The organism is Amycolatopsis sp. NPDC052450, assembly GCF_044547565.1.
In the GTDB taxonomy this organism is placed as follows: Bacteria; Actinomycetota; Actinomycetes; order Mycobacteriales; family Pseudonocardiaceae; genus Amycolatopsis.
On the sequence record NZ_JBIUAQ010000017.1, the window covers coordinates 111,860 to 161,205 of the forward strand.

General features: G+C 70.0%; 46 protein-coding genes (1 of these 46 cut by a window edge). 16 read left to right on the forward strand and 30 right to left on the reverse strand.

Translation table 11 applies throughout. From position 1 onward, the window contains the following. Window positions 1-730 carry the 3' portion of an MFS transporter gene (locus ACIHAO_RS26245; protein WP_396562051.1) on the forward strand. 437 nt of this gene lie to the left of the window's left edge, so only the last 730 of its 1,167 coding nucleotides appear in the window; its start codon lies beyond the left edge, outside the window; the stop codon is at window positions 728-730. Here the strand turns inward: ACIHAO_RS26245 and ACIHAO_RS26250 are convergent. After that, window positions 699-1,067, reverse strand: coding sequence for an Rv2175c family DNA-binding protein (locus tag ACIHAO_RS26250; RefSeq protein WP_396562053.1), 369 nt, complete (start codon window positions 1,065-1,067; stop codon window positions 699-701). The two genes, ACIHAO_RS26245 and ACIHAO_RS26250, sit on opposite strands and share 32 nt — an antisense overlap. Before the next feature lie 184 nt (window positions 1,068-1,251). Here ACIHAO_RS26250 and pknB point away from each other — a divergent pair, with 184 nt between their 5' ends. Next, complete coding sequence (gene pknB, locus ACIHAO_RS26255; protein WP_396562055.1) at window positions 1,252-3,306, forward strand: Stk1 family PASTA domain-containing Ser/Thr kinase; 2,055 nt, start codon at window positions 1,252-1,254, stop codon at window positions 3,304-3,306. Window positions 3,307-3,436: 130 nt separating this feature from the next. Next, complete coding sequence (locus ACIHAO_RS26260; RefSeq protein ID WP_396562057.1) at window positions 3,437-4,228, forward strand: hypothetical protein; 792 nt, start codon at window positions 3,437-3,439, stop codon at window positions 4,226-4,228. A 117-nt stretch (window positions 4,229-4,345) separates the two neighbouring features. Here ACIHAO_RS26260 and ACIHAO_RS26265 read toward each other — a convergent pair whose 3' ends face one another. Then, window positions 4,346-5,179 (reverse strand): NAD(P)H-binding protein, encoded by an 834-nt coding sequence (locus ACIHAO_RS26265; RefSeq protein ID WP_396562059.1) that lies wholly within the window; start codon window positions 5,177-5,179, stop codon window positions 4,346-4,348. Between the two features lie 95 nt (window positions 5,180-5,274). On the opposite strand from ACIHAO_RS26265, the gene ACIHAO_RS26270 reads away from it, so the two are divergent. Beyond that, window positions 5,275-6,024 carry a TetR/AcrR family transcriptional regulator gene (locus ACIHAO_RS26270; RefSeq protein ID WP_125793417.1) on the forward strand — a complete coding sequence of 250 codons (750 nt, stop codon included), beginning with the start codon at window positions 5,275-5,277 and terminating at the stop codon, window positions 6,022-6,024. Window positions 6,025-6,284: 260 nt separating this feature from the next. Here the strand turns inward: ACIHAO_RS26270 and ACIHAO_RS26275 are convergent, their stop codons facing one another. The 16 genes from ACIHAO_RS26275 to ACIHAO_RS26350 all read right to left on the reverse strand — a co-directional run bounded on the left by ACIHAO_RS26275 (window position 6,285) and on the right by ACIHAO_RS26350 (window position 24,424). After that, the gene (locus ACIHAO_RS26275) at window positions 6,285-7,094 is read right to left on the reverse strand and encodes a cell division protein FtsQ/DivIB (protein ID WP_396562062.1); all 810 of its coding nucleotides are present in this window, start codon (window positions 7,092-7,094) and stop codon (window positions 6,285-6,287) included. A 25-nt stretch (window positions 7,095-7,119) separates the two neighbouring features. Then, complete coding sequence (gene murC, locus ACIHAO_RS26280) at window positions 7,120-8,529, reverse strand: UDP-N-acetylmuramate--L-alanine ligase (RefSeq protein ID WP_396562064.1); 1,410 nt, start codon at window positions 8,527-8,529, stop codon at window positions 7,120-7,122. Further along, window positions 8,522-9,649 carry an undecaprenyldiphospho-muramoylpentapeptide beta-N-acetylglucosaminyltransferase gene (murG, locus tag ACIHAO_RS26285; RefSeq protein WP_396562066.1) on the reverse strand — a complete coding sequence of 376 codons (1,128 nt, stop codon included), beginning with the start codon at window positions 9,647-9,649 and terminating at the stop codon, window positions 8,522-8,524. The genes murC and murG overlap by 8 nt, the downstream gene beginning before the upstream one ends. Then, entirely contained in the window at window positions 9,646-11,124 is a 1,479-nt protein-coding gene (ftsW, locus tag ACIHAO_RS26290) for a putative lipid II flippase FtsW (protein WP_396562068.1), read from the reverse strand. Before ftsW ends, murG begins: the two co-directional genes overlap by 4 nt. After that, on the reverse strand, window positions 11,111-12,514 hold the full coding sequence (gene murD / locus ACIHAO_RS26295) for a UDP-N-acetylmuramoyl-L-alanine--D-glutamate ligase (RefSeq protein ID WP_396562070.1): 1,404 nt from the start codon (window positions 12,512-12,514) through the stop codon (window positions 11,111-11,113). Before murD ends, ftsW begins: the two co-directional genes overlap by 14 nt. A gap of 3 nt (window positions 12,515-12,517) precedes the next feature. Further along, the gene (mraY, locus tag ACIHAO_RS26300) at window positions 12,518-13,603 is read right to left on the reverse strand and encodes a phospho-N-acetylmuramoyl-pentapeptide-transferase (RefSeq protein WP_125793411.1); all 1,086 of its coding nucleotides are present in this window, start codon (window positions 13,601-13,603) and stop codon (window positions 12,518-12,520) included. Then, window positions 13,600-15,132, reverse strand: coding sequence for a UDP-N-acetylmuramoyl-tripeptide--D-alanyl-D-alanine ligase (murF, locus tag ACIHAO_RS26305; RefSeq protein WP_396562073.1), 1,533 nt, complete (start codon window positions 15,130-15,132; stop codon window positions 13,600-13,602). The genes mraY and murF overlap by 4 nt, the downstream gene beginning before the upstream one ends. Continuing rightward, window positions 15,129-16,634 (reverse strand): UDP-N-acetylmuramoyl-L-alanyl-D-glutamate--2,6-diaminopimelate ligase, encoded by a 1,506-nt coding sequence (locus tag ACIHAO_RS26310; RefSeq protein ID WP_396562135.1) that lies wholly within the window; start codon window positions 16,632-16,634, stop codon window positions 15,129-15,131. The genes murF and ACIHAO_RS26310 overlap by 4 nt, the downstream gene beginning before the upstream one ends. Window positions 16,635-17,449: 815 nt before the next feature. Further along, entirely contained in the window at window positions 17,450-19,378 is a 1,929-nt protein-coding gene (locus ACIHAO_RS26315; RefSeq protein ID WP_396562075.1) for a peptidoglycan D,D-transpeptidase FtsI family protein, read from the reverse strand. Beyond that, entirely contained in the window at window positions 19,378-20,088 is a 711-nt protein-coding gene (locus tag ACIHAO_RS26320; RefSeq protein WP_396562077.1) for a hypothetical protein, read from the reverse strand. Before ACIHAO_RS26320 ends, ACIHAO_RS26315 begins: the two co-directional genes overlap by 1 nt. Continuing rightward, complete coding sequence (rsmH, locus tag ACIHAO_RS26325) at window positions 20,085-21,044, reverse strand: 16S rRNA (cytosine(1402)-N(4))-methyltransferase RsmH (protein ID WP_396562079.1); 960 nt, start codon at window positions 21,042-21,044, stop codon at window positions 20,085-20,087. The genes ACIHAO_RS26320 and rsmH overlap by 4 nt, the downstream gene beginning before the upstream one ends. A gap of 204 nt (window positions 21,045-21,248) precedes the next feature. Then, window positions 21,249-21,680, reverse strand: a complete 432-nt coding sequence (gene mraZ, locus ACIHAO_RS26330; protein WP_005156436.1) for a division/cell wall cluster transcriptional repressor MraZ — start codon at window positions 21,678-21,680, stop codon at window positions 21,249-21,251. A gap of 504 nt (window positions 21,681-22,184) precedes the next feature. Continuing rightward, entirely contained in the window at window positions 22,185-22,937 is a 753-nt protein-coding gene (locus ACIHAO_RS26335; RefSeq protein ID WP_396562082.1) for an ESX secretion-associated protein EspG, read from the reverse strand. Continuing rightward, window positions 22,934-23,512, reverse strand: coding sequence for a PE-PGRS family protein (locus tag ACIHAO_RS26340; protein ID WP_396562084.1), 579 nt, complete (start codon window positions 23,510-23,512; stop codon window positions 22,934-22,936). The genes ACIHAO_RS26335 and ACIHAO_RS26340 overlap by 4 nt, the downstream gene beginning before the upstream one ends. An 11-nt stretch (window positions 23,513-23,523) precedes the next feature. Beyond that, window positions 23,524-24,066, reverse strand: a complete 543-nt coding sequence (locus tag ACIHAO_RS26345; protein ID WP_396562086.1) for a DUF3558 domain-containing protein — start codon at window positions 24,064-24,066, stop codon at window positions 23,524-23,526. A 4-nt stretch (window positions 24,067-24,070) separates the two neighbouring features. Then, window positions 24,071-24,424: a hypothetical protein gene (locus ACIHAO_RS26350; RefSeq protein WP_125785312.1), complete on the reverse strand. Its 354-nt coding sequence runs from the start codon at window positions 24,422-24,424 to the stop codon at window positions 24,071-24,073. Between the two features lie 285 nt (window positions 24,425-24,709). Between ACIHAO_RS26350 and ACIHAO_RS26355 the strand changes: the two genes are divergently transcribed. From ACIHAO_RS26355 to ACIHAO_RS26365, 3 genes are read left to right on the forward strand one after another with little or no spacing between them, the layout of a single operon-like run. After that, entirely contained in the window at window positions 24,710-25,789 is a 1,080-nt protein-coding gene (locus tag ACIHAO_RS26355; RefSeq protein WP_199748935.1) for a MoxR family ATPase, read from the forward strand. A gap of 19 nt (window positions 25,790-25,808) precedes the next feature. Next, complete coding sequence (locus ACIHAO_RS26360; RefSeq protein WP_396562089.1) at window positions 25,809-27,083, forward strand: DUF58 domain-containing protein; 1,275 nt, start codon at window positions 25,809-25,811, stop codon at window positions 27,081-27,083. Further along, window positions 27,080-29,590 (forward strand): transglutaminaseTgpA domain-containing protein, encoded by a 2,511-nt coding sequence (locus ACIHAO_RS26365; protein WP_396562091.1) that lies wholly within the window; start codon window positions 27,080-27,082, stop codon window positions 29,588-29,590. Before ACIHAO_RS26360 ends, ACIHAO_RS26365 begins: the two co-directional genes overlap by 4 nt. Before the next feature lie 250 nt (window positions 29,591-29,840). Here ACIHAO_RS26365 and ACIHAO_RS26370 read toward each other — a convergent pair whose 3' ends face one another. The 3 genes from ACIHAO_RS26370 to ACIHAO_RS26380 all read right to left on the reverse strand — a co-directional run bounded on the left by ACIHAO_RS26370 (window position 29,841) and on the right by ACIHAO_RS26380 (window position 32,707). Continuing rightward, window positions 29,841-30,257: a DUF3040 domain-containing protein gene (locus ACIHAO_RS26370; RefSeq protein WP_125785309.1), complete on the reverse strand. Its 417-nt coding sequence runs from the start codon at window positions 30,255-30,257 to the stop codon at window positions 29,841-29,843. Between the two features lie 197 nt (window positions 30,258-30,454). After that, the gene (gene dinB, locus ACIHAO_RS26375) at window positions 30,455-31,672 is read right to left on the reverse strand and encodes a DNA polymerase IV (protein WP_396562137.1); all 1,218 of its coding nucleotides are present in this window, start codon (window positions 31,670-31,672) and stop codon (window positions 30,455-30,457) included. Window positions 31,673-31,975: 303 nt separating this feature from the next. Further along, window positions 31,976-32,707, reverse strand: coding sequence for a methyltransferase domain-containing protein (locus tag ACIHAO_RS26380; protein ID WP_396562093.1), 732 nt, complete (start codon window positions 32,705-32,707; stop codon window positions 31,976-31,978). 109 nt (window positions 32,708-32,816) lie between these two features. Here ACIHAO_RS26380 and ACIHAO_RS26385 point away from each other — a divergent pair, with 109 nt between their 5' ends. The 5 genes from ACIHAO_RS26385 (at window position 32,817) to ACIHAO_RS26405 (ending at window position 37,682) form a co-directional block, all read left to right on the forward strand. After that, complete coding sequence (locus ACIHAO_RS26385) at window positions 32,817-33,683, forward strand: ParA family protein (RefSeq protein ID WP_396562095.1); 867 nt, start codon at window positions 32,817-32,819, stop codon at window positions 33,681-33,683. Between the two features lie 6 nt (window positions 33,684-33,689). Beyond that, window positions 33,690-34,493: a DNA-formamidopyrimidine glycosylase family protein gene (locus ACIHAO_RS26390; RefSeq protein ID WP_396562097.1), complete on the forward strand. Its 804-nt coding sequence runs from the start codon at window positions 33,690-33,692 to the stop codon at window positions 34,491-34,493. Between the two features lie 126 nt (window positions 34,494-34,619). Next, a complete protein-coding gene (gene add / locus ACIHAO_RS26395; protein WP_396562099.1) occupies window positions 34,620-35,669 on the forward strand; it encodes an adenosine deaminase in 1,050 nt (349 codons plus the stop codon). A 379-nt stretch (window positions 35,670-36,048) separates the two neighbouring features. After that, on the forward strand, window positions 36,049-36,609 hold the full coding sequence (locus ACIHAO_RS26400; protein ID WP_396562101.1) for a GNAT family N-acetyltransferase: 561 nt from the start codon (window positions 36,049-36,051) through the stop codon (window positions 36,607-36,609). Window positions 36,610-36,632: 23 nt separating this feature from the next. Then, window positions 36,633-37,682 (forward strand): quinone-dependent dihydroorotate dehydrogenase, encoded by a 1,050-nt coding sequence (locus ACIHAO_RS26405; protein WP_396562103.1) that lies wholly within the window; start codon window positions 36,633-36,635, stop codon window positions 37,680-37,682. Here ACIHAO_RS26405 and ACIHAO_RS26410 read toward each other — a convergent pair. From ACIHAO_RS26410 to ACIHAO_RS26425, 4 genes are all read right to left on the reverse strand, one after another. Then, window positions 37,642-39,276 carry an amidase family protein gene (locus tag ACIHAO_RS26410; RefSeq protein WP_396562105.1) on the reverse strand — a complete coding sequence of 545 codons (1,635 nt, stop codon included), beginning with the start codon at window positions 39,274-39,276 and terminating at the stop codon, window positions 37,642-37,644. The two genes, ACIHAO_RS26405 and ACIHAO_RS26410, sit on opposite strands and share 41 nt — an antisense overlap. A 394-nt stretch (window positions 39,277-39,670) precedes the next feature. Then, window positions 39,671-40,657 carry a hypothetical protein gene (locus ACIHAO_RS26415; protein ID WP_396562107.1) on the reverse strand — a complete coding sequence of 329 codons (987 nt, stop codon included), beginning with the start codon at window positions 40,655-40,657 and terminating at the stop codon, window positions 39,671-39,673. A 75-nt stretch (window positions 40,658-40,732) separates the two neighbouring features. Continuing rightward, window positions 40,733-41,575, reverse strand: coding sequence for a PspA/IM30 family protein (locus tag ACIHAO_RS26420; RefSeq protein WP_396562109.1), 843 nt, complete (start codon window positions 41,573-41,575; stop codon window positions 40,733-40,735). A 220-nt stretch (window positions 41,576-41,795) separates the two neighbouring features. After that, window positions 41,796-42,677, reverse strand: a complete 882-nt coding sequence (locus ACIHAO_RS26425) for an RNA polymerase sigma-70 factor (RefSeq protein WP_396562111.1) — start codon at window positions 42,675-42,677, stop codon at window positions 41,796-41,798. A 171-nt stretch (window positions 42,678-42,848) separates the two neighbouring features. On the opposite strand from ACIHAO_RS26425, the gene ACIHAO_RS26430 reads away from it, so the two are divergent. Further along, window positions 42,849-43,334 carry a carboxymuconolactone decarboxylase family protein gene (locus ACIHAO_RS26430; RefSeq protein ID WP_396562113.1) on the forward strand — a complete coding sequence of 162 codons (486 nt, stop codon included), beginning with the start codon at window positions 42,849-42,851 and terminating at the stop codon, window positions 43,332-43,334. Window positions 43,335-43,385: 51 nt separating this feature from the next. Here ACIHAO_RS26430 and ACIHAO_RS26435 read toward each other — a convergent pair whose 3' ends face one another. From ACIHAO_RS26435 to rimO, 4 genes are all read right to left on the reverse strand, one after another. Beyond that, window positions 43,386-43,835 carry a helix-turn-helix domain-containing protein gene (locus ACIHAO_RS26435; RefSeq protein ID WP_396562115.1) on the reverse strand — a complete coding sequence of 150 codons (450 nt, stop codon included), beginning with the start codon at window positions 43,833-43,835 and terminating at the stop codon, window positions 43,386-43,388. 101 nt (window positions 43,836-43,936) lie between these two features. Further along, window positions 43,937-44,398: a CinA family protein gene (locus tag ACIHAO_RS26440; protein WP_396562117.1), complete on the reverse strand. Its 462-nt coding sequence runs from the start codon at window positions 44,396-44,398 to the stop codon at window positions 43,937-43,939. Continuing rightward, window positions 44,395-45,036, reverse strand: coding sequence for a CDP-diacylglycerol--glycerol-3-phosphate 3-phosphatidyltransferase (gene pgsA, locus ACIHAO_RS26445; RefSeq protein WP_396562119.1), 642 nt, complete (start codon window positions 45,034-45,036; stop codon window positions 44,395-44,397). Before pgsA ends, ACIHAO_RS26440 begins: the two co-directional genes overlap by 4 nt. Then, complete coding sequence (gene rimO / locus ACIHAO_RS26450; protein ID WP_396562121.1) at window positions 45,033-46,481, reverse strand: 30S ribosomal protein S12 methylthiotransferase RimO; 1,449 nt, start codon at window positions 46,479-46,481, stop codon at window positions 45,033-45,035. The genes pgsA and rimO overlap by 4 nt, the downstream gene beginning before the upstream one ends. An 88-nt stretch (window positions 46,482-46,569) precedes the next feature. Here rimO and ACIHAO_RS26455 point away from each other — a divergent pair, with 88 nt between their 5' ends. Beyond that, window positions 46,570-47,097: an amino-acid N-acetyltransferase gene (locus tag ACIHAO_RS26455; RefSeq protein ID WP_199753985.1), complete on the forward strand. Its 528-nt coding sequence runs from the start codon at window positions 46,570-46,572 to the stop codon at window positions 47,095-47,097. 41 nt (window positions 47,098-47,138) lie between these two features. Here ACIHAO_RS26455 and ACIHAO_RS26460 read toward each other — a convergent pair whose 3' ends face one another. Then, entirely contained in the window at window positions 47,139-47,672 is a 534-nt protein-coding gene (locus ACIHAO_RS26460) for a CGNR zinc finger domain-containing protein (RefSeq protein WP_396562123.1), read from the reverse strand. A gap of 58 nt (window positions 47,673-47,730) precedes the next feature. On the opposite strand from ACIHAO_RS26460, the gene ACIHAO_RS26465 reads away from it, so the two are divergent. Further along, the gene (locus ACIHAO_RS26465) at window positions 47,731-48,579 is read left to right on the forward strand and encodes an alpha/beta fold hydrolase (RefSeq protein WP_396562125.1); all 849 of its coding nucleotides are present in this window, start codon (window positions 47,731-47,733) and stop codon (window positions 48,577-48,579) included. 10 nt (window positions 48,580-48,589) lie between these two features. After that, window positions 48,590-49,234: a nitroreductase family protein gene (locus ACIHAO_RS26470; protein ID WP_396562127.1), complete on the forward strand. Its 645-nt coding sequence runs from the start codon at window positions 48,590-48,592 to the stop codon at window positions 49,232-49,234. Window positions 49,235-49,346: the final 112 nt, after the last annotated feature.

Below are 49,346 nucleotides of genomic sequence, written 5' to 3' on the forward strand. Positions count from 1 at the left end.
GCCGGGGCTCGCCGGGCTCGTGGCCGCGTACGCCGGCGCCCCGGCCGCGGTCGCCGTCGCCGTCACGCTGGTCGCCGCCGCCTTCCCCGCCGCATGGTCGCTCCCCGCGGTCGAAGCGAAGCCCGCGACACCGATCCGCCGTCAACTCGCCGACGGGTTCACGGTCCTCTTCCGCAACCGCGCGCTGCTGCGAGCCACCGCGACGTCCACGGTGTCCTTCGTCGGCATCGGGGTCGCGGTGGTCTGCTATCCGCTGCTCGGCGCCCAACGGCTGGGCACTCCGGGCTTCGGCGCGCTTCTGCTCACTGTGCTGGCCGCCGCGTCACTGGTCGCGAACGGCGCGCTGACCCGCAGGCCGCCACCACCGGACGGCACCGTGCTCGCCAGCACCGTTCTGCTGGGCGCGAGTTTCCTGCTCGCGGCGACAGCGCACGACGCGGTGACCCTGCTGGCCGCCGCCGTACTCGCCGGATTCGCCGAAGGGCCGCAACTTTCGGCGCTTTTCGCCATCCGGCATCGCGAAACGCCCGCGCGGGTGCGGGCTCAGGTTTTCACGACGGCGGCGAGCGTGAAGATCAGCGGACTCGCGGCGGGTGCGGCGGCCGCGGGACCGTTGAGCGCACTCTCCGTGACCACGGCGCTGAGTGCCGCGGCCGGGTGTCAGCTTCTCGCGGCCGCGACGTATGTGCTGGTCAGAGCTAGAACGCCATCGCCTGCGCGCGCCGCTTGACCTCGGTGCCGTGGCTGGTGCGGAGCGCGTTGACCGGGGTGGCCCCGGGCAGGGTCTCGTCCGCGGCGAAGAGCCAGCGCAGCATCTCCGTCCGGGTGAAACCGGAGTCCGCGAGCACGGTGATGGTGCCCGCCAGGCCCTTGACCACGCCGTCCTTCACCAGGAACGCGCCAGGGACGTACAGCTCGCCCTTGCGCCGGACGGCGATCAGATGGCCGTCGCGCAGCATCTGGCGGACCTTGTTGGCCGAAACGTTCAGCGCGGTCGCGACCTCCGGCAGCGGAAGAACGGCCACATCTGCGTCAAGGATGTCGTCGGCGACGGGAATACCACTCACAGGTGACACTGTGCCACATTCCGTCTCCGGCTCCGTTGGTACGCATGGGTGACGACGAGACCGTGACGGAGAGTACACACATGGTCACGTATACCGCCGATTCGAGGAAATGACGGAAATCGTGATCCCCGGCGCGCCAGGTCCCGTACACCACAACATGGGTACTTCCGTACGATCCATAGCCGTGACACGCACGGATCCCACTCTGGTGGGCACTCTGCTCGAGGGCCGCTACCGGGTGGACAAGCTGCTCGCACGCGGTGGGATGTCGTCGGTGTACCGCGGCGTCGACACCCGCCTGGACCGCCAGGTCGCCATCAAGATCATGGACCCGCGGTTCGCCGACGACCGGTCCTTCGTCGAACGCTTCGAGCGGGAAGCCCGCTCGGCGGCGCGCCTGCACCACCCGCACGTGGTGGCGGTGCACGACCAGGGTTTCGACACCCCCGGCGGCGAGGAGTCCGGCCGCGCGTTCCTGGTCATGGAACTCGTCGACGGCGGGACCCTGCGTGAACTGCTCACCGAACGTGGCCCGCTGGACGTCGCGCTCGCGCTGAGCATCACCGAACCGGTGCTCTCCGCACTGGCCGCGGCGCATGCCGCCGGTCTGGTGCACCGCGACGTCAAACCGGAGAACGTGCTCGTCGGCCGCGGCGGCACGGCGCTTTCGGGCGGCGTGGTCAAGGTGGCCGACTTCGGCCTGGTCCGCGCGATCGCCAGCGCGGGCACCACCAGTTCGAGCGTCATCCTCGGCACCGTCGCCTACGTCTCACCCGAACAGGTCGCCACCGGCGCGACCACATCGCGCGGCGACGTCTACTCGGCCGGGATCCTGCTGTACGAAATGCTCACCGGACGCCCGCCGTACACCGGCGACACCGCCCTTTCGGTGGCGTACCGGCACGTCAACGACGACGTCCCGCGCCCCAGCGAGCTGCGTCCCGGCATCCCGCCGCAGCTGGACGAGCTGATCCTGCGCGCCACGCGCCGCGATCCCGAGCAGCGCCCGGCCGACGCCGCGGCGTTCCTCGCCGAGCTGAACCATCTGCGCACCGTCCTCGGCGTCCCGGCGGTCCCGGTGCCCGTGCCGCTGCCCGCGGACGCCGACCGCGAGACCGACGCCGAACGCACCACCCCCGGCATCCCGGCGGTCCCGGTGGCGAACCCGGCCATGGCGACGACGGTGCTGGCCCCGGTCGCCGAGGCGACCATGCCGGTCACCGGCCCGCGCGGAACGCAGGCGCTGCTCCGTGAACCGCCGCCGCCCGCCGCCCAGCCGCCCCGCACACCGCCCCCTCGGCCCCAACCGGCCGCGGACGACGAGCAGCCGGGGTCGCGCAAGCGTCTGTACCTGATGATCGTGGCCGCGGTGGTGATCCTCGGCGGCCTGATCGGCGCGTTCGCCTTCATCCTCAACGATTCCGGCCCAAGCTCGTCCTCGGTGCCGAAGCTCGCCGGGATGAACCAGGCCGCCGCCGGTGACGCGCTCCGGTCGGCGAAACTGACCCCGGCCTACAGCGAGGAGTACAGCGACACCGCCGCCCAGCACACGGTGATCCGGTCCGACCCCGCCGCGGGCACGTCGCTCGCGCCGGGCGCCACGGTCAACGTCGTGCTGTCGAAGGGCCGTCCGATCGTGCCGGACATCCAGGCCGGGACGAGCCAGCAGGACGCCGAAACGGCGATCAAGGCCGCGCAGCTGAGTCCGGTCCAGGGCGAACAGGAGTACAGCGACGTCGCCAAGAACAAGGTGATCCGCGTCGACCCGAGCCCCGGTTCACAGCTGAACATCGGCGGGCAGGTCACGATCATCCTGTCGAAGGGTCCCGAACCGCTGCCGCCGGTCCCGGACGTCACGGGCCAGAGCAAGGACGCCGCCTTCCAGATCCTGCAGCAGGCGGGCTTCCAGCCGTTCCAGGCGGGCGAGGAGTTCTCCGACCAGTTCGCCGCCGGCCAGGTGATCCGCACCGACCCGAAGGGCGGCGGGAAGGCGAGCAACCGCCGGATCGGGGTGTTCGTTTCGAACGCCATCGAAGTGCCGAACGTGACCTTCAAGCGGATGGAGGAGGCGATCCAGATCCTGAAACAGGCGGGTCTGGAACCCGACCGTGAGGGTCGCGGAAACGGCAACGGTCACGGCGGCGGAAACGGTGGTTTCGACTTCGTCCTGCAGCAGGATCCGTCGCCGGGCACCAAGGTGCCGAAGGGCACGAAAGTGAAGCTCAAGGGCTTCGGGTGACGCGAAAGGTGCGTTGAAACCGTTCAGTACCGGCATGGTCATCGGATACCGTGAAGCGCATGGTGGTCGTTGACGGCGTGAGCGGCAGGTCCGACAGGTTCACCCCGCGTTCTGCCGCGCCCGGTCCACGATGAGCTTCTTCACCGACGGTCCGCGCAGCCGCCCCCTGTTCCCGGTGCCGGAACAGGAACTGTTCGGCTACAACGGCCGCCCCTGGGTGGAGGCGCCGCACGAGTACATCGTGCCGGCGATCCTGCCCTGGTCGATGCCACTGGGCCGCGCCGAGCGGACCATCGTGGCGCTGCGCGGCATCGAGGTGTGGCCGGAGTCGGTGTCGTTCCAGCTGTCGGTGTACTCGCGGGATCTCCTGCTGAACGAACCCGGCGAAGGCCTCATCGACCACCGCCGGGTCCCGGACTACAACGCGCTGCTGGTCGGGGTGCTCTTCCCCGACGGCAGGCGGGCCAGTTCGGAGACCATCTCCGTGCCGTCGGCCACCAAACCGGATCAGCCGGTGCTGCGCGCACAGGGGCTGGGCGGTTCGGCGTTCCACGTCGACCACGAGATCTTCCTGTGGCCGCTGCCGCCCGACGGTCCGCTGGAATTCGTCGTCCAGTGGCTCGACCGCGACATCGAGGAGACGCACACCGCGCTCGACGGCACCGCGATCCGCGACGCAGCCAAGGAGGCAGGCGAGATTTGGCCCGGCCTGCCCGCCAGGGAGGCGCACGGCCTGCCGGTCCGCCGGGTCGGGGCGCAGGCGATGATCACCCCCGCCTGGCCCCGCGAGTCGCAGGCCCCGCCGCCCTTGCCGCAGCCGCAGCGTCCGTCCTCGCCACCCGCCGAGGCTCCTGCTCCGGTGGCGGACCGGCCGCGGCGTGGTGCGCCGCTGCCGACCCGCCTCCCCCGCCGGGCTCGCTGACCACCGGTAACTCGTATCTCGCGTGTTCCTAGCCGTAACTCGTGTGATTGAAGGCGGAACTCATGAGTTACGGCTCCAATCACGCGAGTTACGCCTTCAATCACGCGAGTTCCGGGTTCAGCGGAACGCTTCGACGTTCGCCAACGCCCACTCCGCGTAGGTGACGCCGGGCCGTCCGGTGAGTTCCTGGACGACGCCCGTCGGCTTGTCGGGGTTTTCGGTGAAATACGCGAAGCCGTCGAGCAGCCACTCGGCGATCTCCGCCGGGACGCCGGCGGCGGCCCACTGCTTGTTCGCCTCTTCCCGGGTGAGCTCCTGGAAGACCACCTCTTCGCCGAGCGCGGCCGAGATGGCGGCGACCTGTTCGCGCTGGCTGATCGACTCCGGGCCGCTCAGCGTGTGCTTCTTGCCGACGTGCCCCTCGGTGAGGATGACGTGCGCCGCCACGGCGGCGATGTCCGCGAGGTCGATCGGCGTCATCCGGGATTCGGGGTAGGCCTCGCGGACCACGCGCTCGGCCTTGATCGTCTCGGCCCAGCCGAGGGTGTTGTTCATGAACGCGCCCGGCCGCAGGAAGGTCCAGTCGAAGTCCGCCTCCCGGACCGCCTTCTCGATGATCGCGTAATCCGCGCCGCTCGAGTTCTCCTCCGGGTCGTCGGCGTTGCTGCCCGACAGGGCCACCACCCGGCGCACTCCGGCCTCCTTCGCCAGCTTCACGAAGTCGTCCACCTTGGCCGCCAGCGGCGCCAAGTACACGGTCTCGATGCCCTTGAGCGCCTCCGGCAGTGTCTCCGGCTTGCCCAGGTACCCCTTGGCGACCTCCACCTGCTCCGGCAGCGCCGCCTTCGCCGGGTTGACGGTCAGCGCCCGCACCGGCGCTCCGGCGCTCACCAGCTCGTCGACGAGCAGCCTGCCGACGCTTCCGGTCGCACCGGTCACCAGGATCGTCACGATTCCCCACTCCTTTTCGTACGCCCTACGAGATCAGTTTAACCGTACCTCATACGAGAATGTAGAATCCAGCTTCACGGCCGAGTGGAGTGTGGATGGACTTCGAGCGCAGCCTCGAACTGTTGTGGCGTGACCGCGGCGAAGCCCGGCAGCCGACCAGGGGGCGGAAGCCGAAACTGACCCTCGACCAGGTGATCGCCACCGCCGTCGCGCTCGCCGACGGCGCGGGCGAGGCGACCGTCTCGATGAGCCAGATCGCGAAGGAACTCGGCGCGGGCACGATGACGCTCTACACCTACGTCCCCGGCAAGACCGAACTGCTCGACCTCATGGTGGACTCGGTACTCGCCGAACGAGACCTCCCCGGCCCCGGCGCCCCCCGGCCGGACGGCTGGCGCGAGCAGGTGCGGCTCTACGCCGACCGCACCCTGGCCGTGTTCCGGGCGCATCCATGGCTGCGCTCGACGTCGATGGTGCGGCCGGTGCTCGGCCCCGGGCTGATGGCGGGTCAGGAGTACCTGATCGCGGCGGTGTCGGACATCGGGCTGGCGCCCCGCAAGGCGGCCGCGGCCGCGAACAGCATCGAGATCTACGTGCAGGCGAACGCGACACTTTTCGCCGAGACCGCGCAGGTCGAACAGGAGACCGGGCAGTCGACCGACGCCTGGTGGGGGCAGCGGTCGGTGTTCTGGGAGAAGTACTTCGACGTGGAACGGCATCCGGCGATGACGCGGATCTGGGAAAGCGGCGGTTACGACGCGGACACCTGCGAAGCCGCCGACGAGACCTTCGCGTTCGGCCTGGAACGCCTGCTGGACGGCATCGAAGCCCTCGTCACCCGCTGACCCTCCCGCAATTCGTCACCTACTTGCGGTAGTTCGCCCTGCCAACCAGCGCAACTAGATGACGAATTGCGGGACGAGGGCACCTGCGGGAGAACTTGGGGTCCGGCACGTGCCCCCAATGTGGCATTGGGGACGCTGAGCGTCTCCAATGCCACATTGGGGGCATCCACAATCGGCCCGGTCGTGCTCAGAGGCCGCAATTCGTCACCTACTTGCGGTAGTTCGCCCTCCCAACCACCGCAAGTAGGTGACGAATTGCGTCAGGAGACGGTGGGTAGATCGGGTGCCGAGACGTCGTAGACCTTGCCCTCGCGGGTGAGCAGGGCGGCCAGGACCTTCGCCTTGCGTTCGGTGTCGGCCGAGGTCCCCCACCGCACGGTCTTCCCGTCGGCCAGCGCGAACTCGACGCTGCCGGGGGTCTTCGCCGTCGCGGTGGTGACCTGCTTGAGCAGCTGCTGCGGGATCACGCCGAGGACGCCGGTGACCGCGCGGGTCACCGGGTCGTCGGCCGAAACCGAAGGCAGCTTGAGTTCGGGCAGCCCGGCCGGCCGCTCCTTGACCGTCTTGAACACCACTCCCCCGCCGTCGACGAGGTGGATGCCGTCACCGCCGGGTCCGCTGTCGAAGAAGGCGATCGCGGCGCGTTCGGTCACGGTGATCTCGATCGTGCCCGGCCACGACCGGGAGACGTCGACGGTGGCGATGCCGGGCATCTGCGCCACCCGGTCGCGGATGTCGTCGGTGTCCAGGCGCAGCATCGGTTTCTGGTCCGGCACCGCCGCCGCGGCGCGGATCTGTTCCGCGGGCACGGAACTCGCCCCGACGACGTCGACCTGCCGCACGCCCAGCATCGAGCTGAACCACAGCAGGTACACGAGGGCGACGACGGTCAGCACCGAAAGCAGCGCGACCCAGCGCCGCCGCATCTCCTTGTGCCTGGCCGGTCGCGTGGTGCGGCGGCGGTCGTACACGGACCGCTTGCCGCGCCGGGCCTTGACGCGTCGAGCGCGTTCGGTGCGCGGACGCCGACCGGGTTCGGCCGGGCGGCGGCGTTCCCCGGTCTGTGTCATGGCTGACCGCCGGCCGATGTCATGGCTAGCCTGCCCGCCGGTCCAGTTCGGCCAGGATCTCCGGGCCGAGCTGCGTGACGTCGCCGGCGCCCATGGTCACCAGCAGGTCGCCGGGGTTGACCAGATCCGCCGCGAGTTTCGCGGCGACGTCGAACGCGGGCTGGTAGTGCACGGGGACACCGGAGATCTGGTCGGCGATGAGCGCGCCGCTCACGCCGGGCTCCGGCTTCTCACGCGCCCCGAAGACGTCCAGCACGACGACCTCGTCGGCCAGGGACAGCGCGGCCGCGAATTCCTTCGAGAACGTCTTCGTGCGCGAGTACAGATGCGGTTGGAAGACCACGATGACCCGGCCCGGACCCGCGGCCGTCCGCACCGCGCGCAGCTGCGCGTCGACCTCGGTCGGGTGGTGCGCGTAGTCGTCGTACACGCGGACGTCGCCGGAGCGGCCCTTGAACTCGAACCTCCGCCGGACGCCACCGAACGCGGCGAGCCCTTCGGCGAGTCCTTCGATCGGCGCGCCGAGTTCGATCCCGGCCAGCAGCGCGGCGATCGCGTTCAGCGCCATGTGCTCGCCCGGCACCGCGACCCGCAGGACGATTTCCTCGCCCCGCAAGGAGATCCGGACGACGCCGCCGTCGGGGGCCGGCGCGTAGTCCAGCACCTTGGCGTCGTCGGCGCCGGTGACCGAACGCCCGTAGCGACGGACGCGGATGCCCTGCGCCGAGGCCCGCTCGCCCAGCTTCTCGGCACCTTCGTCGTCACCGCAGACGATGAGCAGCCCGCCCGGCACGATCCGGCCGAGGAAGTCGGTGAACACCGAGACGTACGCCTCGGCCGTGCCGTGGTGGTCCAGGTGGTCCGGCTCGACGTTGGTCACCACGGCGACCGACGGCGAGTAGGCCAGGAACGACCCGTCGCTCTCGTCGGCCTCGGCGACGAAGACGCCGCCTTCACCGTGGTGCGCGTTGGCGCCCGACTCGTTGAGGTCGCCGCCGATCGCGAACGACGGGTCGAGTCGGCACTGCTGCAAGGCGACGGTCAGCATCGACGTCGTCGACGTCTTGCCGTGCGTCCCGGCGATGCAGGCGACGCGGTGCCCCTCCATCAGCCCGGCCAGCGCCTCGGCGCGGTGCAGCACGGTGATCCCGCGTTCCCGCGCGGCCGCCAGTTCCGGATTGGACTCCTTGATCGCGGTCGACACGATGACCGAGGACGGGCCTTCGGGGAACGCGTCGAGGTTCTCGGCGCGCTGGCCGACGGCGATCTCGGCGCCTTGGGCACGCAGCGAAAGGAACGCGCGCGACTCCTTGGCGTCGGATCCGGAGACCTGGGCCCCGCGGGCCAGCAGGATACGGGCGATGCCGCTCATCCCGGCGCCGCCGATCCCGATCAGATGGGCACGCGTGAGCGTGTCGGGAAGTTGTTCAGGCACCTGCGGCCTCCAGCACGATCTTGGCAAGGGTCTCGTCGGCCTCCCGGTGGCCGAGGCCGACCGCGGCCGCACTCATCTTCGCGACCCTGTCGGCGTCGGACACCAGCGGGATCACCAGCTCCGCGACCTTGGCGGGGGTGAGGTCGGCGTCGGCGACCATCAGGCCCGCTCCCGCGTCGACCGCGGGCCGGGCGTTGACCGCCTGCTCGCCGTTGCCGTACGGCAGCGGGACGAACACCGCGGGCAGGCCGACGGCCGAGACCTCGGCGACGGTCATCGCGCCCGAGCGGCACAGGACCGCGTCGGCGGCGGCGTAGGCCAGGTCCATCCGTTCCAGGTACGGCACCGGGACGTACGCGGGCCTTCCGGGGAACTCCTGGACGACCAGCGTGTTCTTCGGCCCGTGGGCGTGCAGGACGCCGACGCCGGCGTCCGCGAACTCCTTGGCGGCGCCGGAAACGGCGGCGTTGATCGACACCGCGCCCTGCGAACCGCCGAAGACCAGCAGCGTCGGGGCGTCGGGGTCGAGCCCGAAGTGCTCACGGGCTTCGGCGCGCAGCGCGGCCCTGTCGAGTGACGTGATGGAGCGGCGCAGCGGGATGCCGACGACCTCGGCCTTCGCCAGCGGCGTCCCCGGGACGGCGACCGCGACGCGGACGGCGAACCGCGCGCCGACCTTGTTCGCCAGGCCCGGCTTCTCGTTGGCCTCGTGCACCACGATCGGCGTGCGGCCGCGCGCGGCGAGGTATGCCGGAAGCGCGACGTACCCGCCGAAGCCGACGACGACGTCCGCGCCGACCCGATCGAGGACCTCGCGGGTGCGCTTGACCGCGTCGCGGACCTTCAGCGGCATCTTCAGCAGTTCGGGCGTCGGCTTGCGTGGCATCGGCACCGGCGGGATCAGCTCCAGCTGGTAGCCGCGCGCCGGGACGAGCTTGTTCTCCAGCCCGCGCTCGGTTCCCAGCGCGATCACCTTCGCGTCGGGACGCAGGCGCATCACCGCGTCCGCGAGGGCGAGCGCCGGTTCGATATGCCCTGCGGTGCCGCCACCGGCGACCACGACCACCGGCGCCTTGCCGGCGACCTCGGCTGCTGCGTCGGCTCTGACGGGGTTGTTCACCTATGACCTCTCCGATTTGCGGTACCCCGTTTCGCGGTACCGCGGTTCGCCGCCGTTCGCGCGGCCGTCCTCCTGCCGGGTTCCCGCACCGAACGGCGCCGTTCCTGTGCGGGTGAAGGCCTCGCCGTCCTCGGCGCGGGCCTCGCCGCCTTGGCGGCGCCTCCCCTGGCCGCGGCGCCCTTGCGTTTGGCGGGCGGGCGGTACGGCTCGGGCGCGGGAAGCCTCAGCAGGCGTCCGAATTTACCTGGCCCCTGCGAGCGCAGTGCGGCCACCGCCTCCGGTTCGTGCCGGGCGGCGTTGGCGAGGATCCCCATGATGAGCATGGTGATCACCAGCGACGTCCCGCCGTAGGAGATCAACGGCAGCGTCACCCCGGTGACCGGCAGCAGGCCGACGACGTAACCGATGTTGATACCCGCCTGCGCGACCAGGAAGACGGTCAGCGTGCCGGACACGATGCGGATCCACGGGTCGAGGTTGCGGGTGGCGATCCGCAGGCCCACGACGGCGACCCCGGCGAACAGCCCGAGCACCACCACGCAGCCGACGAAGCCGAGTTCCTCACCGATCAGGGCGAAGATGAAGTCGTTCTGCACGTTCGGCAGGTAGCCCCAGTTGGACTGACCCTGGCCGAGGCCCTTGCCGAGGAATCCGCCGTCGGCGAGCGCGAGTTTCGCCTGGTTGGCCTGGAAGCCGTCGGCGCTGGTGTCCGGGTCGCCGGAGACGAACGACATGACCCGCGCGAGCCGGTACGGCGCGATGATGGCGAGCACAAGTACCCCGGCGAGACCACCCGCGAGGATGACGCCGAACAGCCGTTTCGGCGCGCCCGCGAACCACAGCAGGGCCATCAGCACGACGGCGAGGGTGATCGTGCCGCCGAGGTCGGGCTGCATCATCACCAGCGCGAACATCAGCAGCGCGATCGGCACGACCGGGACGAGCAGATGCCGCCACTGGTTGATGATGTTGTACTTGATCACCAGGATGTGCGCGCCCCAAAAGGCCAGCGCGACCTTCGCCGCCTCGACCGGCTGGAAGGCGAACCCCCCGAGCCGGAACCAGCCCTGCGAGCCGTTGACCTCGGAGCCGAGCGGGGTCAGCACCAGTACAAGCAGCCCGAGGCAGACCACGGTCGCCGTCGCCGAAAGCCGCCGGACGCGTTCCAGCGGCACCCGCAGCCCGACCCAGAACACCACCGCGCCGATCCCGACGAACATGAGGTGCTTGCTGAACTGGGCGTACACGCCGGTGCCGGTCTTGGGGTTGTACGAGGCGACCGACGAGGCGGACAGCACCATCACGATGCCGATCACGGTCAGCACGCCGGTGAGCGCCAGCACGAGGTGGAACGACGCGAGTGGCCGCGAAAGCCACGCCGTCAGCGCGGTGCGGAAGGCGACGAACGGGCTTTCCTTGCGTTCACGGCGCTTGCGCGCAGGGGACTCGCGCTTTCTCTCCTCAACCGCCGTCACTGGTCTCCCCCGCACCGTCGCGCAGGACACGGACCGCCCGCGCGAACGCGTCGCCGCGCTCGCCGTAGGAGCGGTACATGTCCAACGACGCCGCGGCGGGGGCCAGCAGCACCACATCTCCAGGGCGCGCCAGGGCGCGGGCCGCCTTCACCGCCGCAGTCATGGTGTCATCGTCACCCGAAGGGAGGCTCTTGACCGGGACATCCGGCGCGTGTCGCGCAACAGCGGCGGCGATCACGGGTGAATCCACGCCGAACAGGACGACTCCCCGCAGCCGCCCGGCGATCGAGCCGACGAGCTCGTCCACGGAAGCGCCTTTGAGCTGGCCGCCGGCGATCCAGACGACGTCCAGATGCGCGCGGAGCGAACCGCTCGCCGCGTGCGGGTTGGTCGCCTTGGAGTCGTTGATGTACCGGACGCCGTCGATCTCGCCGATCTCCTCGGCGCGATGCGGGGCGGGCCGGTACTCACGGAGGCCCTTGGCGACGTCTTCGCCGGTGACGCCGTACGCGCGGGCCAGCGCGGCCGCGGCGAGGGCGTTGGAGACGTTGTGCGGACCGGCGGGACGGACGTCGGCCAGCGTGCCGAGTTCGTCGGCACTGGTCGCCGGGTCGGCGACGAAGGCACGGTCGACCAGCAGGTCTTCCACGATCCCGAGTTCGCCGGGACGCGGGGTGTCCATGCCGAAGGCGACCCGGCGGGCGTCCGCGGGCGCGTGCTCGTCGGCGAGCCGGACCGACCACTCTTCGTGGAGGTTGTGCACCACGTTGCGGGAGTGGGTGTGGACCCGCCCCTTCGCGGCCGCGTACTCCTCCATCGAGCCGTGCCAGTCGAGGTGGTCCTCGGCCAGGTTCAGCACCACCGACGCGAGCGGGGCCAGCGTGGACGACCAGTGCAGCTGGAAGCTCGACAGCTCCACGGCGAGCACCTCGTGCCCGGCCCGCACCGCGTCGAGCACCGCGAAACCGACGTTTCCGCAGGCAACGGCGTCGACCCCGGCGGAACGCAGGATCGACTCCAGCATCCCGACCGTGGTGGTCTTGCCGTTGGTGCCGGTGATCGCGAGCCACACCGGCGGCTTGTCGCGCAGCTGCCCGACACGCCACGCCAGTTCGACGTCGCCGATCACCTCGACACCCGCCTCGGCCGCCGCCACCAGCAACGGCGAAGACGGCTTCCAGCCGGGGCTGGTCACGACCAGCTCGACACCTTCGGGCGGCTCCGTCAGGCCGGGCACGAGTTCCGCGCCGAGCCCTTCCAGCTCCGCCAGCCGTTCGGCGTTGCCGTCGGTGACGGTGATCCGTGCGCCCAGGTCCGTCAGCACGGGGACGATGGACTTGCCGGTGACCCCGGCTCCGGCGACGAGGACGTGACGCCCGGCGAGCTCCACTTGCTAACCCCCGAGGCCGAGCTGTTCGCTGTAGAACAGGCCGAGACCGAACATGCAGCAGACGGCCGAAAGCAGCCAGAACCGGATGATGACCGTGGTCTCCGCCCAGCCCGCGAGTTCGAAGTGGTGATGGAACGGGGCCATCCGGAACAGCCGCCGCCTGGTCGTGCGGAACACCGCGATCTGCGCGACCACCGAGATCATCTCGACCATGAACAGACCGCCGATGACGATGGCGAGCAGTTCGGTGCGGGTGGTCATCGACAGACCGGCGACGAGACCACCGAGGGCCAGCGAACCGGTGTCGCCCATGAAGATCTTCGCCGGGGCCGCGTTCCACCAGAGGAACCCGACGCAGGCGCCGGTCGCCGCGGCGGCCACCACGGCCAGGTCCAGCGGGTCACGGACGTCGTAGCAGGCGGCCTGCGGGGTGACCGCGCACGAGAGGCGGGTCTGCCAGAAGGCGATGACGACGTAGGTCGCCAGCACCATCGCCGCGGTGCCGCCGGCGAGGCCGTCGAGACCGTCGGTGAAGTTCACCGCGTTCGACCAGCCCGAGATGACGATGTAGCAGAAGATCACGAAGAACACCGACGGGAAGGTGATCAGCGCGAGGTCCCGCACGTAGGACAGGCTCTCCGAGGCGGGCGTCAGGCCTTCGCCGTTGGGGAACCGCAGCGCCAGAACCGCGAAGACGATCGTGACCACCAGCTGGCCGACCAGTTTCGCGGTCTTGTTCAGCCCGAGGTTGCGCTGCTTGCGGATCTTGATGAAGTCGTCGAGGAACCCGACGAGCCCGAGGCCCACCGCCAGGAAGAGGACCAGCAGCCCCGAGGCGGACGGGCCGCCGGTGCCGTTGCCCCCGCTGAGCGAGCTGATCAGATGCGCCACGAAATACCCGACGACCATCGCGATGATGATCGCGACACCACCCATCGTCGGGGTACCGCGTTTGGATTTGTGTCCCTGCGGCCCTTCCTCCCGGATCTCCTGGCCGAAGCCCTGCCGGGAGAACACCCGGATCAGATAAGGAGTGAGGAGGATGGAGACCAGCAGGCCCGCCGCGGCCGCGATCAGGATGCTGATCACGCGTCACCACCGTTCGAGCGTTCTTGAGAGGGGGAAGGGGGTACTACAGGGGTTTCGACGATCGTTCCGGGGGAGGCGAGCACGGCATCGGCCACCCGCCACAGCGCGGCGGCCTTGGAAGCCTTCACCAGCACCACGTCCCCCGCGCGGAGCTGATCATGCAGCAGGGCGATGGCGGCCTCGACGTCGGGTACCAGTACCGACTCCTCGCCCCAGGAGCCCTCCTGCTGGGCACCCTGATGCGTGGCCGCGGCGGCCTGGCCGATGACCACGAGCTTGTCGATGTTGAGCCGGACGACGAGCCTGCCGATGCCGTCGTGCGCCGCGACCGAGTCCTCGCCGAGGTCGCCCATCACGCCGAGCACGGCCCAGGAACGGCGGTCCGCGCTCATCGACGCGAGCGCCTTGAGGGCGGCCCGCATCGACTCGGGGCTGGCGTTGAACGAGTCGTTGAGCACCGTGACGCCGTCGGCCCGGGTGGTGACCTCCATGCGGCGGTCCGAGCGCCGCTCGAGGCTCGACAGACGGGCCGCGACCTCCTCGACCGTCGAGCCCATTTCCAAGGCCACGGCGGCCGCGCTGAGCGCGTTGCCGACGTGGTGCTCGCCGTAGAGCGGCAGTTTCACCGGCGCTTCGCCGTCCGGGGTGATCAGGCGGAACGACGCGCGCGCTTCCCCGTCGAGGGTGATGTCGGCGGCGCGGACCTGCGCGGACGCGCTCTCGCCGACGAAAACCACCCGCGCGGTCGTGCGGCTCGCCATCGCCGCGACGTACGGGTCGTCGAGGTTCAGGACCGCGACGCCGCCGTCCTCCGCGCTCGGCAGCGCCTCCACGAGCTCGCCCTTGCCCTTGGCGATGCCCTCTCGCGAGCCGAACTCACCGACGTGCGCGGTGCCGACGTTGAGCACGACGCCGATCCGCGGCGGCGCGATGGCCGCCAGTTCGGCGATGTGGCCGGGCCCGCGGGCGGACAGCTCCAGCACCAGCTGCCGGGTCGAGGCGTCGGCCCGCAGCGCCGTCCAGGGGTGGCCCAGCTCGTTGTTGAACGATCCCGGCGGCGCCACCGTCGGGCCGAGCGGCTCCAGCAGCTGGGCGATGATGTCCTTGGTCGAGGTCTTCCCCGACGAGCCGGTGACCCCGACGACGGTCAGGTGGTCGCCGGAAAGCTTCTGGACCACGTGCCTGGCGAGCTTGGCGAGCGCGGCCAGCACCGCGGCGCCCGCTCCGTCCTTGTCCGAGACCAGCGCGAACGCGCGCTCGTGCGTGGCACCGGCGGCGGGCGGCGGCACGATCACGGCCGGGGCGTCGACCTCACGGGCCGCCAGCACCGCGACAGCGCCGGATTCGACGGCCCGCGCGGCGAAGTCATGGCCGTCGACCTTCGCCCCGGGCAGCGCGACGAACAGACCGCCGGGCGTGATCTCGCGGGTGTCGAATTCGACGCTTCCGGTGACCTCGGCGGTCCCGTCGGTCCGATGCAGCCTGCCGCCGACGATGGCGGCGATCTCGGCCAGGCTGAGCACGATCACTCTGTCTCCAGACGTCTGCGGATGGCGGAGGCCAGCTCTTCGCGGTCGGAGAACGGGTGCACGACACCCTGGACCTCCTGGCCGGTCTCGTGGCCCTTGCCCGCGATGAGCACGATGTCACCGGGCTGGGCGAGCTCGACCGCGCGCACGATGGCTTCGCGGCGGTCGGCGATCTCGACGATCTCGCCGCCCAAGGCGGGCCCGGCGTTGCGGGCACCGGCCAGCATCGCCGCCCGGATCGCGGCCGGATCCTCCGAACGCGGGTTGTCGTCGGTCACGATCAGCACTTCGCTGCGCCGGACCGCCGCCTCGCCCATCATCGGGCGCTTCGCGGTGTCACGGTCCCCGCCGCAGCCGAGGACGGTGATGATCCGGCCCTCGGTGCGGGCGCGCAGCGCGTCGAGCCCCTGCGCCACCGCGGCGGGCTTGTGCGCGTAGTCGACGACGGCGGTGAACGGCTGGCCGAGGTACACCCGCTCCATCCGGCCCGGTACCTCGACCGAGGCGAGCCCGGCGACGATCGCTTCGAGCGGGACACCGGCGGTGTTGAGGATCGCGGCGGCGAGCACGGCGTTCGCCACGTTGAACGCACCCGGCAGCGGGATCATCGCCGACGCGGCGAGCCCGTCGGGGCCGTGGAGGGTGAAGGTCTGCTCCCCCGCCGGGGTGGGTGTGAGGTCGGTGGCGCGCCACAGCGCGTCCGTTCCCGGCTCGGTGGACACGGTCACCGTGTGCGGGGTGAGGAGTGCGTGGCCCCATGCGCTGTCGACGACGACCACCTCGGCGGTGGAACGGCCGTCGAACAGCAGCGACTTGGCGGCGAAGTACTCCTCCATGTCCTTGTGGAAGTCCAGGTGGTCCTGGGACAGGTTGGTGAAGGCCCCGACCGCGAAGCGCGTGCCGTTGACCCGGCCCAGCGACAGCGCGTGGCTGGAGACCTCCATCGGGACGTGCGTGACCCCGCGCTCCACCATCACCGCGAGGAGGGCCTGCAGATCCGGCGCCTCGGGGGTGGTGAACCCGCTGGCCAGCCGCTCGCCCGCGATCCGGGTCTCGACCGTGCCGATCAGCCCGGTGGTCAGGCCCGCCGCCTTGAGCCCGGCGTCGACCAGGTACGACGTCGTGGTCTTGCCCGACGTCCCGGTGATCCCGAGGACGGAAAGCTCCAGCGACGGTTCGCCGTAGATCCAGGCGGCGATCTCGCCGAGGGCGGCACGCGGGTCCGGATGCACCAGGATCGGCACGCCGGCGTCGCGGAGCACCGGGCGTTCGGCACCGGCCTCGTCGGTGAGCACGGCGGCCGCGCCGGCGGCGATGGCCTGGTCGCTGAAGTCCGCGCCGTGGGCGCGGGCGCCGGGAAGCGCGGCGAAAAGGTCACCGGGGAGGACGTGCTGCGCGCGCAGCGTGCTGCCCGTGACCGTCAGTTCGGCCGCTGACGGATAGTCGTCACCGCCCACCACGAGCCGGGCGCCCGCCCTGGCGAGCAGCGTGCCCAGCGGCATCGGCTCGATCCTGGCCGGACGAGGGGGTGCGGCGACGGCCTTGACCGGGCTGTCCGGGACCTGGGCAGCCGTCGCGCCGGACCCGCTTTCGACGGCGGGACCGCTGCGGGGATCTGAAGTAGGCACCGACACAGCCAAGGAGGTTACCGGCGCGGCATTCGGGTGACTGAAGCGGTGCGGTGTGTGCACGCGACGATCACGCCCGTGGTAATGGGTTTCGTGAGCTCTCCTTGGCACGCAAGGGCTTCCGACTGTCGCTTGAGGACAGCGGTCTCGACGTTCCCCGCCTTTCCGCACGGTGCCCGGCGCGGAAGCCCGTTCACAGACAGCGACAAGTCACGGTGCTGGGCCGGTGCGCCGTGTAAGGCCCCCCTCCCTCGGCTCAGCCGGAGAAACGCGCCCTTCACACCTTCCCGAGTACATGAAGGACCCCTTCACTGCGTCTAGCGCAAGGAAGGGGTCCTTCACGTACTTCAGGGCGTCCAGGGTGCCGGAGCGGGGTGGGCCGGGGTGGCCGTGAGTGGCGATTCGGGTTCTGGCGAGCTTCCTCTTAGGTCCCTACCCGTCGGGCGGCACGTGTGCTTAGACGGACGACACCGGTGACTGGATGGACGACACGCGTGTCCATCCGGACGACTCGCGGCGGGACGTCGCGCGGAACCGACTCGAACCCGAATCGCCACACGACATCTTCAAGACAGGACCAGCGGGGAGGATTCGGTGTCATCGACTCCTAGACCGGCCTGACCTCACGACTTCGTATTCGCGCTGGTCGTCAGCGGCGTTTCGGGTCAGAACCTGAAACGCGTGTCACGTCAGGAGAGCACCAGCGGGACCTGAGGCGACGGGCCGTCCGAAAGCGGGATCTGGAACCGCTGCGCCAGGTACGCGGCCACGGAGTGGAACAGCGGCGCGGCCGAGAGTCCTTGCTGCAGGGTGGCGTCGGGGGCGTCGAGCCGGATGCCGACCACGAACCGCGGGTTGTCGGCGGGCAGGATCCCGGCGAAGGTGATGTTGTACAAGTGGTTGCTGTACGTCTTCGTCTGCGGGTCGACCTGCTGGCCGGTGCCCGTCTTGCCCGAGATCTGATAACCCTCCAGCGCCGCCTTCGGCCCGGTGCCGCTCTGCTGCCCGCGGCCCTTCTGCGTGACGGCGCGCATCATCTCGCGCACGGTCTTCGCGGCCTGGGGGCTGATGACCTGGACGGTCTTCGGCGCCGGTTCGGGAACGAGTGTCCCGTCCGGGTTGACCTTCGCCTTGACCACGCGGGGTTCCACGCGGAGCCCGTCGTTCGCGATGGCCTGGTACATCCCGGCCATCTGCACGACCGTCATCGAAAGTCCCTGTCCGATCGGCAGGTTTCCGAAGGTCGTCGCCGACCACTGGTTGCGCGGCGGGACGACGCCAGGGCTCTCGCCGGGGAGGCCGAGCCCCGTACGCTGGCCTAGGCCGAACTTCTTGAGCAGGTCCGCGTACCGGTCCTCGCCGAGCTTCTGAGCCAGCAACAGGGTTCCGACGTTCGACGACTTCGCGAAGATGCCGGTGGTGGTGAACTGCTGCGTGCCGTGATGCCAGGCGTCCTTGACGACCTTGTCCGCGACCTGCAGTGAACCCGGCACCGCCTGCGCCGACTCCGGCGTGGTGATGCCCGCGTCGATCGCACCCGCGGCGGTGACGATCTTGTTCACCGAACCGGGTTCGAACGGCGTGGTCACCGCGCGGTTGTTCAGGTTCTCCGTCTCACTGCGCGAAGCCGGATCGTTGAGGTTGACGGTCTTGTCGTTGGCCAGCGCGTAGACCTCGCCGGTCTTGGAGTCCAGGATGACCGCCTGGCCGCCCTTGGCCTTCGACTTGGCGACGTACTCGCTCAGCTGCCGCTGCAGTTCGTACTGGAGGTCGGTGTCGATCGTGAGCTGCAGGTCCGAACCGGGGACGGCGTTCTGGATGTCCCGTTCGGTGCCGGGGATGACAAGGTTGTCGTTGCCGTTCCGGGTGTTGACGATCTTGCGGCCCGGCGTTCCGGCGAGGTCGTTGTCGCGCGAGGCCTCGAGACCGTAGCCACCGTGCAGGTTGTGCTTGGAGACGTCCTGGTCGTCGGTGCGCCAGTTCGCGTAGCCGACGATGTTCGCGCCCACCGAGTCACCGGGGTACTCCCGCTTCGAGCGCTTCTCGACGCTGATCCACGGGTATTCCTTGACGATCGCCTCGGCGACCGACGGTTCGATGTCGTGGACCAGGTACGTGAACCCGTCGGGCTTGTGGAACTTGTCCAGCAGTTCTTTCTCGGTGATCACCCCGGGCAGCTTGGCCGCGATGAGCTTCGCCGCGCCCGCCACCTCGGTCTCGAAGTTCTTGCCCTTGGTCGGGTTCTTCGCGGCGAAGTCGTTCATCGTCTTGTGGAGCCAGTTCAGGCTCACCGCGAGCGTCCGCACCTCGACGCTGAAGGCGATCTTCGTCCCGTTGCGGTCCAGGATGGACCCGCGCTGCGCGGGACTTTCGATCACCGACGTCCGCTGCCGTTCCGCCGCCTCGGACAGCGCGCCCGCCTCGAACCACTGCACCTGCACCAGTTTGAGGCCGGCGAGCACCATCACGACGATCAACAGGATCCGGACGCCGGTGAACCGGCTCGGGTTCCCGCCGTTGCCCCGCCGTGCGGTGGCACGGCGCGTCCCGGCGGCGTAGGTCCGCCGCGCGCTGCCCGCCGACCGTGCCCTGGCCTGCGCCGGACGGCCGGGCGGCATCACTGACCTCCCTGCGCCGGGGCCGCCGCGTTCTCCTGCGGTACCGCGGGCTGGTCGCCCTCGTACGGAGTGCCCTGCTGGGTGCCCTCGGCGGGCGGAGGCGACGTCGAGTCGGATGTGGTGGCGGGCGCGTCGGCTTCGGCCTTCTTCGGCTCACCGACCACAGTGGACTGTCCATCCGTGCCGACCACGATATGCGCGGGGTCGCCGCCGGGCACCATGCCCAGTTCCCTGGCCTTGGGTGCCAGCGATGCGGGCGACTCGGCCTTCGCGACCTCGCGCTGCAACCGTTCTTTCGCCTCGGCGAGCCCGGCGTTGGTCGTGCGGAGTTGTTCGAGCCGGTACGAGTCGGCGATGGCCTGCGTGGTCAGCCACAGCGTGCACGCCACGCCGACGGCCAGCATGCCCATCATCATCAGCACGAACGACGCGCGCGAACGCGGCCAGCGCAGCTTGAGCTTCTTCGGCTCTTCCTTGCCCGCGCCGCTTTCGGCGTCGGGACGGTTGCGTTGCTGGTCCCGCTGCAGCAGATCTGCGCGCTGGGCGCGGCGGGCGTAGGCGCGTTCGGCGGCCGACGTGCGGCCGCGGGAAGCGCGAGTGGAGGTCGTGGTCTCGGTGGCGTCCGTCGTCTCGTCGACCGTGCTGGTCGCGCGGGCACGCCGTCCGGGCGCCGGTGTCCGGCGGCCGCGGGACTTCGCGGGAGCGGTCATCGTGCTCGGTCTCCGATCCGTTCGGCGGCTCGCAGCCGCACGGAGGCGGCCCGTGTGTTCTGTTCGGTCTCCGCCTCGCCGGCCTTCTCGGCCCCTCTGGTGAGCAGTTTCAGTTCCGGGCCGTGGCCCGGCAGTTCCACCGGAAGCCCTTCCGGCGTCCGGGATTTCGCCAGTTCCGCGAAGGCCTGCTTGACCAGCCTGTCCTCGAGGGACTGATAGGACTCCACGACGATCCGGCCGCCGACGGCGAGGCAGGACAGTGCTCGCGGCATCGCCCGCCGCAGCACCTCCAGTTCACCGTTGACCTCGATCCGCAACGCCTGGAACGTGCGCTTCGCCGGATGCCCGCCGGTGCGCCTGCTCGCCGCGGGGACCGCGTCGTACAGCAGTTCCACCAGCCGCCCGCTGCTCGTGAAGGGTTCCTTCTCTCGTTCCGTCACAACGGCTTTGACGATCCGCTTGGCGAAGCGTTCCTCGCCGTAGTCGCGCAGGATCCGGATCAGCTCGCCGGGGGCGTAGGTGTTGAGCACGTCGGCCGCGGTGATCCCGGTGGTCGGGTCCATCCGCATGTCGAGCGGGGAATCCTTGGAGTAGGCGAAACCACGCTCGGCGCGGTCCAGCTGCATCGAGGAGACGCCGAGGTCGAACAGGATTCCGTCCACTCTGGACAGTCCGAGCCCGTGCAGCGCGGACGGCATCTCGTCGTAGACGGCGTGCACCAGGTCGACACGATCACCGTGCGGCGCAAGCCGTTTCGCGGAGAGTTCCAGCGCGTTGGGGTCACGGTCCAGCGCGACGAGGCGCAGTCCGGGGAACGCGGTGAGCAGCGCGTCTGAGTGACCGCCGAGTCCGACGGTCGCGTCGACCAGCACGGCCTCGCGGTCGGAGAAGACCGGCGCGAACAGCTCCACGATACGGTCGAGAAGCACCGGAACGTGCTCGTGTTCGTCTGCCATGTCTTCCCCCCTTTCCTGTAGTGCCGGGGAAGATGCCGGATGCCGTCAGGTCCCTGTCCGCCCGCCTGCTGACCTGGTACCGGGGAAGGTGTACCAGGGCCACTGAGCGGACAGAGGCCTCACGGCATCCGTGTGGACGGTTCCCGGCGTGCCCGAAGCATGAACCCGCGCCCCCCGACGGCGTGGGTGCTTCCTCGGTCACGTCTAGAAGACGCCCGGCAGAACTTCCTCTCGAGCCTTCGCGTAGCTGTCCTCGTGTTCGTCCAGGTAGCCCTGCCACGCTTGGGCGTCCCAGATCTCCAGCCTGGTGATCGCCCCGATCACCACGCACTCCTTGTTCAGCCCGGCATAGCGTCGGAGCTCGGACGCGATCGCGATACGTCCTTGCCCGTCCGGGCGTTGTTCGTCCGTCCCGGCGAAGAGATAACGCTGGTAGGCCCGGACCGCCTCGTTCGTGAACGGGGCGTCGGCGACCTTCCTCGCCATCTGCTCGAACTCGGCCCGGGGAAAGACGAAGAGACAGTGATCCTGTCCCTTGGTGACCATCAGCCCACCGGCGAGCGCGTCGCGGAACTTCGCGGGCAGCGTGAGCCGCCCTTTGTCGTCCAGTTTCGGGGTGTGGGTGCCGAGGAACACCGGCTCCACCTCCCTACCGATCCCGGCTGCGAACAACCAAGCTCGGCCACGGGGCTCCCTTCTGCCCCACTGCGCACCACCGTACCCCACTTTTCACCACAGTCAACGCGTCAAAAGCCGCGACCACTCCGTCGTGTCAGACGTTTTCGCTGGTCAGCCAGGTGGGGCCAGGTGGGGGCTTGGTGGGGGACGGTGGCCAAGATCCCCCTGGGCGGGTATCGAAGCAACCTCATTCATGCCTGATGCGTCCGGATATCGGCAGCCGGAACCCTGCTGTGGGGCGAAATGGGGGCGAAAGTGGGGAATCCGGTGGAGGGCGGTGGGGACACTGTGGAGGGTGATCACGTCGGTTCATCCGATGACATGTCGACAAAGGACCCTCGGCGACGACCTGTCCACCCGGGTCCGCGGTGCGCCCGATGTGGCATTGGGGACGTTCAGTGACTCCGATGCCACATTGGGCGCACCGAAACCTCGCGAGCCCCGTGGCGACCGGGCTCCAGGTCAGCGGCCCGGGTCCAGCAGCGAAGCGAGCCGCGTGGCCAGCCGCGGACCGTCCACAGGGGACACAGTGACCCAAGCCTGCCCGCCCCGGCCTTCGGTCCGCGCCGCGCAGTACGCGCCGACGTCGGTGTCGAACCAGGTCAGCCCGCCGGCCCGGTGCGCGCGGCCGTCGCGGTCCCGGGTCCGCACGGTGAACTGGCCCGCGCTGTAGACCGGCCTGGCCTGGATCGCGAGCACCTCGCGCAGCTGACCGTCCGAGGCCGACGAGCGTCCGCCTTCGCCGAACACCGGATCCTCCAGGTCACCGCTGAAGCGCGCGGCGGGCAGGCTGATCCCGTAACCGGGCCCGGGCCGCAGTTCGGGCAGGACGTCGACGATCGCGGCGAACACCTCGCCGTCGCCGATCCCGGAAAGCGCGATGGTCTGTTCCGGCTGGGTGGCCAGTACGCCGTGCCGTCCGCGCGCGGCCGCGACCGCGCGGAACGGGGCTTCGGCGGTCATGTCGGCCAGAGCCTCGCATTCGACGTAGACCTCGGCGCGGGCGAGCAGGTCCAGCCTCGCTTCCAGGGCGGCGTCGAGCCGGCCCCCGTCATAAAGGCCTCGTTCGGTGAGGTTTTCGTAGACCGCGTCGCGGATCTCGGCGCGCTCCGCGTCCGTGGCGCCGACGCTGCGGACGGACAGCGGCCACGGCGGGGCCGCGTGTCCCAGGTCGGACCAGAGGACGTCGAACGCCGACGCGGAAACGCGGATCAAGACCGCCCCAGCTCGGGCGGCTTCCCGAAGGAGACCTGCGGGGTCAGCGAACGCAGTGAGGCATCGCGGGTGTTCATGACGTCGACGGCCTTGCGCCGGGCCTCTTCGGCTTCCGCGTGCTTGGCCTCCATCTCGTCGGCGAGCGCGGCGAGGAGCGCGAGGTTCCCGCGGGCGGCGGCGCCGCGGATCATCGCGCCCGGGTCGTAGTCCACCGGCGGCGGCATGTCGGCGCGGGCCCGCGCGGCCGCCTCGGCCTGTCCGGCGACGGCCTTCCCGAGCGCGGACGAGAGGTCCGCGGACCAGGCCAGCCAGCCGGACGCCTTGGCCAGCACGCCGCGGAGCGCGTCGCCCGCTTCCCCGCGCCAGTTCTCTTCGCTGCTGCCGACCAGTCCGGCGAGCTCCGACGTCGCTTCGTTCATGCGCCCGGCGAGCGCGTCCCAGGCGGCGCCGATGCCGCCCGCCGCCTCGGGATCGTTGCCCGCTTCGACTTCGGCGGCCAGCGCCTCGTGGCTGTAGGCCTCGTACCGCGTGGCCGCGACCGGGACCTCACGTCCCGGCGTCTCTCCTTCAGACACGACACCTTCTCCTAAGGCAGTTTGGGTTCGGCCAATCCCGCCACCTTCACCGCGCGCTCGCAGGCGAGCGGGGTGTCGGTGAAGTTCGTGTTGCTCACGTCGATCTGGACGCTCGCCTTCTCCCCCATGCCGAGCAGGACCGCGCAGGTCCCGTCGGAGGCCTTCTTGTCGGCGACCTTGAGCGCGTCCCGGCCGCCGACCTTGGTCTTCGTGGCGGTCTTGCGCGCGACTTCGAGGTCCGTCAGGCCGTTGCGTTCGTCCACGGTGATGGTGACGCCGAAGGTCGCGGGCACCGTCCAGTCGCAGGCGCGGGCACCGTTGATCTCCTTCGCGACACCGAGCACGTTGATCCCGGCCGTCGACCGGTCCTGCGGGCCGAGCAGCGCGCACGGGTCCACCCCGCGATCCGGCGAGGGCGCCGAAGACGAAGGAGTCGGGGCCGGGCCATCGGCGACCGGAATCTTCGCCTGGCCTGCGGCCCCTTGCCCGCAGGCGGACACTGTCATGACGGCGAGCGCGCCGCAGAGGGCGAGAAGCGGAAGGCGGGAGCTCATGGGTTCAGCCGCCGACACAGTCCACGTCCGCCGCCGCTTGTTCATCCTGTCGGGTGTACCGGGCCAGCGCCTTCTCGATCCGGTTCTTGAGCGCCTCGAGTTCCTTGCCGAACGCCGTCAGCGCCTCGACCGCGGAGCCTTCGGCGCCGATCCCGTACTGCGCCATGAACTTGCCGACCTCGTCCGCGTATCCCCCGCCGAGGGGAACCGTGCGGCCGAGGACCTTCGCCTCACGGACCATCTGGCCGACCACGTCTTGCAGGGCGGAGATCTTCGCGTGGGCGTCGGCTGCCAGCTCCGGCGCGACCGCGAATCCGCTCAGATCGAACCTGGGCTTGGCGGTGCTCACCTCGCTCATATGCGATTACGCCTCTCCGTAGTCGAGCGACCTCGCACCGGAGCATACGACAAAACCCGGCGTCAGCGGGAGCACCCGAAAACGCGCTCACCTCACCCGATCGAGGTAAAGTCTCCGGTTGCACAGAGTCATCGACTGGGGTTGGCGGGGTTCCCCCCAAGAGTTCGCCCGAGTTTGACACACTTCGTGGGAGGCTGACCGCTGCCCGGGGCATCGCCCGGGCGTTGAAAAGCTGGCCTTCAGCAGACCCAGCGGACATCCAGCCACGCGGCATCAGGAGGTCGAGTGACGTCGAGAATCCAGTCTGCGACGCCCGGCGAACAGCAGGGTGAGCAGGCAACCGGGCAAGCGCCGTACCCCACGGCCGCCGGCTCGGTCAGCGGCCGGCAGAACGGCCGTGCGAGCAGAGCTTCGCTCGACGAACTGCACGAGACCGCGCGGCGGATCGCCGCCAACGTGGAGCGGGTACTGGTCGGCAAACCCGACGTCATCCGCATCGCGCTCGTGACCCTGCTCGCCGAAGGCCACCTCCTCGTCGAGGACGTCCCCGGGGTCGGCAAGACCTCGCTGGCGAAGGCGCTGGCCCGCTCGATCGACTGCACCGTCAGCCGGATCCAGTTCACCCCCGACCTGTTGCCCAGCGACGTCACCGGGGTGTCCATCTATAACCGGCAGAGCGGCGGGTTCGAGTTCCGGCCCGGTCCGGTGTTCGCGAACATCGTGGTCGGCGACGAGATCAACCGCGCCTCGCCGAAGACGCAGTCGGCGCTGCTCGAATGCATGGAAGAGCACCAGGTCACCGTCGACACCTCGACGTACCACCTCGAAGAGCCGTTCATGGTGATCGCCACCCAGAACCCCATCGAGATGGAGGGCACCTACGCGCTGCCCGAGGCCCAGCGGGACCGGTTCACCGCGCGGGTGTCCATCGGCTACCCCGACCAGCAGGCCGAGCTGGCCATGGTCGACGAGCACGCCGGGCACAACCCGCTCGCCGACCTCGAGCCCGTGTCCGACCGTGAGTCGGTGCAGCGGCTGATCGAGACGGTGCGGGCGGTGCACATGTCGCCGGAGATCCGCAAGTACGCCGTCGAACTGGTGTCGGCCACCCGTCAGGTGCCGGAGATCCGCCTCGGCGCCTCGCCGCGGGCGACCCTGCAGCTGGTCCGCGCCTCCCGCGCGCAGGCCGCGCTGTCCGGCCGCGAGTTCGTCGTCCCGGACGATCTGCACACGGTCGCGGTCCCGGTGCTGGCGCATCGCATGGTGCTCACCACGGAGGCGCACGCGGCTCGCCGTTCCGCCACCGACGTGGTCCGCGCGATCCTGCACCGCGTTCCCGTCCCGCAGGGCTCGAACCACCGCTGAGAGAAAACGAGACACAGCCATGCTGCGTGCGCTGTCCGGCCTGACCACACGCGGCCGCTGCCTCCTCGCCGCCGGAGTCGCCGCGGCGGCTTGTTCGTTCGTGCTCAACGAACGGGATCTGCTGCGGGTCGCGATGTTCGTGATCGCCCTGCCGCTGCTGGTCGCCTTCTTCATCTCGGCGACCCGGCTGCGGCTGGGCGCGGCCCGCTCGCTGCGCCCGGAGCGGGTCTCGGTCGGCTCGCCGGGCGAGGTCCAGCTCGAACTCTGGCGCGACGGCAGGCTCCCGGCAGGCGAGGTGCTGCTGGAAGACGGTGTGCCGTACGCGCTGGGGTCGCGGCCGCGGTTCGTCGTCGAACGGCTCCCCCACGACCGGCGGGTCGCGCTGCGGTATCCGCTTCAGCCGGTGCTGCGCGGGATCCAGCAGGTCGGCCCGCTGCGGGCGACGATCACCGACCCGTTCGGGCTGTGCGAGTTCGAACGTGAGCTGATCGGGCATTCCCGGCTGGTCGTCGTGCCGAAGGTGGTCGGCCTGTGGGGGCTGCCCAGCGGCGCCGGGATCGGCGCCGGCGACGACGGCAGCATCCGCCTGCACGCCGGACAGGGCGAGGCGGACGTGATCGTCCGGCAGTACCGCCAGGGCGACGACCTGCGGAAGGTCCACTGGCGCTCCACCGCCCGCCGCGACGAGATCATGGTCCGCGTCGAGGAACGGCCCTGGCGTGGCGGCACGACGGTGCTGCTGGACCACCGCGCGGCCGCGCACCACGGCACCGGTCCCGCCGCGAGCCTCGAATGGGCCGTCTCGTTCGCCGCTTCGGTCGGCCTGCACCTGCGCCGCTCCGGTCACCGCGTCCGGTTGATCACCGAACACGGCCAGACCCTGGCCGACACGCCCGGCGAGGGTGGCGAGCACTACGACAACGTCGTGCTCGACGTCCTCGCCGCGCTCCAGCCCGCGCACCAGCGCGACATCACCCTCGGCCACGACCCGGCCGAAGGACAGGAACTCATCGCCGTGCTCGGCACCGTCAGCAACGAATCCGTGCACGAGCTGTCCCGGTACCGCCCGCGCGGGATCCGGAGCCTCGCCGTGCTGCTCGACACCCCAGGCTGGTCCTCCGGCGTCAACCGCCCGGAGAACCGCGCCGCCGCCACCGAGGAGTCGGTGGCGCTGCTGCGCGCCGCGGGCTGGGGCGTCGTCGTCGCCGGACCCGGATCGCCGATGCAGCAGGTGTGGGCCGAGCTGTGCCAGACGGCCACCCGCCGGGGCACGCTGATCGGAGGCGGCCTGTGACCGCGACCGCGCCACCTCGCCCGCACACCCCGCGCCCGCGTCCCGAAGCGCCGGCGCCGGTCTGGACGAGCAGTGTGCTCGCCCCGGTCGCCGCCGGGCTCGCCACGCTGTTCGCCTCGACCTCGCTCACCGGCGTCGTCTCCGGCTGGGCGTGGTTCGGCTACCTGCTGGTCGCCGTCGTGCTGATCGCCTCCACCGGGCTCGCCCTGCGCTCACTGCGCGCGCCGACCATCGTCGTCGGCCTGGCGCAGCTGCTGGTACTGCTGTTCCTGATCACCGGGGCGTTCACCACCAGCGGGATCCTGAAGGTCATCCCCGGGCCGGACGCGCTCGAAGAACTGCGCGGCGTGCTCGCCGCGGCGGCCGAACAGATCCGTGTCGGACTGCCCCCGGTCGAGGGCACGCCGCCGATCCTCTGCCTGGTCACCATCGCGATCGGCCTGGTCGCCGTCCTGGTCGACACGCTGGCCGTGGCCGCCGCCGCGCCCGCCGCGACCGGCTTGGTACTGCTGTGCGTGTACGCCGTCCCGGCGGCGCTGGCCGAAGACATGCTGCCGTGGTGGACGTTCCTGCTGGGCGCGGCCGCGTTCGCCGCGCTGCTCGCCGTCGACGGCAACCACCGGCACCGCCGCTGGCGCAACCGCGAGGCACCGGGACTGGGCAATTCGGCGAGCACCTTGTCCGCACCCGTCGGCGTGGTGGCCGCGGCGATCGCGATGGGCCTGGTGATCGGCACGGCCGTCACCGGGATCGGCACGGTCGGCAAACTCCCGGGCGCCGAGGGAACCGGCCGCGGCGGCGCGGGCGGTTTCGGTGTCGAACCGTTCACGCAGCTGCGCGGCCTGCTCGACCAGGGCGAGAACGTGGAACTGTTCAAGGTCTACGGGATGGGCGCGGACAAACGGCTGCTGCGTGCCTTCACCCTCGACACGTACACGCCGAACAAGGGCTGGGGGCTGGCGCAGAACGGCCGCGCCCAGCAGGGGGTGCAGGCCAACAAGGGCCTCCCGCCCGCTCCCGGCGACGACGGCGCCGGCCCCGCGCGGGACATCCGCATCGAGCCGACGAACTGGGTCGACAACTGGCTGCCGATCTACGGCGCGCCGCGGTCGATCAACGGGCTGGCCGACAACTGGCTGTACGACCCGGTCGGCGGTGCCGTCTTCACCACGACCAAGCAGAACGCGCCCGCCTACACCGAGACGGCGTCGATCAAGGAACCGTCGAAGGACCAGCTCCGGCTCGACGACGCCCGCCTCGCCGAGGTACCGCAGCAGTTCGTCCAGGTCGACCGCGTCGATCCCCGGGTCGCCGCGAAGGCCAAGCAGCTGACGGAGAACGAGTCCAACAACTTCGACAAGGCGCAGGCGATCTGGTCGTTCTTCACCGCGCAGAACGGTTTCGTCTACGACACCAAGACCGCCGACGCCACCGACTCCGACGCGCTCGCCGACTTCATCCTCAACGGCAAACGCGGATTCTGCGAGCAGTACGCGTCCGCGATGGCCGTGATGCTGCGGTCGGTCGGCATCCCGTCGCGGGTCGCCATCGGCTTCACCTCCGGGACCCCGAAGGGCGACTACCTCTCGATCAGCTCCGAGGACGCGCACGCGTGGGTCGAGGTCTACTTCCAGACGAAGGGCTGGGTCAGCTTCGACCCGACCCCGCTGCTCGACGGCCGCGCGGTCGTCCCGCCGTATCTGCAGACCGACACCAGCAGCTCCGCGACCAACGACACCCAGGAAGTGCCGAGCGCGCCCGCGCCGAGCGCCCCCGCCACCGGCACGCCCCGCGACCCGGGCGCGGACCTCGGCGCGGACGGCGACGGTGATCAGGAAAAGGAAGAGCCGCTGTGGCCCGCGATCCTCGCCGGGATCCTCGGTGGCTTGGCGGCCGCGCTGACGGTGGTCGCGATCGTGCGGTCCCGGTTGAGACACCGGGCGCTGATGCGGCCTGGGGCCTCCTCGGCCGCGGACCGCGAGGACAACGGGTTCCTCGACAACCAGAACGTGACGAACTGGCTGCCGCTGATCGCGATCGGACTATGGGTGGCGGCGTTCGCCTTCCTGGCTGCCTGGGTGTCGTGGTGGTTCGCGCTGGCGCTGGTGGTCGTCCTCGGCGTGCTCGGAACGCCCACGACGATCCGGGAGATCAAGCGGCGGCTTCGGCTGCAGAAGATCGCGTCCCACTCCCCCGCCGCGGCCGACGCGGCGTGGCGGGAACTGATGGACGAATGCGCGGACCGCGGCCTGCCGCTGTCCGACGGCGACACGGTGCGGGTCGCCGGCCGGAAGGTCGTCGAAAAGCACCGTCTGGACGAGGAAGGCCGCACCGGCCTGCGGACCGTCATCGGCGTCGTGGAGAAGTCCTGGTACTCGGACCTGCCGTCGGACGATCAGGAGCTGGGCCCGGCCTTCGACGAGGTGCGCAAAAGCCTGAAACGGAACGCGCCCATGTCGTGGAAGGGCCGCCTGTTCCCGCGGTCACTGCGGCGAGGGAAGAAGTAGCAGCCACTCGAGTACATGAAGGCCCCTTCCTCGCGCGAGCCGCGAGGAAGGGGCCTTTTACCACCGCCGCCGAGGTGGGGCGGCGTCGCGAAAGCCACTTTCGCGACGCCTGAGGTCCCGAAAGTGGCTTTCGCGACACGTGCCAGGCAGACGGGGCGAGCCGCCCGCCCCCAGCAGTACACCGAGGCGCAGGACAACGCGAACATGCCGACGAGGCGGTGCCTCGTCGGCATGTTCGCGTGTGTGAGAGCTACTGCTCCTCGAAGCGCTGCCGGAAGCGCTCTTCCATGCGCTGGGTGAACGAGCTCCGGCGCGGGGACGACTTGCCGCCGCCACCTCCGCCGGCTCCCGGGCCACCGCTGTCCTTACCGCCTTCCGTTTCGGCTCCTTGCCGAATCGATGTGACGGCCATCATGACTCCGAAGAACATCACGAGGAACCCGAGCACGCTGATCACTGGAATTTCGGCGACCCGGATGTTGACCACCACGCCGAGCACCAACAGTGCGACGCCCACTACGAACAGGGCGATGCCCTGCAAACGCCGTCGGCGGGCGGGGCGGCGCAACCGGGTGCCTCGCACCGTGGATGCGAACTTGGGGTCCTCGGCATAGAGCTCGCGCTCGATTTGATCGAGCAGCCGCTGCTCATGCTCGGAGAGTGGCATCTTTCCTCCTCCGGCACAGCTGTCGCGGGCGCCGGGCCGCGCAACGTCATGGACCCAACAGACAACCCCAGGCGGGGTGTCTCTGTCCAGGATACGAGCCCCGCGCTCGTCCGACTACCCGATCCCGTATCCAGAAGGGATCAAATTGGCCGAAACCACCCGACGCGGCTCTCTCGAAGACGGCCGAGCGGCCGATGTCACTGGTCACGGGGGGTCAGCAGTGACGCGGGCCGCACCGCGCCGTCACCGAACTTGGACCTCGCGATGTCGGCGGCGAGTTCCGCATCCCGCCAACGGGGCTCCGGTGCGTCGAAAAGCAGCTGCTCTCCATCACTCTCCGTGTCCAATCCCTCGACTCTTACGCCGATCAGGCGGACTGCGCCCGTCGGCGCGTGCTCGGCGAGGAGCTCGACGGCGGTGCGGTGGATGTCGCGGGCCACGTCCACTCCTACGGCGGTTGTCCTGGCGCGGGTGATGGTCTTGAAATCCGCGAACCGGACCTTGATCGACACCGTCCGCCCGCGCAGCCCGCGGCGGCGCAGGGTGGCGGCCACGCGTTCGGACAGCCGGAGCAGTTCCAGCCCGAGCGCCGAGCGGTCGTGGAGGTCGACGTCGAAGGTCACTTCGGCGCCGATCGACTTGTCCGGCGTCTCGGGGACGACCTCGCGCTCGTCGTGGCCGCGCGCGAGCGCGTACAGGTGCTCCCCCAGCGCCCGCCCGAGCGACCGCCTCAGCCTGGGCAGCGGGGCGGCGGCGACGTCGGCGATGGTGTCGAGGCCCAGCTGCCGCAGGTGCTCCTCGGTGCGCTTGCCGACGCCCCACAGCGCCGACACCGGCAGCGGATGCAGGAACGCGAGCGTCTCGGCCGCGGGAACGACGACCATGCCGTCCGGTTTCGCCATCCCGGACGCCAGTTTGGCGACGAACTTGACCTTCGCGACGCCGACCGAGCAGCTGATCCCGAAATCCGCGGCGACCCGCTCCCGGATCCAGGCACCGAGCCGGGCGGGTGAGGAGTCCAGCCGTTTCAGCGCCCCGCTGACGTCCAGGAAGGCCTCGTCCAGGCTCAGCGGCTCCACCAGCGGCGTCAGCTCGCGGAAGATCCCCATGACCCCCTTCGACACCTCGCCGTACAGCCCCGGTGTCGGAGTGATGCAGATCAGCCGCGGGCAGAGCCGTTTGGCGGTCGAGAACGGCATGGCCGACCGCACACCGAACTCGCGCGCCGCGTAACTCGCGGCCGCGACGACCGACCTCGGGCCGCCACCGGAGACGACCACGGGCTTCCCCGCCAGCTCCGGTCGTGTGCGCAGCTCACAGGACACGAAGAAGGCGTCCATGTCGACGTGCAGCAGACCGCAGCCGGTGTCGTCGGGCCAGGTGGTGGCCCCGGTCGTCACCCGGTAGCGGGCCATCCCGCCGGGCAGTTCGGTGTTCATTGTTCATTTGTCGCGCGCTGCCGGAAACATTTTGCCAGGGCGCACGTGGTCGATGTCAGTTGCGGTGGTCATGGAGGCGCCCTGCCAAAACGTTTCCGGGGGCCTTCGGCCCGAAAGAGGGCGCGCGACGGTGAAGTCGCCGTCGGGCGCGGGGCGCCCTCCGGCGACCCCGTAGGCACGTTAGCCGGAAGTACCGACAGTTTCGGCCCCGCAAGTGTCATGAAAGGGTCGTTCAGGACGAAAAGTGTCCTGAACGACCCTTTCATGACATCCAGAGGGTCAGGGGCGGTGGGCCAGGAAGTGCAGCCTGCTGGAGATGTCCCGCAGCGGCGGAACCGACGCCGCCGCCAGCTCGAACTCCGCCAGCTCCTCTTCCCGTACCCCGCCGGGCACGAAGTCCGCCACGACGCCGTCGCCCTGGAGCGAAGTCACCTCGAGCCCCACATCGATCAGCTGCGCGCGGAGGGCCTCGGCGTCGAAGCGCCGCAGCACGGTCTCCCGGCCGCCGCCGAGCACGCCGCTCTCCGCCGCGAGCAGTTCCCGTGCCTCGCCGAGCCGTCCGGCCAGCGCGCGCTGCAGGATCGCGGCGTGGCGGTTCGCCACCAGCACCGAGATCGCGCCGCCGGGTTTGACCGCGGCGGCCAGCGCGGCGAGCACCAGCGCCGGGTCGTCGACGACTTCGAGCAGCCCGTGCGCGAGGACGAGGTCGGCCGAGCCGTCCGCGACGTGGGCTCCGAGCGCGTCGGAGTCGTCGGCGATCACCGTGATGCTGCCGGAGACGCCCTCTTCCTCGGCGCGGCGGCGCAGGGTCGCCAGTGCGTTGGGGTTCGGCTCGACAACGGTCACCAGGCAGCCCGCCGAGGCGAGCGGCACCGCCCAGCCGCCGCTGCCGCCGCCGACGTCGACGACGTGCGGCTGGTGCGCGCCTCGCGCCCGTGCGGCCCGGAGTTCTGCTTCGAGAACCCGGCGAACCGCCCCCGATCCCCGCGTGGCCACGGTGTCCGTCTTCATAAACGCACAGGGTAATGCCCGCCTTCCGGGCGCCGCCGGGTGTAGTCCGATGCGGTGTTCGACACCTTGCCAAGGAGTCACCCCGCCGACTGCCCGTAGGCTGTATCGAGTGCACACGGTCGCTGTTCTCAGCCTGAAGGGTGGCGTCGGTAAAACGACGGTCGCCCTCGGTGTCGCGTCCGCCGCGCTGCGTAGGGGCGCCCGGACTCTCGTGGCCGACCTCGACCCGCAAGGCAACGCCACCACCTCGCTGGACCCGCCCCTCACCGATCGCACGCTGGCCGACGTCCTGGAGACGCCGGTGCGCTCGGTGCTCGAACGGGCGATCGCGCCCAGCGTGTGGAGCGACCGGATCGACGTCCTCGTCGGCGCCGAAGAGCTCGAAATGCTCAACGAACCCGACGCCGACATCCGCCGCCTGGAGAATCTCTCCCGCGCGCTCGACGAACTGCACACGAACCCGCTGCGCGAGGAACCCTACGAACTGGTGATCCTCGACTGCCCGCCGTCGCTGGGCAGGCTGACCCGCTCCGCGCTGGTGGCCGCGGACAGCGCCCTGATCGTCACCGAGCCGACGATGTACGCCGTCTCCGGCGCCCGGCGGGCGCTCGAGGCGATCGAGAAGATCCGCGAGGAGCAGAACCCGGGACTGCGGCCGATCGGTGTCGTGGTCAACAAGCTCCGCGTGCGTTCCTACGAGCACCAGTTCCGCGTCGCCGAACTGCGGGAGAACTTCGGCCCGCTGGTGATGCCGACGGCCATCCCGGACAGGCTCGCGGTGCAGCAGGCCCAGGGCGCGTGCAGCCCGATCCACGAATGGCACTCCCCCGGCGCGCAGGAGATCGCGCTCACCTTCAACATGGTGCTGGCGAAGGTGCTGCGTTCGAGCCGGGCCGGACGGCATCGCGTCCGCGGCGACGAGGATCCGGAGACCACCGAAAAGCCCGCCAAGCTGAGCGACACCGGCACGGGCTGACGGCCGATGCCCGAAGGCGACACCGTCTTCCTCGCAGGCAAGGTCCTCGACAAGGCACTGGCCGGGAAGATCTTGCTGCGAGGCGAGTTCAGGGTCCCTCAGCTGGCCACGACGGATCTCGCCGGACGTGACGTGCTCGGCGTCGGCACGGTCGGCAAACATCTGCTGACGCGGTTCTCCGGCGGGATCACGTTGCACAGCCACCTGCGGATGGACGGCAAGTGGGACGTCTACCGGGTGGGCGCGCGCTGGCGCAACCCGGCGCATCAGGCGAGGGTCATCCTCGCCACCGAGGATCTGCAGGCGATCGGATTCCGCGTGCACGACCTCGAACTCGTGCCCACGGACGAAGAACACCGCTTGGTCGGCCACCTCGGCCCGGATCTGCTCGATCCACAGTGGACGGACGAACTCGCGGAGCGAGCGGCGGCCGCGCTGGCGGCGGACCCGGACCGTGAACTGGGCGACGCCTTGCTGGATCAGCGGATCATGGCGGGGATCGGCAACATGTACAAGGTCGAGATGTGCTTCCTGCTCGGCGTCACACCATGGACACCGGTGTCCGAAGTGGACCCGGCGAAAGCCGTCGCGCTCGGGCGCAAGCTGCTGAAGACCAACGCGTGGCGCACCTCGCAGACCACCACCGGTGATCTGCGCCGCGGCCGTGAACACTGGGTCTACGAACGCACCAAACAAGGCTGCTTCCGCTGCGGCGGACCGCTCCGGGTCGCGTCCCAGGGTGCCGGACACCAGGCGAGGCCGACCTGGTTCTGCCCGAAATGCCAGTCCGGACCCGCTCCGAGCCGCTAAGCTGGCCTGGTGACGCTCTTCAAGCTCCCGCTCTACGGGGCCGACACCGAACGCGGCGACCTCGCTCCCTGAGCCGCCTCGCTTCCCCGCACGTCACCTTCACTTCTTTCCCCAGGGAGCTTTGTCATGCCCGGAATCCTCACGGGCGAGGCGCTGCGCGCGTTCGTGCACGCCCTGCCGAAGGTCGAACTCCACGTCCATCTCGTCGGTTCGGCGAGCCTGCCCACGGTGCTGGAACTGGCCAGGCGCCGCCCGGCCGCGGGGGTGCCGACCGACCCGGCGGCACTCGCCGAGTTCTTCACCTTCCGCGATTTCCCGCATTTCCTCCGCAACTACCTGGCGGTGACGTCGCTGGTGCGCGACGCCCGCGACATCCACACCCTCGTCACCGGGCTGGCGGCCGATCTGGCCGCGCAGAACGCCCGCTACGCCGAGGTGACCGTGACGCCGTACAACCACGTCCTCGACGGGATGCCGACGGACGATCTCCTCACCGGCCTCGCCACCGGACGGGCGGCGGCGCGGGCGGACCACGGAGTGGAACTGGCCTGGTGCTTCGACATTCCCGGCGAGAAGGGGATCGTCGCCGGCCGCGAGACGGTCGTGTTCGCGCTCCGCGAACGCCCCGACGGCCTGGTGTCCTTCGGGCTCGGGGGACCCGAGGTCGGCGTCGGCCGCGCGCAGTTCGCCCCGTTCTTCACCACGGCCAGGGAGGCGGGGCTGCACAGCGTCCCGCACGCGGGCGAGACCACCGGGCCCGCCACCGTCTGGTCGGCGGTGCACGATCTGGGCGCCGAGCGGATCGGGCACGGCGTGGGCGCGCACACCGATCCGGCGCTGCTGGAATACCTTGCCGTGCGACGGATCCCGCTGGAGGTCTGCCCCACGTCGAATGTCCGGACGGGACAGTTCGCCTCGATCGCGGCGCATCCCGTGCGGCGGCTGCTCGACCACGGCGTGGTGGTCACGCTCAACACCGACGATCCGCCGATGTTCGGCGCCACCCTCGACGGCGAGTACGTCGCGGTCGCCGAAACGCTGGGCCTGAACGCGACCGAAATCGCCCGGTTCGCGAAGAACGCCGTGGAAGCGTCTTTTCTGCCTTCGGCGGACAAGGCCGTCCTCGTGACGGAGATCGAAGAAATGTTGTTGCAGGACCCCGAAGTCCTCGCATAGCGTGGCGGTACACGAGAGAGGAGGTGGTCCAAAGTTGTATTCCAACAGGACTCGTGAGGTGACTGTCCGCTAGCGGACTGCACGCGTAGGACTTTGAGCAGCGATACAACGCAAGTTGGAGCCACCTTCGGCTCGTCGTCTCTGCTTCGCGTGATGCCTGATAGCGAATACCAGGCAGTCACCGGGCCCCCGAGGTTCCCGAGCACCGGTCCGGCTCGGGCCCGGCCGCCGATTCCGGCGTCCGGGAGCCGCCTCGGGGGTACCCTCATATCCGGGATATGGCCCTTTTGCGAGCCCGGAGGGGACCACCCGTCGCCCTGGAGGACCGTCCGCCGCTGTTCCGCCCCCGGAACCGACGCAGACTGGATAGCCTGACGCCATGTTGAGGCCCGACTTCCCGATCATCACCCAGCGCTTGACACTCCGCGCCTTCACTCCGGCCGATCTCGACGAACTCAACTCCTTCCAGTCCCGCGCCGACGTCGCCCGCTACCTCTACTGGGGCCCGCGCAGCCGGGCCGAATCCGCCGCCGCGCTCGCCAAACGGGTGCACAGCAGCAGCCTGTCGAAGGAAGGCCAGTTCCTCGCGGTGGCCGCGGAACTGACCGAGACCGGGCAGTTGATCGGCGACCTGAACCTCGAATACCTCAGCAGTGAGAAGCGCCAGGGCGAGATCGGCTTCGTCTTCCACCCCGACCACCACGGCAAGGGGCTCGCCGCCGAAGCCGCCGTCGAAGTACTCCGGCTCGGCTTCGAAGATCTCGGACTCCATCGGATCATCGGCCGCTGCGACGGCCGCAACACCGCCTCGACCGCGCTGATGGAACGCCTCGGCATGAAGAAGGAGGCGCACCTGCGGCACAACGAACTGGTCAAGGGTGAATGGTGTGACGAACTCGTCTTCGCGATGCTCGAAGACGAGTGGAAGGCGAGCCGCTAGAGCTCACCAGGCATGATGGGGCCGTGTTCTTCGACAAGATCGTCCGCCCCGCTCTCTACCGGCTCTCCGGCAGCGACCCCGAAACCGTGCACGAACGCACCATCGGCACGCTCGCCAGGCTGAGCCGGGTCTCCCCCGCGCTCGGCGCGCTCGGCCGCGTCTACCGGACGGACGATCCGGTCACCTTCCTCGGTCTCCGCTTCCCGAACCGGGTCGGCCTCGCCGCCGGGATGGACAAGAACGGCCGCGCGCTGCACGCGTGGCCCGCGCTCGGTTTCGGTTTCGTCGAGGTCGGCACGGTCACCCGGCATCCGCAGCCGGGCAACGACAAACCGCGGCTGTTCACCCTCGCCGAGACCGACGCGGTGATCAACCGGATGGGCTTCAACAACGAAGGCGCGGAGGCGCTCGCCGCCCGCCTCGCCGCGGGCGGGAAGCCGCCGGTGCCGCTCGGCGTCAGCATCGGCAAATCCAAGGTGACCCCGCTCGACGAGGCCGTCGAGGACTACCGGTTCTCGCTGCGGGCGCTGTACCCGTACGCCGACTACTTCGCGATCAACGTCAGTTCCCCGAACACGCCGGGACTCCGGGCGTTGCAGGACAAATCCGCGCTGGCCGAACTGCTTTCCGAACTCCGGAAGACCTCGGCCGAGCTCGCCGTCGACGCGAAGCCGACGCCGGTGCTGGTGAAGGTCGCCCCCGACCTCACCGACGAAGCGCTCGCGGAACTGCTGGAAGTCTGCCTCGAACACGGGGTCGCCGGGCTGATCGCGACCAACACGACCTTGTCCCGCGAAGGAATCGCTCCGCCCGAGGCCGCCGTCGGTGAGCAGGCGGGCGGTCTGTCCGGCCGCCCGCTCACCGCGCGCTCGGTCGAGGTGGTGCGGTTCGTACACGACGAGACCGATGGCAAGCTGCCGATCATCGGCGTCGGCGGGATCTTCGACGCCGGCGCCGCCGCACGAATGCTCGACGCCGGCGCCGGTCTCGTCCAGCTCTACACCGGTTTCGCCCTGCACGGTCCCGGTCTGGTCAAGCGGGTCGCCCGAGGTCTCGCGGCCCGGCCGTACTGACGAACCTCAGGTAGGCACGCCAGCACTGGTACTTCGTCAGCTCCATCGCGTTGCCCGTGGCGGCCTGGTCGCACAGGACGGCCAGCGGCGTCTCCCCGTTCTCCAGCCGGATCCGGCCGAGGACGAACGGGGCGGGCAGCGTGGCCGCGAAGGCACCGAGAGCGGCGGGTGAGAGCCGCCAGCGTTCACCCGCAAGCATCGTGTGCTCGCCCGTGGCGTCCACCGGCACCACCCCCGGCTGCGGCGGATCGGACGGCAGCAGCACCATCCGGTAGCCCTCGCCGGTCTGGACCAGCCCGGTGAACCGCGCTCCCGCGGTGACCAGCCGCCCGTTCAACGGCTGCCCGCGCAGATGCGCGCCGAACACCACGAGATCCGCACCCGGTGTGGGATAAGGGAAGTCGGCCTGTTCGTCGGTGAGCACGGCGGCGAGGTCGATGGCGATCTGGTCGTCGAACGGCCGCACCACCACCGAAACCCCGTACGGCCCGAGATCCGACGGCGACGCCGGCACCGTGACCGCGGCGAGGTCGAGCAGGTTGACGAAAGCCGTGAAGCGCTCCAGGCGTTTCGTGACACCTTCCGGATCGGACAACGCCTCGGCGACCTCGGGATGGTCGGCGACGGTCGGGAGGACCAGGGCGTCGTACTCGGACAGCATCCGGAGCGCGATCATCCCGGCCTCGGCGACCCGCTGCCTGTCCGCGGTGAAGCCGTCGTCGTGGACCAGCTCGCCCACCGACAGCAGTGCCGAGACCTCCACCGGCTCCACCAGCGCCCCGGACGCCCGCAGCGCCGAAACCGCGCCGAGGAAGGCCGACCGGGATTGGAGCGAAAGACCGGTGAGGGTGTCGGAGCCGGGAATCGCCACGCGCGGCCGGTCCCCCGCGGACAGCCGGACGTCCGGCGGCCAGTCCCTGGCGAGCGGATCGATCCCGTCGGGTCCGGTCATCAGACCCAGCGCGCGCTGGCCCAGCGTGAGACTGCGCGAGAACAGGGAGATCCCGGCGCACGGCGCGGCACCCGTCTTGGGCACGAGACCCAAGGTCGGCTTCAGCCCGACGATCCCGTTGAGCGACGCGGGCACCCGGCCCGCACCCGCCGTATCCGTGCCGACCGCCAGATCGACCAGCCCGAGCGCGACGGCGACGGCCGCGCCGCTGCTCGCGCTCCCGGACACGCGGGCGGTGTTCAGTGCGGCGCTCACCCCGCCGTACGGGCTGTGGGTGTGCTCGAGATCGCTGCCGAACCGATCGCAGTTGGTCTTGCCGATCGCCACCGCCCCGGCCGCGGTCAGCCGGGACACCGAGGTGGCGCCGACACAGCAGACGTCCTCCCCCGCCGTCGGAAGACCGGCGACGTCGAGCACGTCGGCGACCGCTACCAGGGTTCCGGCGAGCGGCAGATCCACACCCGCGCGAACACGCTCGTCGACCGCTTTGGCGTCGACGAGAGCGTCTTCCACGGGGCGGAGGGTGATCCACACGTCGGGCCGGTCGACCTCGGCGATCCGGTCGTAGGCCGCTATGACGCGTTGGTAGGAACTGGGAGGCGGGGCGGGGGTCGGTTCTGGTTCCGGGGGGAGCGTCGTCACTGGGCGTCCTTTCCTCGGTGGGGACGAGAAAGACCACTGCGCGAGATCCACTGTGTCCGGTCCGCCACCCTGGGACGCCCGCTCACGCGGGCTGGGTTCAGGCCCGAGCTGGGAAGAGCACTGCGTGCATGTAGGAAACGTTAGGCATCGCGAGGTGCCGCCACCAGCGGTTTCGGGTTACGCGAGCATTTCGGTATCACACAGTGAGCGAGTCGTTACGCAATGGAGTATTAGCGACGACGAATGAGACGATGGTCCAGGAAAGCGCCTGCTCAGACGCTACCCGATTCCGTGACTCGCGTGCTTGAAGACGTATCTCGCGTGATTGGACGCGTAACTCACGAGATACGCGTCCACGCACGCGAGTTACGCCTCTGATCACGCGAGTCGCGCGTCAGGAGAGCTCGCGCAGCGCCATGGCCAGTCCGGCGAGCTTGTCGGTCGCGTCGGACAGCTGCTCCTTGGACGACGTCATGCCGTCCGAGCTGGCGGCGACGGTGTGCCCGGCGGCCGCGACGAGACCGCCGTAGCCGTCGAGGCCGTCGTCGAGCTGTTCGCGCAGTTGCTTGATGGCGGCGTCGAGGGCGCCCCGTTCGCGCTCGGGCGCGGCGTCCCGTCCGCGTTCGATGGCCTGGATGCGGCCGGCCAGCCCGCGCAGGGCCTGCGCGGCCTCCGCGGCGGTGGTCCGGGCGTCCGCGACGGCGATCTCCGACACCGGCATGGTGCCGAGCGACGTCGGCTGCGAAAGCTGGCGAAGCAGCTCCGTCAGCGAAGCCTCGCTCTCGGCGAGGCGCTCCATCGGCTCTCGCGCCACGGACCGAGCCGGAGGCAGCGGAGGCGGAGCGGCGGGCGCGGCGGGCAGTACGGTGCGCTTGAGTTCCCGCAACCGCAGCCCCGACCGGACGCCGAAGGTGCCGAAGACGATGGTGAACGCGCCGCCCGCGATGGCCTGGAGGATGTCGGCCTCGCCCGCCTTCAGCAGGCCGGTGCCCGCGACGACGGCGAACAGTCCACAAAGGATGGTGAGGAGGATCCAGAACGTCATCGCGCGGGAGGTCCGGCGCTTGCGTCGCTCCAGTTTGGCGGCCGGTTCGTTCCAGCGGGCCCATTTGGCCTTCGCGTCGGCCACGACCGGGATCTGACCCGCGGCCATCGACGTCAGCTGCTGCGAGATCTTCGGCATGGCGGGCATCGGCGGCATCTGCGGGCGCGGCTTGGGCGGCGCCGGCTGAGCGGGCCGCGAAGAAGACCCCTGTTCGGAGGGCGGGATGTAGCGCTGCAGCTTCTCCTGCGCGCGCTGGGCGTAGTCGGGCAGCTTTTCGATGTGCTTCTCAAGCTTGGCGGTGAACTCCCCGAAGTCCTTGCGCCTGCCCTGGCCCATTGCCCTCGCCCCTGTCGTCAGTGTGAGACCGGTCCCGCACCCCCGCGGGGTGCGGGACCGGCTCTAGGTGGTGTGTCAGGCGGGGTTCTTGCCCTGTTCGGCCTGAACCCGAGCCTGGATCTCACGCTGGATGTCCGCGGCGCCCGACGCCTTCGGCGCGGCGGCGGTCTTGCCGTCCGTCACCTGAGCGACGGAGTCGCCCTTCATGGACGCACGGATCTGCTCCAGGCGGGAGTGCCCCGCGAGCTGCGTGGTGGAGGCCTGGACCTCCATCATCCGGCCCTGGACGGAGTTCTGTGCGAGTTCGGCCGAGCCGAGCGCGGTGGTGTAGCGCTTCTCGATCTTGTCGCGAACGTCTTCCAGTGACGGGGTGTTGCCCGGCGCCGCCAGCTCGCTCATCTGGTTCAGCGAAGCGGAGACCTGCTCCTGCATCTTCGCCTGCTCCAGCTGCGAGAGCAGCTTGGTGCGCTCGGCCAGCTTCTGCTGCAACATGGTCGCGTTGCGCTCGACGGCCTTCTTCGCCTGCGCCGCAGCCTGGAGCGACTGGTCGTGCAGGGTCTTCAGGTCCTCGATGCTCTGCTCGGCGGTGACGAGCTGCGCGGCGAAACTCTCCGCGGCGTTCTCGAACTCGGTCGCCTTCTGCTCGTCGCCCTTGGCGCGCGCCTCGTCGGCGAGCACCAGTGCCTGGCGGGTCGAGGCCTGGAGCTTCTCGACGTCGCCGAGCTGGCGGTTCAGCTTCATCTCCAGCTGGCGCTGGTTACCGATCACCGAGGCGGCCTGCTGGGTCAGCGACTGGTGATTGCGCTGCGCCTCCTCGATGGCCTGCTGGATCTGTACCTTCGGGTCGGCGTGCTCGTCGATCTTCGACGAGAACGCCGCCATCATGTACTTCCAGAACTTCACGAACGGGTTGGCCATCTCCTCCGCCTGCCTTCTCGCATCCCACGGGCTGTTACCTCGAGGTGGGGCGTCCCCTCTGTGATGTTGCAACGTCCCGACCCCGGCGTTGAGTTCCATCGTGTCAGGTCGGCGTCCCGCGTTCCAGGCGGCCCCGACGGAATTCAGGGATCTCCCTGACTGTGATGTCCGCGACCTTTCGGGTTCAGCGTCCGGTGACCGTGGGTGAAAACGGCCGGAGTCAGCGGCGCAAAGCGGTCTCCTGTTCCATGCGTGACAACTTTTCGGGGTTCCGCACCGCGTAGAGCCCGGTGATGAGGCCGTCGTCGACGCGCAGCGCGAGAACGGTGTCGACCTCGTCGCCGAGGCGGACGATCAGCGCGGGATGCCCGTTGACCTGCGCCGTCCGCATCGTCGCCGCGTCGTCGCGGACCGGGCGGCTCGCGGCCAGCAGCGGCGCGACCATGGCCGCGCCCACGACGGGTTCGAGCACCGCCTGCACCAAGCCGCCCCCGTCGCCGAGGAAGACGACGTCCGGTGAGAGGACGTCGAGCAGTCCTTGCAGGTCACCTGTCCGGACGGCGCGGTGGAACGCGTCGAGCACGTTCCGGGTCTCACCGGGGGACGCGGCACCTCGCGGCCGCCGCGCGGCGACGTGCGCCCGGGCCCGGTGGGCGATCTGGTGGACCGCGGCCGGGGTCTTGCCGACGGCTTCGGCGATCTCGCCGTACGCCACGTCGAACACCTCACGCAGCACGAACACCGCGCGTTCGGTCGGCGTGAGGGTCTCCAGCACCAGCAACATCGCCATCGAGACGCTGTCGGCCAGCTCGACGTCTTCGGCCACGTCCGGGGTGGTGAGCAGCGGTTCGGGCAGCCAAGGGCCGACGTAGGACTCCTTGCGGCGGCCGAGCGTGCGCAGCCTGCCGAGCGCCTGCCGGGTGGTGACGCGGACCAGATAGGCCCGCGGGTTCTCCACGGTGCCGAGATCGACGCCCGACCAGCGCAGCCAGGTCTCCTGGAGGACGTCTTCGGCGTCGGCGGCCGAGCCGAGCATCTCGTAGGCGACGGTGAACAGCAGGTTCCGGTGGGCGACGAACGCCTCCGTGGCGGTATCGGACATGGATGGCTCCTGTTCTCGGCGGCGGTGTCCCCCACCAGACGCCGCGTCCCCTCGCTTTCTGACACTCCGAAGCCGTGGCGCACGTCACGTTCCGATGCTGTCAGGGCTGCCGGGCTCCCGGCATCTGGTGGTCGTCCGGTTCAGCCCACGACCACGAATGAGGACGAGATCATGGATTCCCGTTTCGATCTGAACAGCAACGAGCTCGGCGCGAAGATCGGCAAGCGCTTCGCAGGAGTCAGTGTGGCCATCAAGGGGTCGACGCTGCCGAAGGTCACCCAGGAACTGGTGTCGCTGCGGGCCAGCCAGCTCAATGGCTGCGGCTTCTGCGTCGACGCCCACGCCAAGGACCTGGCGGCCGCCGGCGAACCCGCGGTCCGCGTCAACCTGGTCGCCGCCTGGCGCGAATCCACCGTGTTCACCGAGGCCGAGCGGGCCGCGCTGGCGCTCGCGGAGGAAGGCAGCCGGATCGTTGACGCGCATCAGGGCGTCTCCGACGAGACCTGGGACCGGGTGCGGAAGCACTACGACGACGACCAGATCGCCGCGCTGGTCTATCTGGTCGCGATGATCAACGCCGCCAACCGGCTGCTCGTCATCACGCACACCAAGGGCGGCTCGTACCAGGCGGGCACGTTCGACGCCGTCGCGAACTGACGGGAAAGGCCCCAGGCGGACTGCCTGGGGCCTTTTCCGTTCACAACCTTGCTAGGCGGCGACCATCTTCGGTGCGGAGATGGTCGTCCGCAGGGCGGGGCTCATCCGCGGCGGTGGCGAGATCCGCAGATCGGCCAGGTCGTTGCCGATCAGCTCGGACACCAGGCGGCCGCCTTCGAGCTCGCCCGCTTCGGTCTTCTCCCGCTCCGGAGCACGCCGCTTTCCGGCCTCGACCTTTTCGTCCACCGGGGCGACCTCGACGTTGTCCATCGCCGAGACGTCCGCCGCGACCTTGTGCAGGAGTTCGCCCAGCGGAAGTTCCAGGGCCTCGCAAATGGACGCCAGCAGCTCGCTGGACGCCTCCTTCTGCCCACGCTCGACCTCGGACAGGTAGCCGAGGCTCACCCTGGCGGCGCGGGAGATGTCCCGCAGCGTTCGACGCTGGTTCGTGCGGGCGTGTCGGAGCCGGTCGCCGATCGCCTCGCGCAACAGCACGGTCATCACGCGCCTCCCTTCCAGGACTGACTACCCCCTACGTTACCCAGAGCGGTGCCCCGGGCGCAGGTGTTGACACGGCAATACGCCAAGGGCGAACGCGGCGATCATGCGAGATGTTCCCCCAGCAGGGCGAACGCGCCCTCGATCGCACCGGCCCTGACCGAGGCTCGATCACCGCTCAAGTCCAGCGTACGGACGGTGAGCACGGCCGGGCCCGCGAGCCCGACGTGGACGGTGCCGGGTGCCACGCCGTCCTGTCCGTCCGGACCCGCGACGCCGGTGAGGCCGAGGCCCCAGGTGGCGCCGCACCGGTCTTTCGCGCCGACGGCCAGTTGCGCCGCGACCTCGGGATGAACGGCGCCATGCGCGGCGAGGAGGTCTTCGTCGACGCCGGCCAGCGTCGCCTTGAGATCGGTCGCGTAGACGATCAGGCCACCGCGGACGACGGCACTCGATCCGGGGATCTCGGTCAGCGCCGCGCAGACCAGCCCGGCGGTCAGCGACTCCGCCGTCGCCACCGTCTCCCCGCGCTCGATCAGGTGAGTGATCAAGGTCTCAGAGTTCATGCGCCCGCGGCACGCCTTCCGGCGGCGCGCAGCCGCACCGCGCGCACGACGTAGTCGAGCCCGGTCACGACGGTCAGCACGAGCGCGAGCCCCATCAGCACCCAGCGCACCGGCTCGGCCGACGCCGGCAGGGGCAGCAGGTACGCGGTGATGGCCGCGACCTGCGCGAGCGTCTTGGCCTTGCCGCCGCGGCTGGCCGGGATGACACCGTGCCGGATCACCCAGAACCGCAGCAGCGTCACCCCGATCTCGCGGATCGCGATGACGATGGTGACCCACCAGCCCAGTTCGCCGAGCACACTCAGCCCGACCAGCGCGGCGCCGATCAGCGCCTTGTCCGCGATCGGGTCGGCGATCTTGCCGAAGTCGGTGATCAGCCCGTACTTGCGCGCCACCCAGCCGTCGACCTGGTCGGTGAACGACGCGATCGCGAACAGCGCGGTCGCGATCGCGCGCCAGAAGGTGTCCGTCCCGTCGCCGGTGAACAGCGCCAGCACGAACAGCGGCACCAGCACCAGCCGCGACATCGTGAGCAGGTTCGCCAGGTTCAGGGTCGGGACCGGGGTGGCCTCGGGAACCCGGGCGTGCTCACCACCCGTCCCCTCACCGGCCCCGGCGTCGCTCGGGGCGGCATTCACCGGTCGGCCTCGAGCGGCGCGGGCCGCACGATCAGGTCGACGCCTTCGGAGTCGACGACCTCGCAGCGCACGAAGTCACCCACCGCCAGCGCGGGCAGGTCTTCCGTCTCGATCAGGACGCATTCGCCGTCGACCTCGGGGGCCTGGTGCGCGGCGCGGCCGATGGGGTCCTCGCCGTCCTCGGCCTGCTCGATGAGGACCTCGACGAAGTCACCGATCCGGTCTTCGGCCCGCTGCGAGGTCAGTTCCTCGACCAGCGCGGAGATCCGCGCGACCCGCTCGGTCACCACGGACTCGTCGAGTTTGCCGTCGAAGGTCTCGGCCTCGGTGCCGTCCTCGTCCGAATACCCGAAGACGCCCACCGCGTCCAGCCGCGCGCCGTTCAGGAAGCGCTCCAGCTCGGCGAGATCCTCCTCGGTCTCACCGGGGAACCCGACGATGACGTTGGTGCGGATGCCGGCGTCGCGCGAGTACTCACGGATCTGGTCGCACAGCGCGAGGAACGAATCCGTGGAGCCGAAGCGGCGCATGCGGCGCAGCACGGTCTCACTGGAGTGCTGGAAGGACAGGTCGAAGTAGTCGGCGACACCCGGCGTGGTCGCGATGGCCTTGACCAGGCCGGGGCGCGTCTCGGCGGGCTGCAGGTACGAGACGCGGACGCGTTCGATCCCGGGCACCGCGGCCAGGCGCGGGACCAGCAGTTCCAGCGCGCGGGCGCCGTCACGGCCGAAGTCCTTGCCGTAGGAGGTCGAGTTCTCCGAGACGAGGAAGACCTCCTTGACGCCGTTCTCCGCGAGCCACATCGCCTCGGCGACGATCTCGTCCGGCTGCCGCGACACGAAGGAACCGCGGAACGACGGGATCGCGCAGAACGAGCAGCGCCGGTCGCAGCCGGACGCGATCTTCAGCGCGGCCACCGGGGAGGTGTCGAGCCGGGTCCGCAGCACCCGCGGGCCCCAGCCGTGCTGCGCATGCCCCGGCACCTCGACCGACTCGGCGGCGTCCGGACGCTGCACCGGGCTGATCGGCAGCAGCTTGCGGCGGTCGGAAGGGGTGTGGGACTCGATCTTGCGACCGGCCACGACGTCGTCAAGGCGTTCGGAGAGGTCGGCGTAGTGGTCGAAGCCCAGGACCGCGTCGGCCTCCGGCAGGTTCTCGGCCAGCTCGTTGCCGTAACGCTCGGCCATGCAGCCGACGGCGACGACCTTCTTGCCGGTGTCGGACGCCGCGAGCAGCGTGTCGACCGAGTCCTTCTTGGCGGACTCGACGAAGCCGCAGGTGTTGACGACCACGACGTCGGAGTCCTCGGGCTCGGCGGCGAGCTCCCAGCCGCCCGCCGCCAGCCGACCGGCGAGTTCCTCGGAATCGACCTCGTTGCGGGCGCAACCGAGGGTCAACAAGGAAACGCGACGGGTGGCGACAGGATCAGTGGTGGGAGAAGGCACGTGCCTTAGGGTAGCTGGCCTGTTCGCGGGGTCGGCGATCGCTCGCTCGGGCGAGCCCTCGACCGGGGGATGGCTCGCTGATGGCTTAATGGTGGACGTGCCCTCAGACCCTCTCCTTCGCCGCCATCCGACCGTCCGCCGGGCGCGGATCGCGGACGTCCGCAAGATCAAGGCGCTGGTCGACTCCGACGCGGGGACGGTGCTCCTGGAGAAGGAGCTCGTCACCCTCTACGAGAGCGTCCAGGAGTTCTGGGTGGTCGAAGACGGTGACGACGTGCTCGGCTGCGGCGCGCTCCACGTGCTGTGGGAGGACATCGCCGAGCTGCGCACCATCGCCGTCGACAAGGCCTCCCGCGGTCGCGGCATCGGGCACGCGCTGGTGGAACAGCTGATCGGCTTCGCCCGCGAGATCGGGCTGAAGCGGCTGTTCGTGCTGACCTTCGAGACCCACTTCTTCGCCGGCCACGGCTTCGTCGAGATCGACGGCACCCCGGTGACCCAGGAGGTCTACGAGGAGATGCGGCGCTCCGCCGACCCTGGCGTCGCGGAGTTCCTCGACCTGCCGTACGTGAAGCCCAACACCTTGGGCAACAGCCGGATGCTGCTGGAGCTGTAGCTGAAGGGCGCTTTCACCGCATCGCATGCGGCGATGGTCCTTCAGCCCTTCTTCGCGTGGCGGGCGACCCGGATCCGGTTGCCGCACAGCGACGGCGTGCACCAGACCCGCCTCCTGTTGGCCGCCACGAACAGCATCGAGCAGTCGTGCGCGCCGCATCGCCGCAGCTGGGCGGCGCGTGGACCGGACACGAGGTCGATCGCGGCCACCGCGACGGCGGCGAGCGCGATCTCGCCGCCCTCCTCGCCGTGCCAGGACGTCTCCGCTCCCTCCGCGGTCAGCCGCGGGCTGGTCGGGACGGCGGCCGCGGCCGCGTTGACCCGCTCGACCGCCCATGCCTCGGGCGCCCGCCCGGCCACGGTCGCCTCCAGCACCTCACGCACCGCTGACCGCAGCCGCCTCGTCTGCGCGGCCGACGGCGGCCGGGCGCCTTCGGGCAGCAGGGGCGCCTGCGTCGACCAGAACCTCTCGTGGCCGTCGTCGAGCAGGTCGACCGACGGCGAGACGGCCAGCATCACGGTGTCGGCGAGGTTCACCGCGAGATCGTCACCGGGGAGCGAGTCGAGATCGAGCATTCCTTGACACTATCAGGTACTAATGGTTCAAGACAGTTCTAACCATTAGGGAGGGTTCATGGCGACCATCCGGCACCGCACGGTCAAACTCGGCGACGTCGAGGTCTTCTATCGCGAGGCCGGCGCCCCCGACGCACCCGTTTTGCTGCTGTTGCACGGCTTCCCGACGTCGTCGCACCAGTTCGTACGGCTGATGCACCGTCTCGCCGGCCGGTGGCGGCTCATCGCGCCGGACCTGCCGGGCTTCGGGCAGACCGTCACGCCCGAGGGCTTCATGTTCACCTTCGACCGGCTCGCCGAGGTGCTCGGCGAGTTCGTGGACGCGCTGGAACTGCGCCGATACGCGCTCTACGTCTTCGATTTCGGCGCCCCGGCGGGGCTGCGGCTCGCCGTCTCGCGGCCGTCCGAAGTCACGGCGCTGATCACGCAGAACGGCAACGCCTACGTCGAAGGACTCGGCCCGGCGATGCCGGACTTCGCTTCCCTCACGGACGAAACCGAGGCGCGGCGCGGGTTCGCGGAGATCCTCCAGCCGGAACGGATCCAGTGGCAGTACACCGAGGGCGCCCGCGCTCCGGAGACCATCGATCCTTCGAACTACCTGCTGGACCAGTACTTCCTCGACCGTCCCGGCCGCGTGGAGGCGATGCAGGACCTGCTTTGGGACTACCGGAACAACCCGCCCGTGTACCCGAAGTTCCAGGCGTGGCTACGGGAAGCGCAGCCGCCCGTACTCGCCGTCTGGGGCCGCAACGACCTGTTCTTCGTCCCTGCGGGAGCCGAAGCGTTCCGGGATGATGTTCCCTCGGCGGAGGTTCACTTCTTCGACACCGGGCACTTCGCGCTGGAGGAGGACGTCGAACCGATCAGCGAGCTGATCGACCGCTTCCTGGCGGCACACCACTGAAAGGCGGGACATGGACACCTCGGTCACCGACCATCTGCTCAGCACGACGCGAGCGGTCCGCCGCAAGCTCGACCTGGACCGGCCGGTGGAACCCGAGGTGCTCGAAGAGTGCCTGCGGCTCGCGTTGCAGGCGCCCACGCCGGGGAACCAGCAGGCGTGGCGATGGCTCGTCGTACGGGATCAGGCAGTGAAGGACCGGCTGTCCGAACTGTTCCGGCGAGTCGGGAAGGCGTACCTGGAGGCGAACGCGGCGGCGCTGGGCGAGGCGATCACCGAACCCTCCGTGGCGCGCGCGTTCGCTTCGGGGCAGCACCTGATCGACGTGATCGACCGGGTGCCGGTGTTCGTCATCCCGTGCCTGACCGGCAGGCCGGCCGGTGACAACGCGACCGACGCCGCGTTCTACGGCGGCGTCTTCCCGGCGGTGTGGAACTTCCAGCTGGCGCTGCGCTCACGTGGCCTCGGCTCGACGCTCACGACGTATCACCTGACGCACGAGGCGGAGGCGGCCGAAATCCTCGGCATCCCGGCCGACGTCACGCAGGTCGGGCTGCTGCCGGTCGCCTACACGACGGTGCCGGACTTCAAACCCGCGTCGCGTGTGCCGCTGTCCGAAGTGGCGTACCTCGACGGTTGGGGGAACCCGCTGTCGTGAGCTGGTCGTGGGGGGGTACTTTGGGTTTAAAATAAAAAGCACCACAACCCCCGCGGTTACGGACCCCGAGGCCCCCGGCGGCACCCAAACACAATGTAAAACGCCCGGGGTG

Bases quoted from the DNA above. Each gene is read 5' to 3' on its own strand.
- ACIHAO_RS26425 (WP_396562111.1), bottom strand. From the start codon at position 42,677: ATGTCCGATACCGCCACGGAGGCGTTCGTCGCCCACCGGAACCTGCTG.
- ACIHAO_RS26370 (WP_125785309.1), bottom strand. From the start codon at position 30,257: ATGCCACTCTCCGAGCATGAGCAGCGGCTGCTCGATCAAATCGAGCGC.
- ACIHAO_RS26415 (WP_396562107.1), bottom strand. From the start codon at position 40,657: ATGGGCCAGGGCAGGCGCAAGGACTTCGGGGAGTTCACCGCCAAGCTT.
- ACIHAO_RS26320 (WP_396562077.1), bottom strand. From the start codon at position 20,088: ATGACCGCTCCCGCGAAGTCCCGCGGCCGCCGGACACCGGCGCCCGGA.
- ACIHAO_RS26420 (WP_396562109.1), bottom strand. From the start codon at position 41,575: ATGGCCAACCCGTTCGTGAAGTTCTGGAAGTACATGATGGCGGCGTTC.
- ACIHAO_RS26350 (WP_125785312.1), bottom strand. From the start codon at position 24,424: ATGAGCGAGGTGAGCACCGCCAAGCCCAGGTTCGATCTGAGCGGATTC.
- ACIHAO_RS26470 (WP_396562127.1), top strand. From the start codon at position 48,590: ATGGACACCTCGGTCACCGACCATCTGCTCAGCACGACGCGAGCGGTC.
- ACIHAO_RS26380 (WP_396562093.1), bottom strand. From the start codon at position 32,707: ATGAAGACGGACACCGTGGCCACGCGGGGATCGGGGGCGGTTCGCCGG.
- ACIHAO_RS26440 (WP_396562117.1), bottom strand. From the start codon at position 44,398: ATGAACTCTGAGACCTTGATCACTCACCTGATCGAGCGCGGGGAGACG.
- add (WP_396562099.1), top strand. From the start codon at position 34,620: ATGCCCGGAATCCTCACGGGCGAGGCGCTGCGCGCGTTCGTGCACGCC.
- ACIHAO_RS26465 (WP_396562125.1), top strand. From the start codon at position 47,731: ATGGCGACCATCCGGCACCGCACGGTCAAACTCGGCGACGTCGAGGTC.
- ACIHAO_RS26400 (WP_396562101.1), top strand. From the start codon at position 36,049: ATGTTGAGGCCCGACTTCCCGATCATCACCCAGCGCTTGACACTCCGC.
- ACIHAO_RS26315 (WP_396562075.1), bottom strand. From the start codon at position 19,378: ATGCCGCCCGGCCGTCCGGCGCAGGCCAGGGCACGGTCGGCGGGCAGC.
- ACIHAO_RS26275 (WP_396562062.1), bottom strand. From the start codon at position 7,094: ATGACACAGACCGGGGAACGCCGCCGCCCGGCCGAACCCGGTCGGCGT.
- rsmH (WP_396562079.1), bottom strand. From the start codon at position 21,044: ATGGCAGACGAACACGAGCACGTTCCGGTGCTTCTCGACCGTATCGTG.
- ACIHAO_RS26345 (WP_396562086.1), bottom strand. From the start codon at position 24,066: ATGAGCTCCCGCCTTCCGCTTCTCGCCCTCTGCGGCGCGCTCGCCGTC.
- ACIHAO_RS26430 (WP_396562113.1), top strand. From the start codon at position 42,849: ATGGATTCCCGTTTCGATCTGAACAGCAACGAGCTCGGCGCGAAGATC.
- ACIHAO_RS26435 (WP_396562115.1), bottom strand. From the start codon at position 43,835: ATGACCGTGCTGTTGCGCGAGGCGATCGGCGACCGGCTCCGACACGCC.
- ACIHAO_RS26310 (WP_396562135.1), bottom strand. From the start codon at position 16,634: ATGCCGCTGGGCACGCTGCTCGCCAGGGCGGGCGCCCGGCTCGTGGTG.
- ACIHAO_RS26260 (WP_396562057.1), top strand. From the start codon at position 3,437: ATGAGCTTCTTCACCGACGGTCCGCGCAGCCGCCCCCTGTTCCCGGTG.
- ACIHAO_RS26455 (WP_199753985.1), top strand. From the start codon at position 46,570: ATGGTGGACGTGCCCTCAGACCCTCTCCTTCGCCGCCATCCGACCGTC.
- ACIHAO_RS26360 (WP_396562089.1), top strand. From the start codon at position 25,809: ATGCTGCGTGCGCTGTCCGGCCTGACCACACGCGGCCGCTGCCTCCTC.
- ACIHAO_RS26270 (WP_125793417.1), top strand. From the start codon at position 5,275: ATGGACTTCGAGCGCAGCCTCGAACTGTTGTGGCGTGACCGCGGCGAA.
- ACIHAO_RS26390 (WP_396562097.1), top strand. From the start codon at position 33,690: ATGCCCGAAGGCGACACCGTCTTCCTCGCAGGCAAGGTCCTCGACAAG.
- ACIHAO_RS26460 (WP_396562123.1), bottom strand. From the start codon at position 47,672: ATGCTCGATCTCGACTCGCTCCCCGGTGACGATCTCGCGGTGAACCTC.
- dinB (WP_396562137.1), bottom strand. From the start codon at position 31,672: ATGGCCCGCTACCGGGTGACGACCGGGGCCACCACCTGGCCCGACGAC.